We start from the raw sequence: 54,728 nt of genomic DNA, 5'->3' as shown, positions 1-54,728 counted from the left end.
TGCCTTCGCGGTCTTGCGTGTGGTCGATCAGCACCTTGCCCTGATCGGCGCCGGGCTTGCCGTCGATGACGAAATAGCCGCCCGTCTTGCCGATGCCGTGCGAGCGGATCTTGTCCTTGAGCAGCGCCAGTTCCGAGCGCACGTCCACACCCACATACAGCGCGCCGATCACCTTGCCCGACGCATCGCGCACGGGTTCGTACTTGCTCATGTACGGCACGCCAAACAGCCAGGCCAGGCCGCGGAACGGCTCGCCGGCCATCAACGCCTTGTAGCTCGGGTGGGCGCGATCGAGAAGCGTGCCGATCGCGCGTTCGCCGTTTTCCTTCTTGAGCGAGGTGGTCACGCGCACGAAGTCGTCACCGGTGCGGGCGAACACGGTGGCGATGGTGCCGCCGGTGCGCGCGAAGAATTTGTCCGGCACGGTGAAGTTGAGGTTCAGAACCGTTTCACCGTTCGGGCCGCTCTTGAAGGTGGGCGTCGGCTTGCCCGCCACTTGCACGGTCTGCGCCGGGTCGATGCTGTAGGGGCCTGGCGCGGCGTCGGCAAAGGCGGTCAGGAAGCGGTCGGCCTCGGTGCGCATGGTGCCGTCGAACAGGCCGATCATGTCGCGCATGGCGGCCTCCTGGTTGTGCATGGCCGATTGCGTATTGGCTTCCAGCATGCGCAGACTCGATTGCGAGTTTGCCAGCGCAAACATGCCGAACACCGCAACCAGGGCGATCAGGCCAATCACGGCCAGCCGGGTACCGAGGCTGGTTGGGGGCTGTGAAACTTCAGAAAGGGGCGCAGACGCTCTCATGCTTTTTTTTCCTGGGGGTCGTCAGTCGGGTTAACAACGGATCAACCGGGAAAAGCTTGAGCGCAAACGTTTTACAGGCGGCTATGTCCGATAAAGCAGACATGCGTCTGCGTTTCCGGACGTCATTTGTCGCAAGTCAGCTCGACGTGCTGGGGCGCGAGCTTGGCGGGGTTGCCAGCACCCAGTTCGATGCGCCAGTCGGCGCCATGGGAGGCACTCACTTCGCGGCCGTCCACGGTCGCCCGGCAACGGGCTGCATTGGCAAAGCGGATGAACGGTCGCGTATAGCCGGCAACATCGACCGACAGCGAGCTGCCATCCGCACTGCGCTGCCAGTTCGACAGCCGGCCGCTGGCATCGCGCACGTAGGGTTGCGTTGGTGCGGCGTTGTTCAGGGCGAAGCGTGCCGATCCGCTGGTCAGGTGGATATAGGTGCCGCCAGGGCCCGCGGCGTAGCCGGCCACATCGCGCGCATCGGCAAGGCGGGGCACGCCGGGCCCCGTCCAACGGACGGTCCGCAGATCGCCATTGCCGCGCACGACCCAGGCATCGCCGTCACGCGCGACAGCCATGGCGCGGAAGTCGAGCACCTTGCGGATGTAGTCCGACGCGTAGATCGGCATGACCGGCTGCGCGACCGCCCAGTCGTACACCTGCCGCAAGGCGGTGAGCGACGCCAGCTTGGTGCCGGAATACATGTGGTAGTAAATGCCGATCGGCTTGAAGCGATAAGGCTTTTCGGTTAGCTCGAACGTTTCGATGGCCCGCGAGAAACCGTAATACGGGCCGTGCCAGAGGTTGGTGTAGATGTTCTCGTTCTGGTCGGGCGCAAAGACCTGGAACAGGCCATCGCCCTTGTCCACGCCAAGCGGCGCCACGGCCGTCCAGCTCGGGTTGGAGCGCGTGATGTAGGTGTCGCCGCCATTCATGTTCAGCACACCGGCCTCGACCGTCTTCTGCACGGCAATCGGCGGCACCTGGCCATTGCCGCTCCACAGCAGCACCTTCACGCGCTTGCCCGGCGGAGCCAGCTTGGTGTTGATGTAGCGGATGGAGCCCGCGATCTCGCGGTCGAAACTGAAACGGTAATTGGGAATGTTCAACGAGAAGGCGGTGTCGGTGCCTTCGGGCGTTTCGGCAGAAGTCGGATCAGGCGGGTTGGTAGTGCGCAGCCAGTTGAACGGGTGCGAGAACGTGTGACTGGCCAGCTCCACGTAAGGCTGCGCAAAGATGGTACGCGCGATCGGCTCGAGCTGCGGCGTGAGCTTCGGATACACACCGTCGGCGGCCACTTCGCCCTCGATGATCGACACGGTGGTCGGCACCTTGTAGCGATCCAGAATGTCGCGCAGCAAGGCCTGGCCGGAGAACTCTCCGGGCGGAAACTCGGTCCGGGAGGCGAATCCGTCGCCGTCGATATGCACGGTCATCAGCCGGCGACCGTTTTCCGTCGTGGTGTCAGGCACCGGCATGGCGGGCAGTTGCAGCGCGCGACGCAGAAAATCCAGCGGCTGGATGACCCAGCGCGCCTGGTCGACATCGGGCATGCGAAACACACCAAAGGGCTGCAGCACGTAGCCGCCCCACGGCATGATGGCCGCCGCATCGTAGGTGTAGCTGCCGGCCGAGAGCCGCAACAGCGATTGCGCTCCCGCCACGCGGGAGTCGACCTGCACGCCCACGGCCATGCGTCGATCGGGATGGGGCTGCAGCTCGAAGCCCATCATCGGATCATGCGAGACGATGGCAAGCGGCCCCGCCGGCGTGCCGGGCACGGTTTGCAGATTCAGCATCTGCGCCGTAGGGGCATCCATGTTCAGCCCGAACTGGTTGAACATCGCCACGCGCACGCCAGCGCCCATCGTGCGCCGGAGCCACGACGCCCACGAGCCAGGTCGCGGTGCGTTGCTGTCGAACCAGGTGACAACGCCGGCATAGCGGTCGGGCGTGACGGTCGGCAACGGCTTGTTGGCGTCGGCAAATTCGGTGCGATAGCCGAGGTAGTTGATGGGCATGGCCAGATAGAGCACCGATGGCGCAGTGTTGCGGCTGGTGCCGGGCTCTTGGGGTTCGACCAACAGGACACGTCGCGGCATCACTTCCAGCCGACCAATGCCGATGAAGTCGGCGCCCGGCGTGGTGGCGTAGCTGGTGACGCCCGCGGCGCGCGCAACATTGGCGGTCTCACGCAGACAGGTGCGGTTGTAGCTGGCGCAGTAATCGAGCGCGACCGCCGGCAAGTGATACTGCGCCCCGATGTTGCGCAGCGTAGCAATGCGTGCGGCGCGGTCGGCATCGGGCACATCGTGCAGTCCTTCGCCGCCTGTGCGCTCACGCACCAGACCCGCCGTCACAACGCCGGACAATTGCGGCGCCAACGTTTCGAGCCAGGCCGTGCCGCCGGCCAGCAGCTTCGTCTGCGGTGCGCGCGCATGCAACGCCTGAACCAGCGCCGCAATGGCATTGGCGGCATCGGCGGCATCGGGGGCGCCGCGTTGGAGCGTGTCCAGCCCATCGAGCAGGAAGCCTTGATAGCCTTGCGCAAGCAGCGGCGCAAAGACCTGGTCGGTCACATTGGCAGGCCAGGCGCTCGAGCGCATCGCATCGGTCTGCTGTGTCAGGTCTACGCGAGCGAACCAGAGCGTGGACGATGGCTGTTTCGGATCGAAACTGCCACCCGTTGCCGGGTCCACCACGACCCAGTCGAAGGCTTGCAGTTCAGCAACGGGCACATCGCGGCCGTAATAGAAGGCGATCTGCGGATCTGCAGGCGCAGGCGTTGCCGGCTGCTGTGCGCGAGCGGCCGCAACGCCGAACGCCAACGTAACGACACCCAGCCACGCCGTCCGCCACCACAACCCCATGCTGCCCACAGCTCGCTTGCCCTGCATTCCGATCCTCGAAAGTCGTTCCGACTTTTATTGTGACGGGCTGCGGGCCGATTGCAATGTTTGTGGACACTGCGTGCCCGCCACGATGTCCCGGCGGAGACACGTGGCGGAGGGCAAGCGGCTCAGTAACCGACCACCGTGTACTGCGGAAATTCAGCTTCGAACGCCTTTTCCAGGTCGTCGACGCTGGCGACTGCGGAAGTGTAGACAGCGGTTGTCGTGCCGCTGTTGTATGCGAGCGTGACGGCCCAGGCGGCGTGCGCCTGGTTGACGCGATCGCGCGCGGCCTGAGCCGCCAGTTGACCAGGGCCGTTGTCAGGTTTGGTTCCGTAGACTTTGCAGTTGGACATGGCAATCACTCCGAAGATGTGGAAGGAATGCCGCCAGCGCACGGGCGAGGACACGCTCGGTCTGGCTGGTCTGCGATCTCGACGATACAGGCGAACAGACGCGCTGCCGGCTTGTCCCGCCGGCATGCACCAGCGACACGGCCAGCGTAAAAGCCGGGGCCGCGCGCCGGAATGGTGCGTTCGTCAGGGCTGACGTTCTAGAACGCCGACTTCACCACGCCGCCATCCACGCGCAGCGCAGCGCCCGTGGTGGCTGACGACAGCGGGCTCGCCACATAGGCAACCAGGTTGGCCACCTCTTGCGTGCTGGCAAAGCGCTTGATGAGCGAGGTCGGCCGCGCCGTCTCGAAGAAGGTCTTCTCGAACGCTTCGAAGCTCTGGCCGCCGGAGAGCTTCTCGACAAACTCGTCCACGCCTTCGGAACGCGTCGGCCCCGGCAGCACGGCATTCACGGTGATGGCCGTGCCGGCGGTCAATTCGGCCAACCCGCGCGAGAGGCCCAGCAGCGCAGTCTTCGTGACACCGTAGTGGATCATCTCCACCGGGATCTGCACGCCGCTCTCGCTGCTGATGAACACGATGCGGCCCCAGTTCTGGGCACGCATGCCGGGCAGGTACGCGCGGGACAGGCGCGCGCCGCTCAGCACGTTCACGTTGAAGAAGTGCTGCCATTCGGCGTCGTCGATTTCCTCAAACGGTTTGGGGTCGAAAATGCCGAGGTTGTTGATGAGGATGTCGACCTTGGGAAATCGGGCGACCAACGCATCAGCCTGCGCCGGATTGGACAGGTCACCGGCAAAGCCCTCGGCCTGGGCGTCGGGCACCTCGGTTCGCAGACGTGCAATTGCGTCGTCTACGGACGCTTGGGTACGTCCGTTGACGATCACGCGGGCGCCTTCGGCGGCCAGTGCTACAGCAATGGCATGGCCGATGCCCTTGCTAGAGCCGGTCACGAGCGCGAGCTTGTTCTGAAGGTGGAGGTTCATGGCGTTCAAAAAAGGAATATGGAGGAGGACGAGCACGCCGCGCCACATGCGTCGGCTGCCACGTTTCAACCATGATACGAACCACCCCGCCCCTTGGCAGCCGCAATCGTTTTGCAGCGATATCCAACGAGATTTGACGATCCGCGTTGGTATCGATCCCGGCTTGACGGCCTGGGCAAGCGACGATTAGTGTGCAATGAAGCACGCTAGCGTTACGGGAATGCGGCGCGCCTTACAAGCCGGATCACCGGCAGAACGGGGAGCACCACCATGAGCATCGACGTACAGACACCTGAGGCCGCCGACACCAGCACCAGTGAAGGCGCCTACCAGCTTGACACCATGGACCGCGATACCAACATCGGTCGGCTCGTGCATCGGGTCCGACACGCGTTGGTGACACACATCGACAGTGCCCTGGCATCGCTGGACCTGACGGCCGCGCAGTGGACGGTCGTCATCTACCTGGCCGAAGACCTGGCCACCACCCCGGCCGAACTCTCTCGCGCGCTGCACTACGATCCGGGTGCGATGACGCGGCTGATCGATCGGCTGGAGAAGAAGAACATCGTCAAGCGCGCGCCCAGTGATGCGGATCGCCGCTCGGTGGTGGTCTCGCTCACCGAGCAAGGCCGCGCGCTGTATCCGGAAATCCGGCCGCTGATCATCGATGTGCTGAACAACCTGCTGCGCGGGTTTTCGCAGACCGAGGTCAAGCAGTTGGAGAACCTGTTGCTGCGCGTGCTGCATAACGCCTGACCTGTTCAGGCGTTCGCGGTTCGGTCATCTGAGCCGACGGCGTTGCCGGCGTGCAGGGCATGGCTTGGGCGCCGCTCAGCCCTCACTGCCCCTCAAGCTCGTGCTTGATCTTGAACAGCTCGGTATCGGTGCGAATACCCAGCTTGCGATAGGCCGATTGCTTCTGCGAGCTGATGGTCTTGATGCTGCGCGCAAATTTTTCGGCAATGTCCGTGACCGACATGCCGTCAAGGCAGCAGCGCAGCACTTCGCGCTCGCGCGGGCTCAGCTCGGAGCGGTCGAGCAGTGCAGAGAGTTTGCTGCCATTCGCGGTGGGCGGGGGCGCATCGGTAGAAAGGGCATCGCTCTCCATCTCGGCAGCCAGCGCTGCATTCAGGCGCTTGCCGCCCGTAGCCACGGTGCGAATGGCGCGCACCAGTTCCGTCAGCTCCTCTTCCTTGCCGACAAACCCACGCGCACCGGCATGCATGACCATGCCAACCGTCGCCTTGTTGTGATGCGCCGAGGCCACCAGAATCTTCAACTCCGGATAGCGCACGCGGATCAGGCGGATCAAGTTCAGCCCGTCGATTTCAGTGGGCCCCAGCGAATAGTCCATGAGCAGGACATCCACCTCGAAGGTGTTGTCCTTGAGTGCCCGCACGATTTCGCGGCCCGACGCAAACAGGCCGCAGACCTCGATATCGGCCTCCTGCTTCAGGCGCGCAGCCAGACCATGGCGGACGACCGCATGGTCGTCGAGCACGACCACGCGGATCGGTCGGGTCGCGGTCCAATTCATGTTGGCGGGTTCCTAGTCGACTTGTTTTGAGTTACTGCGCAGGCTCGCTTGAACGGGCACCGCACAGCCAAACGGGTCACATATTAATGTCTTCATGCCCTGACCTGACCCGGGCGGAATCGATGCCAACCGTTGCGAGGGTCTTTATTTGGCCTCGACAACCGTGTCATCACGGGCATAGATGGAGCAGTTCTGATAACGCTCGTTGCACGACGACACCGCACGGAATTCAGCGTTCTGGCCCCACTCGTAGACGAACTGATCGCCGTCGGCGGCCACGAAGATCTTGGGCCACGGCTTGCGCAAATACTCGCCAAAGGCGGCTTGCGACTTCGGCCCGAGTTCACCGGGCTTGCGCGGCTGTAGCGCGGCGGCGGCCACGGTTGCCGCTACGGGCGTCGTGTTCGCCGCCACCGGCGACGCTGCGGCAGCGCGCTCAGCCAACGCCTTTTGCGCACGCGCGGGCACATCGTTGATCCACTCGGCGGGCGCTGCAAAATTCAGGTTCTGCCCGTAGACGGCGGACACCATGCGCGACGTGATGCCGACCAGCCGCGCGTTGCTGTCGAACAGGCCGCCGCCGCTGGAGCCCTGCGAGATCGCCGCCGACGTCTGGATCGCCTTGAGCTCGCCGTTTTCGTCATGCCGCAGCGACGAGATCAACCCCTCGCTGATCGTCAGGTCAAACCCGAGCGGATTGCCGATTGCGTAGACCTTCTGGCCCGTCACCAGCATGCTGCTCGGCACGATCGTGACGGCAGGATAGTGGAAATCGGCAACGCGCAGCTGGCACAGGTCGCGCTGCACGTCGGGATACAGCAGGCGTGCGCCAAAGCTGGCGTTGCCGCGCTTGAGGCTGACCTGCTTGCCGCCGCGCAGCACGTGGCAGTTGGTCACGGCCAGCCCGTCGCCGATCACCACCGCGCTGCCGATGGCCAGCGGCTGGCCGGCGGCGTTGGACACGCGCACCTCCCAGATGCTGGGCGCGACCTTGGCGAACACTTCGGCCGGCTCCAGCGCGGCCACCGGCAACGCGGCCAGTGCCGATGCAGTGGCCACAAACGTGCGGATCATGAAGGCGGTGCGGCGGGTCATTGCGGCGTCAGCAGATCGGAAAGGTCGCTCAGCGTGGTGGAGCCGTCTTCGGAGCGCGTCTTGTCACGCATGAAGGCGACGTCGGCGTCGGTCAGACCGGGGCAGCTTCCGGTGCCCCACGACGGGTTGATGCGGTAGGTGCGATAGCGCGCGTTGATGGCGTGCCACGACCGGCCGTCGTCAGACTCAACCACGCCGGCGCGACACACATGGGCGTTGGTGGGGTAGCTGGCCGTCATCTTGTACTGCTTGCCCGCCTGCGGCACGAACGTCGCCGACACGCCGCAGCGGTAGATGAGCGTGCCCGAGGTGCGGATGAAGCTGGCGCCCAGCGCGGTCGGCACACCGGCCAGCACGCGGATCGGCCGCGTCGCATCAGCCGGCTTGAGCGCGGTGCGCGGGTTGCCGCAATACTTTGGGTCGTCAAACGCGAGGATGGTGGCATTGGTGCTGGTCAGCGGGCGGACGAAATCCACCGTGGCGGTGTTGGCGCCGGCAGGCGGCTCCGCATAGGGCGCTGCGCAGCCCGTCAGCCACAGCGCGCCCCCGATTCCGATGGCCGCAGCAATCGTTTGGCTCCTCATAGCCTGTTCCCCCGCGAGTCTTGTGTTTGGTGTGTTTGTGCGACTGCGCACAAGTGTAACCAAAGGTGGAGCCACCGGAAGACCGGGGCGCCGAGCGGGCGTTGCTTGCGCGCGTCGCGTGTTGGGAAGTCCGCTCAGGCGAGCGCCGCATCGATGCGCGCCTGCGTGCTGCGGCGCGCGCGCTCGAATACCGCCATGTCGCCCATCAGAAACGCCACGTTGGCGTTGGAGCGAAACGATTCGATTTCGAAGACGAGCTGATCGACGTCGACATCGGCGCGCAATTCACCAGCGGCCTGTGCCGCCGTAATCGTCTCGCGAAAACGGGCGCGCACCGACTCGCGATGCCCGCGCACACGGTCCTGGATGGTTCCCGGCCGCGCGCGGTATTCGTAGCTGGCCGCGCAGACGAAGCAACCGCCCGGCGACGCCCCGCCGGCCACGTAGTCGAACCAGCCATCGGTTAGCGCACGCAGGCGGGCGAGCGGGCTTTCCAGCGCTAGCGCCGGCTCGACCACCATCTCGCGGTAATGCACGACGCCCGCATCCAGCGTGGCCAGTTGCAGCGTTTCCTTGTCGCCGAAAAGCACCTGGATGTTGCCCTTGCCCACGCCCGCATCCGTGGCCACGCGACCGATAGTCAGGCCCTCAAGTCCGTCGGTGGAGGCAATGGCGGTGGCGTGCTCCAGCACCTGGGCGCGCGCACGTTCGCCACGCTGGCGGCGGCCGTCGGTTTCGTTCATGGCAATGCCCTATCGATGAGTGGGGACAACGCAATCGGCGCTTGACGTAGGCCAATCGCTCTCTAGTATACGTACGACCGTATATTAATATACCGAGATCCCCCATGTCAACGGAATCCCTTTCTGCCGCTGGCGTTGCCTCGCCAGCCAAACGGCACTGGCCGGCGCTGGCGGCGCTGCTGACCGGCAACTTCGTCACGATTCTCGACCTGTTCATCGTCAATGTGGCGATTCCGGACATCCGTGCCGGTCTGCACACCAGTTTTGCCGAAATCCAGCTCGTGATGGTCGGTTACAGCGCCGCGTATGCGGTGTTCCTGCTCAACGGCGCCCGCCTGGGCGACCTGTTTGGGCGCAAGCGCATGTTTCTGGCGGGCATGGCGCTGTTCACGCTGGCATCCGCCCTGTGCGGTCTGGCGACAACGCCGTGGATGCTGATCGCCATGCGTGTCGGCCAGGGCCTGGGGGCGGCCATTCTGATGCCGCAGGTCATGGCTTCGCTGCGCGTGCTGTTTGACGGCGACGCACGGCGGCGCGCGTTCGGCACCATGGGCGCGGTGCAGGGCGTGGCGGCGTCGGTCTCGCAGATCATCGGCGGCTGGCTGATTGCGCATCCGCTGGCGGCGGAAGTCTCAGGCTGGCGCGCGGTGTTTCTGGTGAACGTGCCGATCGGCATTGTCGCCATCTTGGCGGCGCGCGCCTTCGTGGCGGAATCGCGTGCGCCGGTGGCGGCGCGGCTGGACGTGCATGGCGCCGTGGCAGGCGCGGTGGCATTGGCGATGCTGCTGGTGCCGATCATGCAAGGCCGGGAGTCCGGCTGGCCGTGGTGGTCGTGGGCGGTGCCGCTGGCTTCACTGCTGGTGTTCCGCCATTTTGTGCGCGTAGAGCAAGCGCTGTCGGCGGCGGGCCGCGTCCCCATCATTGAGATGGCGCTGTTCCGCAACCGCAGCTTTGTGCTGGGCGTGCTGGCGATCTTCCTGTTCTACACAGCCATCAGCTCGTACTTCCTGGCGTTGACGATCCTGCTGCAGTTCGGGCGCGGCTTGTCGGCGTTGGCAGCGGGGCTGGTGTTCACGCCGGCGGCCATTGCGTTCTTTACCGGCTCGCTCACAGCGCCCCGCCTGGCTGAACGCATCGGGCAGCGCGCCTTGCTGCTGGGCGTGGCGATCTTCGCGGTGGGCATGGTGGTGCTGGCCGGAATGGCGCAACTGGGCGCCGGCACCGCCTGGCTGATCCTGCCCCTGATGCTCAACGGCTTTGGGCAAGGCATGGTGATTCCGCTGTCGCTCAACACCATCCTGAGCGGCGTGGAGACGGCCCAGGCCGGCATGGGCGCCGGCACCGTCACGACCATGCAGGCCGTCGGCAACGCGGTGGGCGTAACGGTGGTGGGCGTGCTGCTGTTCTCGCTGCTGGGCCAGGTGGAAGGGGCAAATGGGGCGGTGGCGATGGACGCCGCCACGCACGCCGCGCACTACGGCCACGCGTTTGCGCTGGCGACGCTCTACAACGTGGGCGCGACGATACTGTCCTTCGTGCTCTTCTGGCGTGCCTGGCGCCGGCACGCCTGACCCACGCTTACTTGCGCACCCAGCCGCGCCGCACGCACGGAGCCAGCAACACACCATGCAACGCCAGCCCCAAACGGTGCAGCGGCTCCGACAGCCTATGCGCCACGCGCCCGCTGCACAGCCATGCGCTCAAGAGTGATACAGCAGCCGCGCCCAGCATGTCGAACGGATAGTGCACACCCAGGTAGATGCGCGCCCACGCCATCGGCACGCCCAATAGCGCCAGCAATACGCCCACGCGCCGCAGGCGTGCGTGCCACATCAGGCTGAACGCTACGGTCCACAGCGCGGTCAGGTGGTCGCTCGGGAACGACGAATCCGGCGCATGCGGCAGCAGATTGGTGCCCAGGTCAATCGCAAACGGCCTCGGGTGATACCAAAGCAGGCTGAAGCCAACGTTGATCAACAATGCCAGCGCAGCAGCCACGCCGGCCTGCAGTGCCTGGCGCCGCGTGGTCGGCTCGCCCCAGAGCCAAGCGGCCACGAGCGTCAGTGGCACCAGCCAGATCGCGTATTCGGCAAAGGCCATCGCCAGCCAGACGGTGGTGGCCGAAGCGTCGGCCGGCGCGTTGATCCAAAGAAACAGCGTGTGATTGAGTGATTCCATACAGCGTCGGCCAACGGCCCAAGTGATTCAACAACGGCGTGAGACCCGGCCCACACTACGAAAGGTTCCCTTCAATTCCCTTGGAACGGGCCTGTGGATAAGCCTAGGCCACCCGACTTAGGCCGGCCGTAGCGATGCCACCAATCCTTGCCTAGGCTTTTCCCGCCGCCGGCCGCTGCCTATGATGTAGGCACACCGACACGCAAGCAGGTCGGATACACACAATCTCGAACCCCGGGGGGTGGATGGAAAGTTTTCTGATTCAGCGAGCCACACGCCAGCAAGCGATGATTGCCGGCGCGATTGCGCTGCTGATCCTGTTGACGCTGGCCGTGGCCGCACCACGTGCAGGCCTGCAATGGCCGGCGATCAACCCGTTCATGCCGATGTGCGCCTTGACGGTGTTCACCACGGCCGGCATTGCCGCGTTTTTGCTGGGCGCGCAGTTCACCGTGACGCGGCAGCCGATGCTGGGCGCGCTGAGCGGTGCCTATGCCTTTACCGCGCTGGCCGTGGCGCTGCAATTGCTGACCTTCCCGGGCGTGTTCTCACCCACGGGGTTGTTTGGCGCCCGCCCCACCAGTGCAGCATGGATGTGGGTGTTCTGGCACGGTGGCTTTCCGCTCTTCGTGATCCTGGCGGTGCTCATGCGTGATCGGCTCTCGCGCGATGCCGTTGCTGACGGGCGCATCGGCCTGTGGGCTTGGCTGCTGATCGGCGGGCCGGTGGTGGTGGGTGTGCTGCTGTGCAGCTTTGCGGTACTGACCAACCTGCCGCCGCCGTTGCACGCCAGCAATGGCGACAACCCCGTGGCGGTCGTCCTGTGGGCCATCAACGCGATTGCGGTGCTCGCCGTGGTGGCCAGCGGCCGCCTGCGTGCGGTGCTCGACGTGTGGCTGGCCATTGCCGCGTTGGCCTGCCTGACCGACACGACCCTCAACCTGCTGAGCACAGACCGCTTTACCGTGGGCTGGTACGTCGCGCGCCTGTTCAGCATGTTCGCGCCTGGGGTGCTGGTCTGCGTGCTGGTGTGGGAGGTGACCGCGCTATACCGGCGGCTGTTCGAGGCGCATGTCTCGCTGCGGCAGGCGTCCATGCATGATGCGCTGACCGGCCTGTACAACCGCACCTACTTCAACGAACGTGTCGACAGCCTGATCAGTGCCGCCCTGCGCAGCGGACAGCCGCTTTCGCTGGTGATGGTCGATGTCGACCACTTCAAGCGCTACAACGATGCGTTCGGCCACCTCAAGGGCGACGCATGCCTTGCAGCCGTGGCCCATGCACTGGCGGGCGTGGTGCGCCGACCGTCAGATTTCATCGCACGCTATGGCGGCGAGGAATTCGTCGTCGTCCTGCCCGAAACCGATGCGACCGAAGCGCAGGCCCTTGCCGAGCGCGCGCGCGAAGCCGTGCTGCGTCTGCGCATCGAAGCCACCGCGCCGTCGCGCTACGTGACCGTCAGCGCCGGCTGCGCCACGTCTGCGCCGGACAACAGCGCCCTCTCCATCGACACGCTGGTCGAAACCGCCGATGCCGCGCTGTACCGCGCCAAGGCAGGCGGACGCAATATGGTGATGAGTGCACAGCCACTGCCGGCCGCGCTCACGTAACGCACGTCAAACGAAGGGGCAGCCATGACGCTCATCCATAGCTGCACCCTTGCCATTGCGCTGGCCCTGCCGCTCCTGGCCCACGCGCAGATCGACACCCAGACGCTGCGCGCCGGCGCCTCGCGCGCGCCGGATCTGACCTTTCCTGACAAGGTGAGCGAACTCGGCATGCTCACCACGCCATCCATGGCGCTCTACAAACCCGCTGGCGATGGCCCCTTCCCGGCGCTCGTGCTGCAGCACCAGTGCAGCGGCCTGGGTCATGGCAAGCGGCAGAACCAGGCCATGCTCGAATGGGCCCGCCGCGCGGTACGCCATGGCTATGTGGCATTGCTGATCGACAGCCTCGGCCCACGCGGTGTTGAATCGGTGTGCATGGGCCCGCAAGGCGGCGTGACGCCCATGCGTGGCGTGCGCGATGCGCTGCAGGCCGCCGCGTATCTCGGTCGATTCGATTTCGTCGACAAGGCCCGCATTGCCCACGCCGGCTATTCCTGGGGCGCGATGATGGGCCTCGGGCTGAGCAGCAAGCACTGGGCAGAAGCCCTGGGGGACGGCACGCGCTTCGCAGCCGCCGTCGCGTTCTACCCTGTGTGCTCAGGTCTCAAGCTGCGCAACGGCACCCTGCTCGACATCCTCAACCCCGACATCGACCGCCCCCTGCTCGTGCTGATGGGTGAAGCCGACACTGAAGGCCCCGCCGCAGACTGCGTCTCCAGGTTGCAGGCCGCCAAGGACGCTGGTGCGCCCGTGCAGTGGCACGTCTATCCCGACACCACGCACTGCTGGGACTGCCAGCACCTGAACAACTTCAGCAAGACCGACGTGCGTGGCCATCAGGTTGTCTATCACTACAGCCCGCAGGCCACAGAAGACTCAGAACGCCGTATGTTCGAGTTTCTTGATCAAGCACTGCAGATCAAGCGCCCATGAGCATTGGGCTCGCCCGTCTTTGCTGTCTTCTTTATTTCTTCTGTATATAAAAATAGTAGTAGTAGATAACGGTGGATCGTTTCTGTGGATAGCTGCAGAAAACGCTTTTGCGTCAACTGCTTGCGAAATGCACAACCCATCGGACAGCGTGTGGCGTGGCGTGGATGACTCGTGCAGAGTGCGCCCCACCCTCTCGGCAGACACCAAAGTTATCCCTCTGCTGTGGACAACCTGACCCCGGAGAGCCAACACAGTTGTCCCTGAAGTTCTTCACGTGCTTATCCACAGAAACAATCGTGCTCATGCTGCCGGTTACTTCGTCGGCCCCCTCGCCACCCGAGCCGGAAAAGATTCCACCAGCCAGTCAATGAACACTCTCAGGCGGTGCGTGACGTGGCGTGTCTGCGGATAGACGACATGGAACGGGTAAGGCGCCGGCCGCCACGGCTTGAGGATCTCCACCAGAGCGCCGTCGTTGATCGCCGCTTCAGCCGCATAACCAAAGGTCTGCACGATGCCCAGGCCCGCAAGGCAGGCGGCCAGATGCGCATTGCTCTCGTTCACACCGATGCGATGCTCGACCTTGATCTCGGTCTTTTCGCCGTCGCGCTCAAAGCGGAATGGAACCGACCGCCCCGTCTGGCTGAACACGTAGCTCACCAGCCGGTGGCCATTCTTGAGTTCATCGGGATAAGCCGGCGTGCCGTATTGCTTGAGGTATCCCGGGGTGGCGCAGGTGATCAGCGGCGCGTTGCCCAGGTGGCGTGCGACCAGGGACGAGTTGTCCAAGGGGCCACCACGAATGACGCAGTCGACGTTGTCCGCAATCAGATCTACCGAGCGGTCTGACACGCCCAGGTCGATCCTGATCTCGGGGTAGCGCGCCACGAATTCCGGCAGCAGAGGAATGAGCACGTCGCGCGCCGTCGAGCCGCCGACATCGATGCGCAAGGACCCGCGCGGCCGCCCGCGTGCAAGGCTGAACGAGGCGTCGATGTCTTCCAGGTCGCGCAGGATGCGCGTGCTCTTGGCGTAGTAATCCTGCCCTTCCGGCGTCACCGTCACGCGCCGTGTCGTCCGCTGCAGCAGGCGCACACCCAGGTGGGCCTCCAGTTCCTGCACCTGCTTGCTGACCGTGGCAATGGGCATGTCGAGCGAATCGGCCGCGCGCGTAAAGCTGCCAGCCTCCACCACGCGTGCAAAGGAACGCATTGCCAATAGTTGATCCATTCGAGTGCCCTTGTGCTTGATCGTGCAGCCGCCAATTATCCACAGTTGTGGATAGTAATTCTGTTTGCAGCGCTTTTTCGAAAAGTTTCCGAGCCCTACAGTGCCTCCATGCCCAACGCGACGGGGCCACGCAGAGCAAGGCACCACCCGGCGCAAGGTCATTCATCCAAACCTGAAATCACGACATGGAGCACATCATGAGCAAGCAACTGGAAGGCAAGATCGCCCTCGTCACGGGTGGCAGCAGCGGCATCGGCCTTGGCGCCGCCAAGGAACTCGCGGCCCAAGGCGCGCGAGTGTTTATTACCGGCCGCCGTCAGGCTGAACTCGACGCCGCCGTCGCAGAGATCGGCGCCGGGGCCACCGCATTGCGGGCCGATGCGTCGGTGCTGTCCGACCTCGACGCCGTCTATGCCCAGATCGCCAAGGTGGCCGGCAAGCTCGACATCCTGTTCGCCAATGCCGGCGGCGGCGACATGATGCCGCTGGGCGCCATCACCGAAGAGCATTTCGACCGGATTTTCGGCACCAATGTGCGCGGCGTGCTGTTCACGGTGCAGAAGGCACTGCCGCTGCTGACCGACGGCACATCGATCATCCTCACGTCGTCCACGGTTTCCGTTCAGGGCACGGCCAACTTCAGCGTCTACAGCGCCAGCAAGGCGGCGGTGCGCAACTTCGCCCGCTCATGGGTGATGGATCTGAAGGATCGCGGTATCCGCGTGAATGTGGTGAGCCCCGGCCCGATTCGTACGCCGGGCCTTGGCGGCCTCGCATCGGATGAAACGCGCCAGGGGCTGTTCGACTTCCTCGCCGCTCAGGTGCCGCTGGGCCGCCTGGGGGAGCCGGCCGAAGTGGGCAAGGCCGTCGCGTTTCTTGCCTCGGATGCGGCAAGCTTTATCAATGGCATCGAGCTGTTTGTTGATGGCGGGATGGCCCAGGTTTGAGCGGCGGTAGCCGGAAGCGGCTACCAACCTCCAGGCCGCCTGCGTACAAATTGCAAAGCGAATGCTGAACAGCATGCGATGCGTGCGGGCAGCCAATCCTTGGCCAGGCACTTCTGGCACCTCATCGCAGTGGCTGTGCCCGCTTTGATTGCTGTCGCCGGGCAGCATATTCTTATGCAGATGCACGGGAAGCGACTTCCAACAGGTTTGCCTTGGGCGCTCGAACCCGTTGCGATGAGGGCTTGGTATGGATACCAACGCAGGCAGATTGCGAAGACTGGGAAGCGATGCACCGATCGCTCACGTGCCTGTGGAGGAGCGTTATCGCACCTTGGTGGACGCGATACAGGACTATGCAATCTTCCTACTGGATCCGATAGGTCACATTGCCAGTTGGAATGCCGGTGCTGAACGCATCAAGGGCTATCGCGCCGACGAAATCATCGGCCAGCACTTCTCGGTTTTCTATCCAGCCGAGGCAATTGCGCAGAACTATCCGAGCGAAGAACTCAAGCGTGCCGCAGCGCTTGGCCGCTGGGAAGACGAAGGGTGGCGCATACGCAAAGACGGCTCGCGATTCTGGGCCAACGTGGTGATCACGGCTCTGCGAGATGAGGACGGCGACCTGATCGGCTTTGCCAAAGTCACCCGGGATCTCACCGAGCGAGAGCGGCTCAAGCAACTTGAGTACGCGAGCGAGCTGGCAGCCCGCGTCGAAGCCACTCGCGAAGAAGAAAAGAAGCGTATTGCGCGCGAGCTTCATGACGACCTCGGGCAGCAATTGACGGCGCTGAAGATGATCATCACCGGCCTGCTTGCCGATGAAGGCAGCACGCCAGAAGCCCAGGCGTATGCGCGCGAAAGAACACGGACAATGAGCACTGCCATCGACCACGCGCTGGCGTCGGTCCGTCGTCTTGCCGCCGGCCTGCGGCCGACCATGCTCGACGACCTGGGGCTGCTCCCCGCACTCGACTGGCTTGTCACCGATTTCGGACAACATACCGGACTACGGGTCGCGCTGAATTGCAACACGCATAGGGTGGCGTTCAACGACACCGCCTCCACCGCGCTGTTCAGGATCGTGCAAGAAGGTCTGACCAATGTTGCCCGGCATGCGACGTCGGCAACGGAGGTGGTGATCGACCTCCGATGCGACCGGTCGAGTTGCGAGCTGACGATTCTCAACGATGGAGCCGTCGTCACACGCTTAGCCGAACCGGCCGCCGGGCGTCCGCCGTCATCGGGAATCGCGGGCATTCGTGACCGCGTGCGCCGCCTGGGCGGGACTTTCGCAGCGGGGCCGCTTTCACAAGGCGGGTACCGCATCCAGCTTTCGATTCCGCGAAAAGCGGTTGAACTGGATTTACCACCTGGTCAGTAAGGCGCTTCCACCCGCCGAATAGAAAGCCCGCCGGTTACGAGCGCGGCTTCCCCACGAGCGCAATGCGGACGCCGTCTAGCGTTACCGTCTGCCGCGCACTATGACTGGAATCATCTCGCGCGGTTTGGTGCCGGCGGCGCGCATTCATGGCATTGCCGCGGCAGCCACGAGCGGCGACGCAATGTTCGGCGCCGCCCCCCCCCGAGACCGTGCGGTATCGGAACCGGAAGGCATTCATCGATCGGCGCTACCAGGCATCGATGCACGTAAGCAGGAGAGAACATCATGGTGCGAACCGTCAGCGCTCGTCGTTCTGTGATCAAGGCCGCGACGTACCGAATCGTGATCATGTGCCTGGACTTCGGCACTCTTTATCTGCTGACTGGCACGGTTCACCTGGCAGTCGGTTTCATGATCGCCAGCAATATCTATACGTCGATCGCCTACTTTGCCCACGAACGCATATGGGCTCGCATCAAGTGGGGAATTTTCGAAACGTAAATGGGCGGCCGTCCTTCGACAGGACCAGAGAACAGCGACGGATTCGAAGATACGAACCCCACGGGCAGTGCGACGCAGAATGCCCGCGCCGTCCGCACAGCGTGCAATAGTCGTCCATGACAATGTCCTTTATCGAGAGCCGGGTGCCACCAGGTTCAGTATCGGAGGGGCACCCGGCCGTCGCTATCAGGGGACGCCAATTGTCTTGTCCGGGCGCGCCCTTGTTTCTGTAGGTCAATACACAGGCGCTGTCAGTGCAGGCTGACAGCATTCGGCGCCCCGATTGTCGAGCGGAACGCGTCGCAGCCGCTCTGGCAGAGCCGGCTCAGGCTGAGCGCGCCAACCAGATCTTTTTGCGGTTCAGCAGCAGCGGAATGACGCCGATGGCGATGCCTCCCATCCCCACGACGTTGGTAACCCAGTCGAAGGTCGGGATGCTGTAGAGCGCGATGAAGAACAGGAAGAGCCCGCTTGCCACCGGCCAGATGACATGGGTGATGGCGACCCACGGCCCCTGCATCAGCACCTTGCGGTAATACCAGCCGCAGGCAAGGCCGGTGAGCCCCAGGTAGAAGCAAATCTGGAAGCCGATGGCGGTAATCGAATCCTGCAGGATGACGTTGATCGTCGGAAGATAAGACGACATGAACAGCAGTACGAGCCCGGTGATCCAGATGAAGAAGATGGCGATGTGGGGCGTGCGCCAAACCGGATGCAGACGCGCATAGCGCGCGTGGAGTGCACCGTCGCGGCTTTTGGCAAACAGCGTGCGCGTGAACTGCAACATCTGGGTTTCGACCGTTCCCACCGTGCTCAGCAATACCGCAACGATCGCGACGTAGCCCCAGGTCGGTCCAAACAACTTCTCAGCAATGGCAAAAATGATGTTCGTGTTGTAGTGCTGAATCTCAGCATCGGACAGGCCCAGCTGCGTAATGACGATGAAGATGAGGAAGAACGCCATCAAGAACACCATCGACCAGAACGCGGCCCGACCAGGTGTGTGGTTCGCGTCCCGCGTCTCTTCGCTGAGGTTCATCGTCACGTCCCAGCCGTAAAAGAAGAAGATCGCAACCAACGCGCCGTTGGCGAACATCTTGGGCGTAAACGCGAAAGGCCAGAACCAGACCCACGAGAACGGATGCGCTGGCGTATGCGGGAACACGATGAAACTCGCGACGATGATCACCAGCAGGATGATGCCCTCGACAATCGTCATCAGCACCTGCACGTAACTGGTGAGCTTGATGCCCTTGACGACCACCGCGCTGACAATCGTGAGCCATGCCGCAGCGATCAACGTCACGTAATGCACGTTGTTCATCATGGGCCGATCAAAGATGAGCAGTGTGGCATTTGCCGCCGGAATCATGGCGGACACCATGAACACGCAGCACAAAACCAGAAGCGCCCAGCCAGCAAGAAAGCCGAGCGCACGCCCGAACACCATGCTCACCCACGAATACGAGGTGCCGGCACTCGCCAGGGCGCGGTTCATGTTGATGAACGCGTAAGCGATGCCAAACATGATGAGCCCGCACACCAGGATGCTCGCCGGCGATTGCGTGCCAGCCGTCCCGATGATGGTGGAAGTCGTAATCTCAATGCTGTAGGCCGGTGCCGTGCCGGCAATCCCCATGATTACCGATTCGACGACACCCAGGGAATCGGCATTGAGCTTGGCTGGTTGGTCCATGGGGTAGGCGACTCCGGGTCTACATTGGGCAATAGACCGATTTTTACCCTGTGCCGGATGTGCGGGCAATAGGGGCCTCTCTGGACCGGGTCAGTGCTTGGACGGGGCCCCGCAAGCCTTCGGCGATAGGGCGACGTAGCACGCGTTTGCGCATGTGTTCTTCGTCCAGCACCCAATGGGCCTCTTGAAATTTCTGCCCGCTTCCCTATTTTAGGTTTCGTCAATGCAGTCGCGGTTCTCGCGCTGCGTGTTTCGATTTGTTTGTCAGTGGCCCGCCACGGATCGATGAACTGGAGCGCGTAGTTCGGTTCAGTCTCCGTGCGGGCCCTTCAGGAGCCAGCCATGAGCGATCTGTTTTTTGGCACCGATCTGCTGGGCGAATTCGATCGCCTGCAACGGCAGATGGCCACGCTTTTTGCGGGGGCACCCGCCAGCCTGCGCGCAACGCGCATCGGTACCTTTCCTCCCGTCAACATTGGCAGCACCGATGACTCGGTAGAGATCGTCGCGTTCGCCCCGGGGCTCGACCCCGCGCAGATCGATGTCTCGATCGACAAGGGGCTGCTGACGATCAGCGGCGAGCGCAAGCGCCCCGATTTCGAGCTCACCGACGAGACGCGCGTGTATGCCGACGAACGCTTCACGGGCGCCTTCCGTCGTGTGATTGAGCTGCCACAGGACGTCGACCCAGACAAAGTCAGCGCCCGGTACGTCAACGGCTGCCTGACCATCAGCGTGGGCAAGTCGGAGGCATCGAAGCCTCGTCAGATCAGGGTGCAAGGCTAAGCCGCACCTGCGCAAGCATGAAGGAGCACATCATGAATGACACCACCCAATTGGCGACCCATGCGCAGCCAGGTAAGGCGGCGGTTGCAAAGCAGACGGCCGAACAGGCGGCCGCGCGACAGACCCACATGGCGCCTCCCGTCGACATCTTCGAGAACCGCCAGGGCATCACGCTGTATGCGGATCTGCCGGGCGTGCCGCGCGAGAAGCTCGATGTTCGCGTGCAGGATGGCACGCTCACCGTCGATGCCGAATTGATGGTGCCCACGCCACCCGGACTGCGTCTGCAGCACGGCGAAGTTCGGCACCCGCATTTCTCGCGCACCTTTGTGCTGAGCCCTGACTTCGATGCCTCGCGCATCGACGCTCAACTGCGCGACGGGGTGCTCAAGCTGACGATCCCACGCCGCGATGAAGCCAAACCGCGGCGTATCGAAGTGCAGGCCGGCTGATCCCCTCACCGACCGTTGTTTTGCCATGCAAGCGGGCGCGCGCCTTGCGCGCCTGCATTTGGCACCGTGCCCCCTGGTTACGGTTGTTTGTCACTAGGAGACAAAGATGCTGAGTGCACACGAATTTGCCACCTTGATGCTGGTCAGTCAGTCACCAGAGCAGGTGGATATGAATCGCGCTGAATTGGATTCGTTACTGGAGCGGCAATTGGTGATGTTGGAGCGCTCGGCAGAAGGACATCGCCGCCGCGCGCGTTTGACTGATACCGGCCGTTCGGTGCTCCAAGCCATCAACGCCGTTGATCGTCAGTAGCACGGCAGGTTCGCGGGCAGCAGAACAGCAGGCTCGCTGGGGGCCTGCATTCTTCAGGCCGTCGAGGCCCCTGGCAGAGTAGGCCCGCGCTTTACACCACGGAAGAGAATGAGTGCCACGCCGAGCATGATTCCAATGTCTGCGACGTTGAATACACCCGTTCGCAACTGCCCGATGCCTATGTTCAGAAAATCAAAAACCCGGCCATCGTAGACACAACGATCGAACAGGTTGCTGAGCCCTCCACCCAGAATGCAAGCTGCCGCAATGACTTCGGTACGGCCGAGCCTGGGTGAACGCAACAGCCACACGAACAGGCCGACCAGAATCGCCAGAACGCCATAGATGAAAACGATATTGCGAGTCGCATCGGACATTCCCGCCCCGAGGCTTAGGAACGCGCCGTGGTTATAGGTGGGTAGAACGAGAAGGCTTCCTGAAAGCAATGACACGACTTCGCCGGGCGTCAATATTTGCTTGAACATGGCCTTCGTCGCCTGGTCGATGATGATCCAGGCGAGCGCGCCAAGCAGCGCAGTGGCAACTCTTTGTTTCGTCGTCATTCGAGAGGTCATCTGTGGGCGGGCCCCCATTCTAGTCAGAGTTGAATGCTGCGAGCGGGTGCTCGGGGGTTGTCAACGACCACGATGACGGTATCGACCCGCCGCCTTTGGCCGCCAGGGGCCGCCAGTTCCGAACGACTTAGACTGGCTACGCATATTTGTCGCCCACCGTACTGCGAATCGGATGGGTATCGTAGACGATGATCATTCGCTCAATGAGCCCATTGTCGTCAAATTCAAAAACATCGACGCACTCAAAGCGCACTGCCGTCCCATCTTTGAGCCCCCAGTCATAGATGAAGTAACCGGTCGCACGTCGGGCGCCCATCGTGCTGACGCAGATGTCGATTGGCGTGATTTTGCTTTCACCAGATGCCGCATCAACCCTCGCAAAGAACGGCGCGGGGTGCATCCACCCGAGAAACGGCGAGAAGATCTGGGCATCGGGCGTGAACAACGCACAGATCGCCGCGACATCGCCGCGCTCCAATTCCCTGAGATAGTTGCGAACCTGCCGCGTGTATAGTGCTTCCGACGATGAGGCCATGTTCATTCTCCGGTCATTCGTTGACAACTCCGCGCGCTCGTGCGGTCGCGCGCTAGATGCATGCACGATATCGATGCACCGATGTCCGAACAATCGAAAAATCCGCAACCCGGGTATGCAGCCCATGCATACCCCTTGGCCGATCTGACGCGGGCACTGCCGCCGCTGGCAGCGTTCCAGTCATTCGTCGCCGCGGCGCAACTCGGGAGCATCAGCAAAGCCGCAGATCATCTGTGTCGAACACAGGGCGCGGTGAGCCGTCAGATCCAGCAACTGGAATCGCACTACCGGTGTGCAGTTTTTGTGCGCCACGCTTCAGGACTCACACTGACGGCGGAAGGAAGCGAACTGCTGACCGTAGCCGTCAGCATCCTCACGCAACTGGTTCAACACGCAGACATCCACGCCAAGACAGCGTCCGTCGTCACTCTGCGGGTGCCATCCACGTTTGCGATTCGTTGGTTGCTGCCGCGGCTGGCAGACATCAATGACGCCTTGCCTGGAACAGAACTGCGCATCTCCACATCGGCCGACGACACGCCGGATTTCACTACGCCTGACGTCGATGCCATCGTCGTTCGGGGAACCGGCCAGTGGGCGGGTATGGATGCGGTTCCATTGTTTGCCGAGCAACTCACACCGATGTGCACCAGCGAGATAGCTGCATCGCTTGGATCGCCGGCCGATCTTGCTCATGTCACCTTGCTCCATCCCGGACAGAGCCGTGAGGAGTGGCGGTGCTGGCTGGAAAGCGTTGGGGCACCTCACATCGACGCAGACCGTGGGCTCGTTTTCGATACCCTCGAGTTGACGCTCACCGCTGCGGCGGCGAGGCATGGCGTTGCAATAGGTGACCCGCGGATGGCGAGAGACCGCCTGCGGGCGAGGACGTTGGTCACGCCTTTTATCGACGTGGCGAAAAACGGCTTGTCGTACTTCGTCGTCTATCCATCCCAACGAGCCGCCCAGTCCAAGATCCGCGCCCTCGCCGACGTCTTGTCTCGGCTTGCGCAGAAAGACTGATTGCTGTCGAGGAAAGCAGCCCTGTACTGCAACGTGTCGTTGCCGCATCGGCATGCCGTCTGACAAAAAAAGGCCCCGGCCGGGACGGGTGGCCGAGGCGAGCTAGGACTGCATGGATGACTAGGGAGAGGGAGGAGCCTCCCCTTAATTTTCCAGGGGCGGAGTCTATGGAAGGGGCCCTGCCGAGGCAATTCAACAATTCTCAGCGGAAACGCGCCCCTCCCGGCCTGCTCAATGCGCTTGCCGGCGTGCCGGCAACGCGTGCAGCACTGCATCAAGCCAGCGAAGAACTGAAGGCGCGGTTGAGGTCATCGGCTGGGCGGGTTGTCACCGCCCATGCGCCATTGCAAACGACGAGGAGCAGCGCGTAGGCTGGCTCACAGCTCAGGACAGAAACCCCGTGTTACGCAATGCTTCCTCGGCGGCCTCGTGGTCCTGGGCAGAACTGCCCCCGGAGATACCGATGCCACCCACCAGGCGCCCTTCGTAAAAGATCGGCACGCCGCCACCCACCGGCATCAGGCGCGGGTGGTGCGCCAGCGGGGCAACGGCAGGCTCGGCCATGTACTGGTTCCATTGATGCGTGGCCATGCCGAACGATGCTGCGGTCCATGCCTTGTTGATGGCGACGTCAGCGGTCAGGAACGGCGCAGCGTCCGCACGCTCGAACGCGCGCAGGTGCCCTCCTGCATCGGTAATGGCGATGGTCGCGGCAAACCCGCGCGCGGCACAGGCCCGACGCGCCTGGGCCAGCAAGGCTTGCGCGGCTTCCAGGCTGATCGTTGCCGTGGGGACGATGGGGGATGTCATGGTGAGGCTCCTTCTAAGATGTCTGCAGGGTTCAGGCGTTGGCGACAACGACTTTGCCGATCATGTTTCCGGCTTCGACCAGCGCATGCGCCTGGATCAAGCTCGCGGCGTTGATGCCATCGATGCGCTGCGTCAGGGTGTGCTTGATATCGCCGCGATCGACCAGTTCGGCCACACGCCGCAGCAAGGCGTGTTGTCGGGCGATGGTGGCGGTGGTGAACATGGCGCGCGTGAACATCAGTTCCCAGTGAATCGAAATGGATTTCCCCTTGAACGGGCCGATATCCAGATCCACCGGGTCGTCGATGAGGGCGAATTGCCCCTCGGGGCGAAGCACAGCGGCGATCTGCGGTACGTGAGCGGCGCTCTGGTTCAGCCCGGCCACATGCGTGACGTGTTCAATGCCAAGCGCTGCCAATTGAGGCGCCCACGGTTGACGGTGATCGATGACGTGGTGCGCGCCGTGCGCCAGCATCCATTCACGGGTTTCCGGCCGCGAGGCCGTGCCGATCACGGTCATCCCCGTCAGCGCGCGCGCCAGTTGGGTCAGGATGGAACCGACGCCGCCCGCAGCTCCGGTCACCAGCAGCACGTTGTTCTCGGTCGGATCGGCAGCCTGGACGCGCAGACGATCAAACAGCAGTTCCCACGCAGTGATTGCCGTCAGCGGCAGCGATGCGGCTTGCGCGAAATCCAGCGATGCCGGCATGGGGCCGACGATGCGTTCGTCCACGGCATGCAGTTCGCTGTTGGTGCCGGGCCGCGTGATGTCGCCGGCATACCAGACACGGTCACCTGGCTTGAAGCGCGTGGCCAACGGGCCGGCCGCGCGGACGATGCCCGCTGCGTCCCAGCCGGCAATACGCGCCTGCCCTTCTGGGATGTCTCCGCCCCGCCGGATCTTGGTATCGACCGGGTTGACCGACACCGCTTTGACTTCCACCAGCACGTCATGGTCGCGAAGCGCAGGCGTTGGCAACTCGATGTCTTGCAGCGCCTGCGGATGGCCGATGGGGTGGTTCTGATAGAAACCGATGGCTTTCATGCACGTTCTCCAGAGAGTGAATGAGGGCCATGCTATCTTTCAGCGATATGCGGATAAACGGGCGGCACGCCCAAACACTTTCGGCATTTCAATGAAAATCATCCGCCTCGATGACGTGCAGATCTTCGTGCACACGGCTGACGCCGGCAGCTTCTCGGAGGCGGCACGCCAACTGAACATCGCACCTGCGCAGGCAAGCGCATCTGTGCAGCGGCTGGAAAAGGCGCTGGAGGCCCGCCTGTTCACACGTTCCACGCGCAGCATGCAACTGTCAGAAGCTGGAGAGCGCTACCTGCCGCATGCGCGCGTCATGCTGGGCGCGCGGGAACAAGGCGAACAGGCGCTGGCCGGTGGCAGGGAAGCACTCTCCGGCCCGCTGCGGCTATCTGCTCCGTCCGATTTCGGAAGAAACCTGCTGCTGCCGTGGCTCGACGATTTTCAGCACCAGCACCCCGGCTTATCGGTGCACCTGAAGTTGAGCGACCGGGCGGCCGATCTCATCCGGCAGCCGCTGGATTTCGCCGTGCGCTACGGGGCGCTGCCCGATTCATCCCTGCTGGCCATCAAACTGCTCGACAACAACCGGCGCGCGTTGTGCGCAGCGCCGTCGTACATCGAACAGCATGGCGCGCCAACCAAGGTGGATGACCTGCGGCGACACAACTGCCTTCGGTATATCTGGAGCGAGCAAGTCCACGAACGCTGGCGCTTCACGCTACCCGGCGGCGAGCGCACCGTGGCAGTCACAGGAAGCTGTATGTCTCCGACGAGACCGGCAACACGGAAACGGTGATCGACGCCCGCACCAACCAGCGAATCGCTACCATCGAGCTGGGTGGTGCGGTGGGGAATACGCAATACGACCCGGTTTCGAAGCACATTCTTGTCAACGTCCAGGGACGCGGGACCTTGATCGAGATTGACCCGCGCACGGACAAAATCGTTGACCGCATTCCGTTGCCCGGCGCCGACGGAAACCACGGATTGCTGATCGAGCCCAAGCTACGACTGGCGTTCATTGCTTGCGAGGATACCGACCGCTTGCTTGTCTTGAATCTGAAGACCAAGCAGCTCACCGCAAGCTTCAATGCCAAAGGAACGCCCGACGTGTTGGGCTACGACCCCGATCTCGGCCAGCTCTACGTAGCCGGTGAATCCGGCGTGCTGTCGATCTTCCATGTCGCCGCGACAGGTGTGACCAAAGCCAGCGAAGGCTTCGTGGGGCCGAATGCGCACAGCTTGGCGATCGACCCCGCAACGCATGAGATTTACCTTCCCTTGAAGGACGTTGATCGTCACTCTGTGATGCGTGTCATGAAACCTGGCGCCTAACACGCTGCGAACGCGCGACAATTGGGACATCTGCTCAACCACGGCTGTCGTCATGTCCATTCGCTCCGCTAGCCCTGCCTTGGCCGCTGCGCTGCTGTTCGGCGCAAGCACGCCTTTGGCCAAGACCCTGACCGGCTCGATTTCGCCGATCTTGCTGGCGGGACTGCTCTACCTCGGTAGCGGCCTTGGGTTGGCAGGGGTACTGCTGGCTCGGCGGCTGATAGGCAAATCCTCTGAGACCGCGCAGTCTGGGCCGGCTATTCCGCGCCGCGAGATTCTGTGGCTGCTCGGTGCCATCCTCGCTGGCGGGGTGGCGGGCCCAGCACTGTTGATGACGGGGTTGACGCAAACCGGGGCCGCATCCGCATCGCTGCTGCTCAACGTCGAAGGCGTCTTCACGGCGTTGATCGCGTGGCTCGTGTTCAAGGAAAACGCCGACCGCCAGATCGTGCTGGGGATGATTGCCATCGTTGCGGGCGGCGTGCTGCTGTCGTGGCAGCCTGATGCCGCGAGCTTGTCGCCGAGCGCATTGCTGATTGTGGCGGCCTGCGCTTGCTGGGCGATCGACAACAACCTCACGCGCAATGTCTCGTCCAACGACGCAGTGTTGATCGCGTGCCTGAAGGGCCTTGTCGCCGGCGCCTGCAATACCGGTTTTGCGCTGGCGGCTGGCAATGCACTACCTGCGGCGGTACCACTCATCTCGGCGATGCTTGTCGGCTTTGCCGGGTATGGCATCAGCCTGGCGCTATTTGTGGTGGCGCTGCGGCACCTTGGCACCGCGCGCACGGGGGCGTATTTCTCCGTCGCACCGCTGTTTGGCGTGGTAATTGCCTTCCTGATCTGGCCGGAGATACCTGGGTTCCTGTTCTGGCTGGCTTCAGCCTTCATGGGGTTCGGTGTCTGGCTACATCTGCGGGAACGGCACGAGCATGAGCACGTGCACGAGCCGATGGAGCACACACATGCCCATCGGCATGATGAACATCACCAGCACAAGCACGACTTCCAGTGGGATGGAAAAGAGCCGCACGTGCATGCCCACCGGCACGAACCGTTGGTGCACAAACATCCGCATTACCCGGATATTCACCACCGTCATACGCACTAGGTCGCAATGTCAGATCTGCAGTCACCTAAGAGCGGCTAACCGCAACAACACGCCTCTCAGCTATGCCAAAGACCGCTTCTGGCCGATTGCCGCCCGACAATCGCGGCGCTTGTCGACTTTGAGGACCCCGTCGTACGCCAACTACTCCCTTCGGAACGTGCTCTTTCTCGGCGCCGCAGCGAACGCCCAACTGTCACCCCGACTCTGCCCCGGCATTCCCGCCCGTCACGGGAATGCGTCAATCTGTTGTTATTGGCTGTAGCCCCGCCGCTCTATGGCGGCTAACACATCCCACGTCTGCGGATCGACATCGCGGCCCCCGAGCGACATCGATACGTACGCATCAATCGCATCCACAAAGCCTTTGATGAAGGCTGGCGGAAATGCGTGCGCGGACAGATGTTGAAGCTGCTCGCGCAGCATGCCCGGGCGGCATTGACCGTGTGTGCGCATGGCGGTGCGTGTGCGCTTGAGATACGCCTGCGCTGCGATGGCGCCGTTCAGGTAGGTGCGGTTTTTGGTGAGCCTGCCGGTGTCGGATGACGTGGGCGCGTGCGTGGGTGGTGCAGGTGGAGATGGGTAAGACGCGGGGCGGTGCCCGCTTGGTCCATTTGGCATAGAGCCTCCAGAGGTTGTGGGAGGCCCGGCAACTCATCGCCAGACGAGGTGGCGGGCCTGACGGCGGGGCTGGCGAACCGGCTCTCTGGAGCACCGGCAGACCTTGCGGTCTCCCCACCCGGCCCGCCGTAGTGCGTGCGTGGGTGTGCGGAGGCGATGCGCGAAGCATCGTCTCTCCAGAGCCACCAGTGCAGGTCGCCAAACCCGGCTGCCGTTGGTGCGGCAGCGGAATGGATTATAGCGATGGGGACAGCGGCGAAAGTTGGATTATTGATTCGCCAGCAGCGACGGTCGGAAGGTCACGCTCCGGCCTCAAACAGTGGCGCTTCACCCTCAGAGAGTGGAACGCGAGGGTCAAACACTGGCGTTTCACTGTTTGAGGGTCAAGCGTCAGTGTCAAAGGGTCGAATTCGACCCTCTGAGGGTCGCGTTTGAGCCTCAAACACTCGAACTTCACTGTCTGAGGGTCACGATCCACTGTCTGAGGGTCGAGCGTCAGGCTCAGAGAGTCGAATTCGACAGTCCGAGGCTCGCGCTTCACGCTCCAACATTCGAACGGCGTGAGCGGGCTTGCTCGCCCCAGGTGCGGGCGCTTTCCGTCAAAAGTTGTGTACAGCATTGCGATACGCCGCAGCGGTAGCCAACCGCGCCAAAGAGAGCTTGCTGGTGGACTTCATCAATCAGACCGATCTGGATCAGATTGGCGACAAAGCCAGTGTGATTGATGCCTTCTTCACCTTTGCCCAAGCGGAGCAACAGCGCGAGGCGCAAGAGTTGATCACCGACGAAAGCCTGAATGCGGAAGCAGCGAGACGCTATATCGCCACCTCGCTCAAGCGTGAATTTGCCAGTGACAATGGGACCGAACTCAATGCCCTCTTGCCCAAGATGAGTCCGCTAAATCCGCAATACCTGTCCAAAAAGCAAAACGTATTTCGGAAGATCGCCGCTTTCGTAGAAAAGTTTAAGGGCGTCGGCGGAACGGTCTAATCAATCTTTCACGCGGGCTAGGTAGCCGAACCTCCACCAACACTGGAGGGAACGGGCAAACAAAAAACCAACCGAAAACGGTTGGTTTTTTCTTATGTGGTGGACCGAAGGAGGATCGAACTCCCGACCTCCGCATTGCGAACGCGGCGCTCTCCCAGCTGAGCTATCGGCCCGTGAAAAATGAGTCTACCCGAACTCCCCGGGCGCTTTCAATCGGGGCTCAACCCGCGTTTTCCATGCCCGCATTGCCTTCCATGCCGACAATGCGCGGCGTGTTGAGCGGCCCGGCAGTCACTTCGCGCTGGTCGCGCAGCCAGTCGGCCAGCACGTCCCACACGGGGCGGCCGCCCGCCTTGCGGGCTTCGGGCGATACGGCGGCCCAGCCGGCCACCTTGTAGCGGCGGTCGGCGTCGATGGGCTTGCCGTCACCCGGGCCAAGGCGCATGTCGGTAATGCGCTGCCCCATGGGCTTCTTCGGGTCGATGGTGTAGCGCAGGCCGCCGGTGCGCACCATGTCGCCGCCCTGCTGGTAGTACGGGTCTGGGTTGAACAGGTTGTCGGCCACGTCTTCCAGCACGGTCTTGATGATGGCGCCGGTCATCTCGGTCAGCGTGGTGGCCGGATAGGTGATGGCGGTCTGGGCCATCAGCGCTTCCATGGTCAGGGCCTCGCCGGGCAGCAGCGTGGTGCCCCAGCGGAAGCCGGGCGAGAAGGCAATCTCGGCGCCCTGCGCGTGCATGAGGCCATCGACGATGAGCTGGTCGAACGTGCCGTTGAAGTTGCCGCGCCGGTACAGCAGGCCGCGGTTCGTGGCGAGCGTTTCGCCCAGCTTGTCTTGGTACGGAGCACGCACGCGGTTGATCAGCGCCGTCATGGCCGGGTCTGGCGGCAGCAGGTCGGCAAACACGGGCAGCAACGTATAGCGGATGTCGCGCACGGTGCCGCCGCGCACATCCAGATCGAGCACGCCGACAAACTTGCCGTTGGCGCCCGCGTTGGTCACGAGCGTCACGCCGCCCGGGTTGCTGACCTTGACGGGCGCGGGCACGGCATCGTGCGTGTGGCCGCCCAGGATGGCATCCAACCCACGCACGCGCGAGGCGAGCTTCAGGTCGACATCCATGCCGTTGTGCGACAGCAGCACGACCACCTTGGCGCCCTTGCCGCGCGCCTCGTCAATCATCTTCTGCAGCCGCTCTTCCTGAATGCCGAAGGTCCAGTCGGGCGTGAAATCAGCCGGGTGCGCGATGGGCGTGTACGGAAAAGCCTGCCCGATGATGGCGACCGGCACGCCGTTCAGCTCGCGCAGCACATACGGGTCGAACACCGGATCACCAAAGTCGGCGGTCTGGATGTTCTGCGCAACAAAGGCGACCTTGTTCTTGAAATCGTGATCGACCACGTGGCGCACGCGGTCGGCGCCGTAGGTCATCTCCCAGTGCGGGGTCATGACGTCCACGCCCAGCGCGAGGGCGGCGTCGACCATGTCCTGGCCGTTCGTCCACAGCGCGGTGGCGGAGCCCTGCCACGTGTCGCCGCCGTCCAGCAGCAGCGCATTGGGGCGCGTGGCGCGCAGGCGCTTGATGAGCGTGGCCAGATGCGCGAAGCCGCCCATGCGGCCGTAGCGGCGGGCAGCCTCGGTAAAGTCGAGCGACGTGAGCGCGTGCGCGGCGCGCGAGCCGGGCGCAATGCCGTACCGCTTGAGCAACGCGTGCCCCACCAGATGCGGCGGCTGCCCGGCCCATTGCGCCACGCCCAGGTTGACGCTGGGCTCGCGGTATTCGATGGGCAGCAACTGCGCGTGGCAGTCGGTGAAGTGCAGCAGGTGGACGTTGCCAAAACGCGGTACGTCGTAGCTGAACGTGTCAGCGTGGGCGTCGGTCAGGCGCAGGCCGGCGGCGGCGGCAATCGCCAGGGCTTGAACGAATTCGCGGCGGTTCATGGTGTGTTGCTGTGCGCGTAGCGAGCCAGGTCGGCCACGTCGTCTTCAAGCATCTCGCCGACTTCCTTGCGCACCACCCGCCCTTTGGCATCGAGCACGAGCAGTTCGGGCAGCCCCTTGCGCGGGCCGGTGGCGGCGCACAGCGCGTCGGTTTCCATCGTCACCGGAAAGGTGAAGTTGCGCTTGGCGACGTAGTCCTTGGCGAGCTGCGGGTTGGCGTCGATGCTGATGGTGAGAATGCGCAGGTCAGTACCGCGCGTGGCGTCGACCAGCTTTTGCAGGCGCGGGTTCTGCAGCGCGCAGAACGGGCACCACGATGCCCACGTGGCGATGATGACCGGGTGCCCGCGCCACGCATCGCCCGGCACGCGCGTGCCATCGAGCAACTGCAGGTCGGGCAGCGCAACCACATCGCCCACTTCAACGGCCTGTGCATGATTGGCAAACTGCGTGGCGGCAAACACCATCGCCGCTGCTGCCCACATCAGGAACCGTCGAAGCGTGTGCATGGCGTTATTGGGTCACTGGTTCACTGATTCACTGGCGATGCCGGGTCGAACAACAACGCCATCACGTCGCGGATCTGCTGCTCGGTCAGGATGCCCTTGTGCCCGAAGCGCGGCATGTTGGAGCACGCCGCATACGCGTTGGAGTTGTAGATCTTGCCCCAGGTGTAGCGCAGGATCGCTTCCGAATCCCCGCGCAGCTTGCCGTACTGGTACAGCGACGGGCCGATGGTGCCGTAAGACACTTCGTCTTTCGAGAGGCGGTGGCACGCGTAGCAGTTGGCGCCGTTCGCGCCGCCGGCCGGGTCGGAGAACTGCATGCCGCGGCCGTTCTGGGCGGTCTTCTCGCCGGCCTTCCAGTCGCCCAGCAACTTGTTGTCAGCGGGGTAATGGATGGTCTTGAGCTGTGCGTCTTCCAGCTTCTTGGCCACGGCGGCGGGCACGGCGTTGCGGTCGGCAAACTGGCTGCAGATCTTCTGCACGTCGTCGCGCTCGGTCACGCCTTCCACGGTGGCCGGACCCTTGGAGACAAAGCTTTCGTGGATGACCTTGGCGAGCGCGGCGTCGGCCTTTGCGTCGGGCTTGGGCGCGGTGACGGCCTTGGAGGTGGCGTCGGCTGCGTGCGCGGTGCCGGCAGCCAGTGCCAGCGTGATGAGGGTCATTCGAATCATTTGCGGCCTCATCGTTTGATGGACGGCGCGTCCATCTTGCCGCCGTTGGCGTTGCGGGCAAGGAACATCTCCAGCGCGGTGATCACCTCGCTGCCGTAGAGCGGTTCCGGAAAGCGCTGCTGGCGCAGGCAGTCGTACAGCCGGTGCTGCATGGTGCGTACCTCGCCCTGCGAGACGCGATAGCCCGGCCATGTGGAATACGCATAGCGCGCGCCGTCGGCGGTCAGCAGATCGGGCAGGTCTTGCAGGCGGATGCGCAAACCCGGCTGGGCATGGCAGGTGGCGCAGGCAAAGTCGTACGCGCCGCCACGGTAGAAGAACATGCGGCGGCCGAGTTCGTACACGCGCTTTTCTTCGGGGTGGGCGAGCTGAATGTCGATGGCCGCGCCGCGCGATTCGGAGGCGACGTAAGCCATCAGCCGTTCAATGTCCGACGATTTGCCCGGCGACGAGAACGGCCGCGCCGAAGCCTCTTCCTTGGTCAGCCCCTGCAGCGTCATGCGGCAGTACATGAGGCGCTGTTCGGCGTCCATCACGCGGCCGGTGTCTTTGAAGAAGCGCGGCAGCTTGGCGTATGCGCCCTTCACCACGCCGGGGCCGAGGCCCAGGTCGCACGCTTGCAGCGAGGCCTGCTTCGGGCCGGCGGGCTTCTTCCAGAGTTCTTCGCCTGCGGCTTCCCAGAGTTCGGCCGGATTGCCGTCAGCCAGCATTTCGCGGTACTGCGCGATGCCGGCGGCGGTGCTGTCCTTGGCATCCTGCGCGGATGCCATCACAGCGCCGCCGGCTGCCAACGCCGCAGCCAGCACCATCGTCCATGTCTTGTGTTTCACGGTCCCCTCCGTGGGTCGCCTACGGTTTGATATAGGCGAAACCTTCTTCCTGCTGCAAGCGCGTGATTTCCACCACACCGGCGGGCACCACCTTGGCTTCGAGCAGCAGCTTGTCTTCCGGCACCTTGAAGGCCATCAGCGAGTTGTGGCACACGCGAAACTCCACGCCCATGGCGGCCAGCGCGGCCACCGGCGCATCAAACGGGCGGCCTTGCGCATCCTTGGCGCCTTCAACCATAAACTCGATGCCGTGGCCGAAGGCCACCACCACGATCTTCGTGCCGGGCGCACCGTTCAGATGGTTGCGCAGGTTGCCGATGGCGCGCATGGCCTGGTCGATGCCTTCGCTCAACTGGTAGACCACCTTGTAGCGGGCACCGGCGCCGCCAGCGCGCGGGGCATTCTGGGCAGCGGCCTTGCCGGCCACACCCAAGGCCGCCAGCGCGGCGGTCACACGAAAGAAGCTGCGTCGCATTTGGGCCTCCGGGCCTTTACTGGATAGACGTCTCGTCGGTGCGCTTGTCGCCGTGGTTGTCGACCCACGTGACCGTAACCTTGTCGCCCTTGGCGCCGCCCTTGAACTTGAAATTGAGGAACGGATCTTTCGACACGGCCGGGCCGAACTGCGCGTCGAGCACCGTCTTGCCGCTGTGCAGCACCGTCACGTTGGTGATGTGCCAGGCTGGCACGACCTTGCCGGACGCGTCTTTGCGCTGGCCGGTTTCCATGTCGTGCTTCATCAGGATCTTCACGTCGGTGGTGCCGCCGTTTTCCATTGCGCGAATGCGCATCGGGTCTGCCATGGTGTGTTCTCCTGATGTTTAACCGCCGCAGCCACCAAGGGTGACCTTTACTTCCTTAGCTGCCAGCACCCATTTGCCGTTGGCGCGCACGGCAGCGTAGACGTGCGAGGTCTCGCCCATCTTCACGCGCGTGCTGACAAACGGGTCGGTCCCGGCCGGAATGGCGAACGTTGCGGCCAGCGTGTTCGGGTTCTTTTCAACCAGAATGGCGATGAGGTCGGTGCCGGGCAGCGTGCTCGTCACGACCAGCGGCACCACGGCGCCGTTTTCGGCGATGTCCGGTGCGGTGAGCTGGATGCCCGCGCCGCCCTTTTCAACCGCGCCGCCGCCCAGTTGCTTGAGCACTTCATTCACGCCCTTGACGGCAAAGGCGGCCTTGTTCCATTCGGCTGCCTGGGCCGGCGTGGCAATGCCGGCGGACACCAGCAGCGCCATCATGGCGCCAGCGCGCAGCACGTCGCGGCGGCTCAGGTTGATTGCATCATTCATCGTCCGTTCCTCACTTGGCCGGGGCGCCTGCGAGCACCCAGTCGATCACGGTTTTCAGATCGGCATCGGCGATCTTCGGATTGGCCGGCATCGGGATCTGGCCCCAGTTGCCCATGCCGCCTTCGCGCACCTTCTTGATGAGCCTGGCTTGCGCGCCGGCATCGCCCTTGTATTTGGCAGCAACGTCCTGGTAGGCCGGGCCGACCAGCTTGCGGTCTACGGCGTGGCAGCCCATGCAGGCGTTCTGGTTGGCGATGGACAGCGCGCGGGCAGCGTCAACGGTGGCCAGCGCGGGCGTGGCGGACAGCGCCAGGCCGGCCAGCACCGCCGCAGCGGCGAGCGTGGGGGCGAACTTCATGTGGTCTCCAGAAGACGAGGCTGCCCGCATGCGTGTGCGGGCCAATGGTCGCAGGGGTAGGGATTGGACCCGGTATTGTGCCCGAAGTAGGCCAAATCCTATGTCGCCCCCACAGCAAAACGCCCGGTACCTTTCGGCCCGGGCGCTTGCTGCTGATGGGGTGCGGCGTCAAGCCATCGCCCGCCGCGCCGCCAGCCGGCCGCCAAACACGTTGAGCAGCAGCCCGGCCATCACCACGGCGCCGCCCAGCCATTGGGCGGGCACCAGGCGCTCGCCCAGCAGCACGGCGGCAGACACCAGCCCCACCACCGGCACCAGCAGCGTGAGCGGCGCAACCTGGCTGGCCGCGTAACGCGCCAGCAGGCGGCTCCACAGGCTGTAGCCGAAGATGGTGGCACCAAAAGACAGGTAGACGATCGCGCCGATGCTCGACCCACCGATGTTCACCAGGCTATGCGCAATCTGCTCCGGCCCCTCCAGCCAGTACGACAGCAGGAAGAACGGAATCGGCGGGATGGCGGCGCCCCACACCACCAGGCTCACCACGTTCACCGGCCCGATCCGCTTGGTGACGATGTTGCCGCTGGCCCACGAAAACGCCGCGCACAGCGTCAGCAGGAAACCGGCGGTGGTCATGCCCGTGACCGAGCCGCCACCCGCCATGCCGATGATCGCCAGCCCGCCCGCCGCCACCGCCATGCCCGCCAGATGGAACCAGCGGATCGGCTCGCGCAGCACGATGGCGGCAATCGTCAGCGTAAAGAACGCCTGCGATTGCAGCACCAGCGAGGCCAGCCCCGCCGGCATGCCCACATACATGGCGGAGAACAGGAACGCGAACTGCCCGAAGCTGATCGTGGCGCCATAGGCGACCAGCCACTTGAGCGCGATCTTGGGGCGTGGCACGAACAGCACGGCCGGAAACGCGACCAGCGCAAAGCGCAGCGCACCCAGGAGCATGGGCGGCACGCCATGCAGGCCCACCTTGATGACGACGAAGTTGACGCCCCACACCAGCACAACGGTCAGGGCCAGCAGCAGATCCTTGGGAGACATGATGATCGGAAGGTTCGGACGGCCGCCCGTGCGGCCACATGACGCACTGTAGGCGCGGGCCGCTTACACGACTTGCACAATCTTGCGCATTGTTTGTGCCCGGGGCCTCACCTTCTGCGTCACCTTCAGCCTCACATTCAACCGAGCATGTCCGACCAGATGGCGCGGCTCCAGCCCTGCGCCAGCTTGCCCTCCGCTGCGGAAGGCGCCTCGGAAAGCCCACCGGCGCCGGGCACGGTCACCATGGTGTGCTCCGCCGCGTCGTAGCGGTGCACGGTCGCCACGTGCATCGCCTCTTCCGGGGTGGCAAAGCTGTAACAAGTGTTGGTGTACAGCGGTGATGCATCGGGCGCGTGGCCGGCCAGCATCGCGACCACGGCGGCGGCGGCCACCTTGCCGTGCTGGTTGGCCATGTGGCCCGACTTGGGCATCAGCGGCGCGGTCTGAATGGCATCGCCAATCACATGCACGCCCGGCGCCACCTTCGATTCGAACGAGAGGAAGTCCACCTCGCACCAGCGCCCGTTGGCCGTCGCCAACCCGGCTTGCACGGCAATCGCGCCGGCACGCTGCGGGGGGATGAGGTTGACGACATCGGCCTGCACGTCGTCCTGCACATCGAACTTGAGCACGCGGCCCGTGGCATCGATGTCGACGGCGTTGTATTGCGGGCGATATTCAATGTGCTGTGAGTAACGTTCGGCCCAGACGCGCTTGAACAGCGCGCCCTTGGAGGTGACGTCGTCGTTGGCATCGAGGATGAGCACGCGCGAATCCGGCTTGGCGCGCTGCAGCCAATGGGCGATCAGGCACGCGCGCTCGTATGGCGCGGGCGGGCAGCGGTATGGCGCCAGCGGAATGCTGATCGCCACCGTGCCGCCGTTGGGCATGGCTTCGAGCCGATGGCGCAACGCCAGCGTCTGCATGCCGGCCTTCCATGCGTGCGGCGCCTGCGCGGCAGTGCCCGCATTGGCGAGACCCGGGATTGCTCCCGGCACGAAGTCGATACCGGGGGAGAGGATCAGCCGGTCGTAATCGAGCGTGCCGCCGCCGGTCAGCCGCACCTGCTTTGCGCCAAGGTCGATGGCCGATGCGCGATCGCGCACCCACCGCACGCCGTGGCGCTCGACCAGCGCGTCATACGGCACGGTGATCGAAGCCATGTCGCGGTCGCCCGACAGCACGAGATTCGACAGCGGGCACGAGACGAACGCGGCGTTCGGCTCAACCAGCGTCACGTCGACATGGCCACCGGAAAACACGCGCACATACTTGGCTGCCGTCGCGCCGCCATACCCGCCGCCAACCACTACAACGCGCGCATTGCGCACACCCGACAGCGATGCGCATGCGGCCAGCGGCCCGGCCAGCGCGGACGCCCCAAGCGCGCGCAAGACTGCGCGTCGATCCTTGCGCAGCGATTCACTCACGGCGCCTCCTGCGATTGGCGCGACAGCCAGCCGGCAATGGCAACGATCTGCGCATCGTCGTAACCGCGAGCGATCTGGCCCATCACCGTGGCCGGACGCGTGCCGTTGCGGAATGCCTGCATCGCGTCGATCAGCTCGGCCTGCGAGCGGCCTGCGAGCGGTAGCAACGTCTGCGCAGGGAGCTTGGCACCGGGCGCGGTATCGGCGTGATGGCAGCTTGCGCACGTGGCGGCCCAGGTGCGGGCCTGCAGATTGGAGGGTGGGCGATCGGCCGCATGGGCCATATCGGGCACAGGGGCAGTAAGCAGCGTCGCAAGCAATGCTGCGGCGGCAAGGCGGTGGACGACGGGCATCGGGGGGCTGCGAAGTCGCGGAAGCGTCATACGCTAACACGCACGGCCTGCCATGTGCCCTGTGATGCGCGCAGCCAACAAAAAACGCAGCACGGTGGCTGCGTTCCTTGCGAAGCGACGTTGCGGACGTGGCTTACGGCAATTGCTTGCCCGGCGGCAGCGCCGGCGAGTTGGTCGGCGACACGGTCACGCCAGGCGAGGCCGATGTGACGGGTGCCGGGGCCTGCGTGGCCGTCGGCGTACCTTGCGCCGGCGCCGGGGTGCCTTGCGACGCATCAGGCGCCGTCGACGCGTTGGTCGACGTGGCATTGGCGTCCAGGCGCTTGCGCTCGTCTTCGCTCACGTAGTCGAACACCTTCACGACCTTGTTCACGCCGCCCACCGTGCGCACGGCTTCGGTGGCCTTGTTGCCTTCGGCCTCGGTTACCACGCCCATCAGGAAAACGGTCTGTGCTTCGGTCGTCACCTTGATGGAGTTCCAGGGCACGCCTTCCGTGCCGGCCAGCACGCTCTTCACCTTGGTGGTGATGTACGTATCGTTGGTGCGCGAGCCGAAGGTGCTCGACACCGGCGTCACCACAATCTCGTTGACGACCTCACGTGCGTTCTGCAGCTTCTGTGCGTATTGGCCGATCTCCTGCTTGGTCTGCTCGGTGCCGGCCTCGCCGGTCAGCAGGACCTTGCGGTTGTAGACCGTCACGTTCACGTGGGCACGGCCGTCGTAGCGCGAGATCAGCGTGTTCTCGGCTTCCATCTGCAGGCCGCGGTCGATGGTCTGGGTGGCGGTCGGGCGGCGGTCGGTCGCGAGCGCCACGCCGCCGGCCACGGCGCCGGCAAACAGCGGGAAGCAGGCGGTCAACTGCGTTGCGGTAATGCCGGCCAGAGCGGCCAGCACGGCGGTGCGCTTGACCGTGTGACGGAAGCGGGCAAACGTAGGCGACGAGAGTTTCATGCTGTCCTTGAATGAAGTCCGGAAGAAAGAAGAGCGAGGTTCATGCGAGGTTTAGGCGTCGGCACCGAAGGCATCGCGCATCCATTCGATACGGACGCCGTCGATGGCGATAACGTCAAAACGGCAGGCGGGCACGTCTTCAGCCTGCCGCGCGAGAAAATCTTCGGCCGCGGCAATCAGGCGACGCTGCTTGGCGGGCGTGACGCTCGCGGCCGCCCCGCCAAAACGCTGCGCGGAGCGCGCCACGCGGGCACGCACCTCGACAAACACGAGCGCGCCGGCCGCATCGCGCATCACCAGATCGATCTCACCGCCCTTGCAGCGATAATTGCGGCTGACCACCGCCAGCCCGCGCGCCTGCAGGTAGCGCAGCGCACGGTCTTCACCGGCTTCACCGGTGGCGGCTGTGATGGTCTGCGGCGCATGCATGTGCGGTTTGAACCTAGGGCCTGTCTTCATATGAAACGTGCGCGCGCAAGGGGAATCTGGGTCGCAGGGCTCGGCGCGGCCGGCTTGCTTGGTCGTTCCAAGCAAGCCGGCTGCAACAACGCCGTGTGACCCAAATTCCCCTTGCCCTCCGGGTTGACCCAAGCCGGGGCCATCTACTTTGTCGGGCACCTTGCAAAGGGAATAACCCTTTGCGGCGGTACCCTTCGCGTATCTGACCCCGGCTTGGGTCAACGCGCGTACGTTTCATATGAAGACAGGCCCAAACTGAGAGAAGTTCTCGTGAGTGATCCTGACTGGACCCTGCTGGCGCATGACCAGCACTATCCCGCCGGCGCATTATATGTGGTGGCCACCCCCATCGGGAACGCTGCCGATGTGTCGCTGCGGGCGCGCTACGTGCTGGGCCTCGTCGACGCGGTGGCCTGCGAAGACACGCGCAACACCGGGCAACTGCTCAATCGGCTGGGGCTGTCGCGACCGATGCTCGCGGCGCACCAGCACAACGAACGAGAAGCCGCTGCGCGCATCGTCGCGCGCTTGGCGCAGGGCGAGCGCATCGCCTATGTGTCCGATGCGGGCACGCCCGGCGTATCGGACCCGGGCTCGCGCATTGTCGAGGCGGTGCGCGCGGCGGGCCAGCGCGTGATTCCGCTGCCGGGCGCCAGCGCCGTGGTGACGGCGCTTTCCGCCGCGGGCGAATTGCTGGACACGTCGGAGGGGCAGTTCACCTTCGTCGGCTTCTTGCCGCCCAAGGCCGGGCAACGCGATGCGGCCATCCGCCAATGGGCGGCGCACGGGCCGGCATGGGTTCTGTACGAGGCACCGCATCGCATTGAGGCCACACTCGCCGCGTTGGCCGAGCACTTGCCCGCGCGACGCATCCTGATCGGGCGCGAGTTGACCAAGCTGTTTGAGCAGATCGTCGTGCTGCCTGCTGCGCAGGCACCTGCATGGCTTGCCGCCGATGCCACGCACGGCAAGGGCGAATTCGTGTTGGTGGTGGAAGGCGCAGGCGCGCAGGACGCGGCACCGACCGCGATGGCGGCGGATCAGGTGTTGCGTCTGCTGTTGGCCGAGCTGCCCGCCAAGCGCGCAGCCAAGCTGGCCGGCGCGATTACGGGCGCGTCGGTCGACACGCTGTATCAGAGCGCGCTGGCGCTGAAAAACGAAGGGAAGGACTGAGGCAGGAAGGTGGTTGATTCAGCGGCTCAGCGGCGCTTGGCGCGACGCTTGATCGCCTTCTTCTTGACCGGTGCGGGCTCGTCACCGCCCACATCGGCATCGCCATCGTTGCTGGCGACATCGGTTTGCGTCAGCTCAGGGCGCAGCGCTTCGACTTCAGCGCGCGACAGGCGGCGGATTTCCACCTGCGTCGAACCGCGCTTGACGAAGTCGAGTCGCTTGGCTGCGGCATACGACATGTCGAGGATGCGCTTGCCATAGTACGGGCCGCGATCCGTCACCTTGGCCACGACCACGCGGTCGTTGGCGAGGTTACGCACCAGCACCCAGCTCTGTAGCGGCAGCGACGGATGCGCCACCGTGAAGGCGTTCATGTTGAAGCGCTCGCCGCTGGCGGTGCGGCGGCCGTGGAAGCCGCGGCCGTACCAGGAGGCCAGGCCGCGCTGTTCGAACGTGCCGAGGTCGGCGCGCAGGCCGGGGCTCGTATCGGTGTTCTCGTCGAGCTTGAGGCTGCTCGAATCCGGCGCGCCACGGAACGACAGCGTGCCCCAGGCATCGGGGTTGTCGCGCGGGTCGGCAACCTTCAGCGCGGGCGCTGCAGGCTTGCTGGCCTGGAGACCGGATTGCCCACCCACGGGCGGCTCGCCAGGAATGGCGGCACAGCCCGCCAGCACCAGCAGCGCGGTGCCATGCGTCAGCCAGGCACGCAGCGTGCGGCCGGCCGAACGGCTGGAATTGAGGGGGGTCAACTTAAGCATGGCCGCGAGTCTAACATGCATGCTTCGATCGATTATTTACATTTCCTATTAAAACGATCGCATCATGCTGTTATCTCCCATCAATTTTGTAAAATTTTCTTTCTGATGTAACAGCGCAGCCCGCGAGCCCAGTGCTGGCGCGGGCTCGGGCCGATACAATCGGGTTATCCCTGCCATGTGCAAATGCGCACACAAGATCACATGAAAGTCGTTGTCGTCCCCGTTACGCCGTTTGAACAGAACTGCACGCTGCTGATTGGCGACGATGGTGCTGCCGCCGTCACCGATCCGGGCGGCGATATCGAACGCATCTTGGCCGCCGCCCAGCAGCACGGCGCGCGCATCGAAAAAATCCTGCTCACGCATGGCCACGTCGACCACTGCGCCGCCGCCGATGCCCTGCGCACGCAGCTTGGCGTGCCCATCGAAGGGCCGCAGAAGGATGAGGCGTTCTGGATCGATCAGCTGCCGATGCAGAGCCAGCGCTTTGGGTTCCCGCCCGCCAAGGCGTTCGTGCCCGACCGCTGGCTGGAAGACGGCGACACCGTGGAAGCCGCCGGCCGCACGCTGCAGGTGTTCCACTGCCCTGGCCACACACCCGGTCACGTGGTGTTCTTCAGCGCGGAAGATCGCGTTGCCATCGTCGGCGACGTGCTGTTCGCGGGGTCGATCGGCCGCACGGATTTCCCGCGCGGCAACCATGCAGACCTGATCAACGCGATCCGCACCAAGCTCTGGCCGCTCGGCGACGACGTCACGTTTGTGCCGGGCCATGGACCAGTCTCGACTTTTGGTGAGGAGCGCGCCAGTAACCCGTATGTCGCCGATCGCCTGTTTGCCAACGAAGGCTCAGCATGAGCGGGACCACCAACGACAGCGCCAACGAGAGCGACGACCCCTTCGCCGACAGCGCGCCCGCTGCGCCGGCGGACAAGCCCCGCCGCAAGCGCGGCAACCAACCGCCCGACACGCGGCCCGAAATCTACGTCAGCACCGACATCGAGGCCGACGGCCCCATCCCCGGCCCGCATTCGATGCTGAGCTTCGCCAGCGCGGCGTACCTGGCCGACAAGACGCTCGTCGGCACGTTTGAAGCGAACCTGCAAACGCTGCCCGGCGCCGAAGGCCATCCGATCCAGATGCAATGGTGGAAAACGCAGCCCGAGGCGTGGACTGCGTGCCGCGCCAACCTCGAAGCGCCCGAGGTGGCCCTGCCGCGTTACGTGGAATGGGTCGAGAGCCTGCCCGGCAAGCCCGTGTTCGTGGCGTTTCCAGCCGGCTTCGATTTCACGTTCATGTTCTGGTACATGATGCGTTTTGCCGGGCGCTCGCCGTTTGGCTGGGCGGCGCTCGACATCAAGACGCTGGCCTTTGCGCTCACGGGCATGCCGTATCGGCGCAACGTCAAAGCGGCTTTTCCCGAGCACTGGCACGACCCGCTGCCCCATACGCATATCGCGCTGGATGACGCAAAGGAGCAAGGCGCGCTCTTCTGCAACATGCTGGCCGAACTGCGCAAGCGCGAAGCCGAGCGCGCCGCCGCACAAATGCCCCACCAATCTGCTCAGGATTGAGCGCCGCGCACATCACGCAGTTGGCGAAGACCCGCACGCGGTTTGCCTCTTGCCCGCGTGATGCGCGCACCATGCCGCAACGCAACTTGCGGCGCCGCAAACCCCCGTCTACGCTGGGCTTGTGCGAGCGACCAGACGACTGCGCCACCCGGCGCCGACAAGCAAAGCCACTCGCATACGCCATTTGCTTGCCGTATCGTTTTCGGGCCGCACGTGCCCCCGACGCCGGTGCGTGCCGGCGTCGGCTATCAGCCAACAACGGGGAGGTACCGCGATGCGATTTTCCCGTGACGCGTTTGACACGCAACACTTGCGAGCGATGACGGAGCGCTTGCATTGGCATCGCAAATCATCTGCGAAGGCGGTTCCGTTGAGCATGCGTGCGCAGCATCTGCATCACACGCACAGCAACGCACACCACGACGCAGACGTCATGAAAGTCGCCATGGTCTCGACCGCGGCGGCGCTGGCAGTGGTGCTTGCCGCCCTGCTGGCAGTTGGCTTCGGGTCAGAAATGGCCCGATGGATGGGCCTGGAATAAACCGGTGCCCTTGCGCGTCTTGACGGACGCAGCCCCGGCCCTCGCGCAAAGCGAGATACGGCCACCCCTGAACGGCCTGTCCGATGGAAATCGGCAGGCCGTTCAACTTTGTGGGCCGTGGTGAATTACTTCAGAAACGCGTCGAGCGCCTCGGGCGTGCGACCGATGGTGGCGCGACCGTTGCGAACGAGCACCGGACGCTGCAGCAGCTTCGGATGTGCTGCGATGGCCTTGAGCAGCGCGTCATCTGAGGCATCGGCCAGATTGAGCTGCGCGTATTCGTCTTCGTTTTCGCGGATCAGGCTGCGCAGCGGTGTGTCGAGTTGCGCTGCGAGCTTCTTGAGGTCGGCCAGCGTGGGCGGCGTCGTCAGATATTCGATGACGTCGAGTTGTTCTCCGTTTTTTGCGGTAAAGGATTGCGCTTGTTCGAGGGCGGCGCGGGATTTGGAGCAGCGGGGGTTGTGGTAGATCTGCATGGGTTTTGGGCTCTAGGCCCTCTTGTTGGCTTGATGGAACGTGCTGCAATCTTAAGGGCTGGCGCTTGGTGGCTGGTTTCGTGGTTGGTGTTGGGGGGATTCGTGCTTTTTGTTTTTGTGGTGCATCCCTTGTTTCATCCCCTGCCGGGGCTGACCCACTTTCTTTGGTCTTGCCCAAAGAAAGTAAGCAAAGAAATGCGCGCCTGAGATGGCGAAAGATTCCTTGAATTTATGTCGCAGGGAGGGGAAGGGAAAAACTCGCTGCGCTCAAACAGTTTCCCTTCCTTTTTCCTCCCTGCAACAGAAATTCAAGGCGCCATCTAAGGCAGGAAAGTCAAAGGCCAAACCATCTCAGCGCCAGCCCAAACGACAAAGGCCAACCGCGCGATTGGGTTGGCCTTTTTCTTTTGACGTTGAGCCCTTGATGGCGCCTTGGATTTTTGTGAGCGGGCGGATAAAGGAAGGAGGCCTGTTTGAGCGAAGCGAGTTTGCCTCCTTCCCCGCACGGTCACACAAATTCAAGGGGATGTCGCCATCTCGGGCGCGCCTTTCTTTTGCTTACTTTTCTCTGGCAAGACAAAGAAAAGTGAGTCGGTCCCGGCAGGGAACGAAAAGGGGATGGACCACCAAGGCAAAAACAAAACAACAATCACCCACCCAACAACTCCCCCACAGCGCACCCCACCACCACAGTCGCGCCCCGCAGATCATTCAACCGGAGGTTTTCATCCGTGTTGTGCCCACGCGCTTCCATCAATGTCCGCGGTCCCGCGCCATACAGTACCGTCGGCACGCCATGCGCCGTGTAATGCCGGGCATCGGTATACAGCGGCACGCCGTGCACCGGCACATCCCCGCCAAACACGGCCAACGCATGCCGCCGTAGCGCGCCAATCAGCGCTTCCACACCCGGCAGCTCAGCAAGCGGCTCTGCCAGCAGAATGCGTTCGACCGAAACCTCGATCCCCGGTCGTTCTGCCGCCGCGCGCTCGATCACTGCGCGCAGTTCGCCTTCTGCATCGCGCCCGGCTTCTTCAGGAATCATCCGGCGGTCAATGCGGAACGTCACCAGATCGGGCACCACGTTGGTGTTGATGCCACCCTGGATCAACCCGACGTTGAGCGTTGCGTGGTCGATGCCCGGCACGGCGGATTTGCGCGTCGCGAGTTCCGCGCGATATGCATATACGGCCTGCAGGATATGTGTGGCCGCCTCGATGGCGTCAATGCCCGTATGCGGCATGGCGGCGTGCGCCTGCTTGCCGCGCACCGTCACCTGCACGTGCAGGCAGCCGTTGTGCGCCGAGGTGATGCCATACGCAAAACCCGCCGAGATCGCGTAATCGGGCTTGCTCAGGCCTTGATCCAGCAGCCACTTCGGGCCGATGTCGCCGCCGGTTTCTTCGTCGTATGTGAAGTGCAGTTCGACCGTGCCGTTGAGCTTCGCGCCACGCTTCTCAGCCTCGATCAGCGCGAGCAGCGCCCACGTGTAGGTTGCAAAGTCCGACTTGGACACCGCCACGCCGCGGCCGAACATGGTCGGGCCGTGTTCGGTCTCGACGATCTCGCCACCGTACGGGTCGTGCGTCCAGCCCAGGCCGGGCGGAACGACATCGCCGTGTGCGTTCATGGCGACCGTGGGGCCGCCGCTGCCGAACGTGTGGCGCACGATCAGGTTGGTGGCGCTGACCATGCCGGCGGCGCGTACCTGCGCCTGCGGCACGGCATGCGCCTCGACCGTCAGGCCCAGCGCCTCCAGCAACGCCTTGGCGCGCGCGGCATGCGGTGCGCAATCGCCGGACGGGTTGTCCGACGGCACCTTCACCAGCTCACGCAGGAAATCAATCTGCTGCGCGTGCGCGGCCTCGACAAACGCGCGGATGTCCGCATCGATGCCGGGGATGGCGAGTTGAGCCTGGGTCATGTCGATGTCTCCCTGCTTGTAGTGGGACGGAGATTGAAAGTGACTGAGCCCCCGTTGTGCGGGGGCTCAGGATTGGCGCGGATGACGCGATGCTTACTGCGCGGCCTGCATGGCCTCGGCGGTCAACCACACCGATTCGGCCAGGTCTTGCTCGTCGCAGTTGTGGCCTTCGCCACCACGGTCGACGACGAGGAAATCGCTCACCTCGCCCAGGGCCAGCAGCGGGTGATGCCACACGCCGCGCGCGTAGTTCACGCCTTGCCAGCCACGCGAGACGAACGCGCGCAACTTGGACGGGTCCAGCTCGCCTGCCGGCGCCACAACCACCAGATACGGCTTGTCGTTCTGCGGGATGAACGCCTGGCTTCCACGCGGATGGCGCTCCAGCATCTTGACCTCGAACGGCAGCGTGCGCGGCTGGCCACGGAACAGGCTGATCAGCGCGCGGCCGCCCTCGCCCACATCCACGTTGGCGAGGTCATGAAAGCGGATGGTCGTGCCCTGGTTGATGGGAAATTGCTTGGCCCCTTCCAGCTCGATCACATCGCCGAACGGCGCAAAAGCTTCGCGCGTGAGCGGCTCGATGGTCAGCGCAACGCGTGCGGCGGTCTCTTGGCTCATTCGAGCACCCCCCACAGGCGCAGACGCGACACACCGCCATCCGGGAACATGTTGAAACGCACGTGCGTCACGATGCCGAGGTCGGCGATTTCCGCTTCGTAGTAGTGCTGCAGATCCATTTGCAGCTTTTGCTCGGGCAGCAGCGTCTGCCAGAACATCGCTTGCGTCTTCAGCGAGCTGTCAGTGCCGCCCACCACGCGCGCGGCCTGGATGGAAACGCGATCAGCAAAGTTGCCCTTGAAGTGCGCGGTGTCGACTTCGATCTTGCGGATGCGGCCCGGGTTGGCCAGGGCGATCACGCACCAGTCGTTGCCCGGTTCGCGGCGCCGGCGCGTTTCCCAGCCGTCGCCCATGTTCACGCCACGGCCTGGCATCAGCATGCGCGAGGCCGGCCCGAAGTGTTCGTTGTTGGCTTCGACCACATAGGCGCCGTTTTCCATGGCGGCCAGGTCGAACAGCTTGGTGCGATCAGCACCCTTCCAGTCGACTTGCGGCTGGCCGTACACGCGCAGGCGCGCGATGCCGCCGTCCGGGAAGATGTTCACGCGCAGGTGCGTGAAGGCTTGCGTGCTCGTCACGGCCACGTAGGCGTGGCTGTTGCCTTGCAGCGTGGTCGACGGAACGATTTCGGTCCACTGCGTGGCTTCGGTCGGCTCGCCATCCGGCAGATAAGCGGCTTCAATGGAAGCGGCCGGCGGGAAGTTGCCGGTGAAGTGGCTGGTGTCGATATCCACACCTTTCACGACGCCCGGGCGGGCCAGGCGGACGATGCAGTGGTCATAGCCACCGTTGCGGCGACGGCGCGTTTCCCAGCCATCCATCCACTTGCCGTGGTCGTCGTACTTGCCCGGAATGAAGACCGCCGGCTCGGGGTTGAGCATGCGGTCTTTCGGCGCGAAGAATTCGTCGGTCGCGAACGTGGCCTCTGCGCCAAGGCGGGGGTCCGCCAGGTTCGGATATCGGCGCGTGAAATCCGGCGCGTTCGGATCGAGCGTGGGCATCGCCATGTGGAACTCCTTGGTATTTGTCTCTGGATGTTATACGGCCGCCCCATCGAACAAAAACAGCGAGTAAGAACACTCGAAACTGTAGCGATGGGAACGCCGGAAGTGCAGCGTAGATGGCGGAAGCACAAGGCTTCGCGGGACTGCATGAGTCGATCCTAGCATGTGAATTCAAAAATTGCATACAAAAATTGGATCGCCTATGATGCCGTCAACGCTCAACAATTCATCGCGACAATTTGTTGCGACGCAGCGAGCGAAACAAGGCCGTGACGACAATCGCAACCAACTGAATTAGACGATTGGGCACGGCTTGAGACACCAGTAATCCAAAGGAGGATTCACCATGCAACGCTTTACGCGCCCGTTGTTCGGGCAGGTTTTGATTGCCCTGGCGGTGGGCATCGCGCTGGGCATCTGGGCGCCGGAGTTTGCGCAGAAACTGCAGCCGCTTGGCGATGGTTTTCTGAAGCTGATCAAGATGCTGATCGCGCCGATCGTGTTCTCGGTGGTAGTGGTGGGCATCTGCGGCGCCGGCGAGCTGAAGAAGGTTGGGCGCGTAGGCGGCAAGGCCGTCATCTACTTTGAAATCGTCACGACGATTGCGCTGGCACTGGGCATTGCGCTGGCCTATCTGTTCGGGCCGGGCCACGGCATGAATGTGGATCCGAAGACGCTCGATCCGGCAGCCATGGCGTCGTACATGACGACCGCCAAGCAGGTGGAATCGACCGGCGTTGCAGCGTTCTTCCTCAAACTGATTCCCGATACGTTCGTCAGCGGTTTTGTGAAGGGCGACATCCTGCAGGTGCTGCTGGTATCGATCCTGTTCGGCTGCTCGCTGTCGCTGCTGGGTGAGCGGACCAAGCCGCTGGTCAACCTGATCGATCAGCTCTCGCATGTGCTGTTCCGCATGATGGCCGTGATCATCCGTCTGGCACCGCTGGGCGTGCTGGGCGCGGTGGCCTTTACCGTCGGCAAGTACGGCGCGGGCTCGCTCAAGCAGCTTGGCTTCCTGGTGCTGCTGTTCTATGTCGCCGTGGCGCTGTTCGTGTTCGTCGTGCTCGGCACCATCCTGCGCCTGGCGGGCTTCAACATCTTCAAGCTGATCCGCTTCCTGCGCGCTGAACTGCTGGTGGTGCTGGGCACGGCTTCGTCCGACGCGGTGCTGCCGTCCATCATGAACAAGCTGGAGAAGATGGGCATCAAGCGCTCGGTGGTCGGCCTGGTCATCCCGACCGGCTACTCATTCAACCTCGATGCGTTTTCGATCTACCTGACGCTGGCGGCCGTGTTCATCGCACAGGCAACCAACACGCCGCTGGCGCTGCAGGATCTGCTGCTGATCCTGGGCGTGGCGCTCGTCACTTCCAAGGGCGCGCACGGTATTCCGGGTTCGGCCATCGTGATTCTGGCGGCCACACTGTCGGTCATTCCGGCCATTCCGGCGATCGGCCTGGTGCTGGTGCTCTCCGTCGACTGGTTCATCGGCATTGCCCGTGCGCTGGGCAACCTGATCGGCAACTGCGTCGCCACCGTCGTCATCGCAGCGTGGGAAAAGGACATCGACCGCGTGCGCGCCAATGCGGTGCTCGACGGCAAGATCGACATCACCGAAGAAGGCGAAGCGATTGCGCACAGCCACGGTGTGGCCGCGGCCGCCCACACGCTGCCGCATGCCTGAAGCGGCGCTACTGTCGGACGGCGGTAAAATCGGCGCCATGACCGAAACCACCGCCGCCGACATCTCCTCCGAAGGCATTGCCGATGACATCGCCCAGGCGATCGTCGCGCATCGGCTGCCGCCGGGCACCAAGCTGCGCGAAGAGGCGCTGGCGCGGGTCTACCACGTCAGCCGCACGAAGATTCGCGCAGCGCTGCTGATGTTGGCCAAGGACAAGCTGATCCGCATGGAGCCGGATCGCGGTGCATTCGTCGCCAAGCCGGATGAGACCGAGGCGCGCGAAGTGTTTGCCGTGCGCCGCGTGCTGGAAGTGGCGCTGGTGCGCGAGTTCATCGCCAAAGCGACCCCCGCCGATTACAAGCGGCTGGAGAAGCACCTGGCCGAAGAACACAAGGTGGCGGCAAGCGGCGACTTGTCTGACGTCCCGCGCCGCAATCGCCTGATGGCCGACTTTCATCTTTTGATGGCCGACGTGGTCGGGAACAGCGTGCTCAAGGAGATGCTGTATGAGCTTTCCGCCCGCAGCTCGGTGATCACGATGATGTACCAGTCGACGTACGACGCCGTGCGTTCGTCCGACGAACACACTGCTTTCCTGGACGCCGCCAAGCGCGGTGACGTGGAAGGCGCCATCGCACTGATGGAAGAGCACATGGCGCACACCGAGGCGTCGCTCAAGTTCGAATCGCCGGGCGGCCGGGCGACGGATCTCGTAGCCGCCCTCCTCGCCTGACCGCGCGTGCCGACGTACACGCTGCGCGCGCCGGTTTCTGCCGAGCTGGAAATCAAGAAGAGCCGCTTTATCGGGTTGGCCGTGCCGGTTGAAGACCGGGCCGCCGCCATGGACGTCATTGCACGCCTGCGCGCCGAACACCCCGCTGCCACGCACGTCTGCTGGGCGCTCCTGGCGGGCGGCCAGTCAGGCATGTCCGATGACGGCGAGCCCTCCGGCACGGCAGGCCGCCCCATTCTTGAAGTGCTGCGCCATCACGATCTGGACGGCACGCTGGGCGCCGTGGTGCGTTACTTTGGCGGGGTCAAGCTCGGCGCCGGCGGTCTCGTGCGCGCCTACACGGATGCCATTGCCACCGCGCTCATGCACGCCGAACGCGTGGAGCGCATCGCCAGCACCACGCTCACCCTCGCCACCGATTACGCCGATGAGGCGCGCATCCGCCGCTGGATCGATGATGGCGGGTATGCGCTACTCGATGCTGCCTACGATGTGGGCGTCACGCTTACCGTACGGTTGCCGGTGACGGACGAGGCTGCAGCACGCGTCGCGTTGCGGGATTTGACGCAGGGGCGTGTGGCAATTACCTAGCGCTTATCGCTCGGGAGCGAGCGGAGCGGCGGGCGCGGAGCCCGGGCAACACGGGTTCTGGCAGTCCGGTTGGAAAACTACGTAGGCGGCTGTCGGCATTTTGGGAGCGACACCCTCGCGTTCCACGGCACGTAGATGCGTATCGGCTTCGGACGACTCAACTTTGTCGCCCTCGATTCCGACAGCGTCCAGCACGGCCTGGATGCTTCTGAGCCGCAGCACTGCCAGCTCTGGGTCGGGAGCAGGCTCGGACGCCTCCCGCAAGCGCACCCGGTACTTGCCGCCGCTGCGGAAATCTTCTTTGAGCTGCGAATCCCATTCCGCCAGTTTCAGGATTTCGGCGGTCGGCAGCGCAGACTCGCCGGGCGAGAACACCAGCGGGTGCTCAAGCCCGGTCAAATCGCACGCCAGGGCAGAGGTGCTGAGCATGAGAGCGCCGACAACTGCAGTTCTGTGTAGCATCTTCAGTCTCCGGCATTGAGCGCGCCACCCGCGAAGCATCTGATGACAAGTTTAGGAACCGTCATCCATTTCCGCACGCTCAACTGGTTCGCGACCAATACCCCGCCTGCCCATACACCGTCTTCAGGTGTTCGATAAAGAACCGGATCTTTGCCGGCACCGGCCGCTGCTGCGGGTACACGGCGAGGATGTCGTAGTCGGGCAGCGCGTAGTCGTCCAGCACGGTCATCAGCGCGCCGGATTCCAGCTCGGGCTGAATCTCCCACGTTGAGCGCCACCCCAGGCCGAGGCCTTCGCCCATCCAGCGGTGCAGCAGTTCACCATCGTTGCAGTCGAGATTGCCGTTCACCTTCACGGTGACGGCCTTGCCGTTCTGCTGGAAATACCAGCCGCGCTGTTGGCCACCCTGCAGGTTGAAGGCGAGGCAGTTGTGGCGCTCGAGATCATCCAGCGTGCGAGGCACGCCGTGCTTGGCGAAGTACGCAGGCGTGCCGCACACCACGCGCTTGTTCGACGCCAGGCGGATCGCCACGAAGTTCGGATCGATCGCGCCGCCAATACGGATGCCCACGTCATAGCCTTCGCGCACGAGGTCGACCACGCGGTCGGTCAGGTTGAAGGAGATGCGCACGTCGGGGTTGGCACGCAGAAAGTCCGGCGCGTGCGGGGCGACGTGCTTGCGGCCGAAGGCAGCCGGCGCCGAGACGATCAGGTGCCCGGTCGCCTTGTGGCGGCCCTCGGCAACCAGCAGCTCTGCGCGGTCCAGCTCGCCCAGCGCCTTTTTGCACTGTTCCATGAACACCGCGCCCTGCTCCGTCACCGCAATGCGGCGGGTCGACCGGTGCAGGAGCTTCACGCCCAGGCGGGCTTCCAGCGCGTTGATGCGGCGGCCGATCATGACGGGCGTCACGTCCTGCGTGAGCGCGGCGGCGGCCATGCTGCCGTGTTCCACCACGGCGATGAACGCTTCGATCTGCTTGAGCTTGTCCATTCCATCATTCCAGTTCGCAATGTCTGACCATTTTAGTGAGCATTCCGTACCTGGATTGCAGCTTTCTGGCGCATATCACCTGTGACGAATGGCAAAAATGGTGGACAACGATGTGATCGATGCGAGCGCGTTGCGCCATTTTTTTGCGCCGCACAAAAGCAGCTTGAAACGGCTTCAATACAAGCTTCTTCGACGTATTAGTTGCCGGGGAATTGGTGCGGTACGCAAAACTATTCGGTATTCAGAGTTAGCAATCAACTGACGAAATCTGCGTTTATCCATACCGGCATGCGGGAATAGGATCGGCTCCAACGGATTCCCACCTTCCCCTTCCTGGAGACACCCCATGCCGAAGATGAGAGCGATTGATGCCGCAGTTGCGGTGATGGAAAAAGAAGGCATCACCACCGCCTTCGGCGTGCCTGGTGCCGCCATCAACCCGTTGTACTCGGCGCTGCGCCGCGCCGGCAACATTGACCACGTGCTGGCCCGCCACGTTGAAGGCGCCTCGCACATGGCCGAGGGCTACACCCGTGCGGAACCCGGCAACATCGGCGTGTGCATCGGCACGTCGGGGCCGGCCGGCACCGACATGATTACCGGCCTGTACTCGGCCTGGGCAGACTCGATTCCCATCCTGTGCATCACCGGCCAGGCGCCCCGCGCCCGTCTGTACAAGGAAGATTTCCAGGCCGTCGACATCGAGTCGATCGCCAAGCCGGTCACGAAGTGGGCCGTCACCGTGCGCGAGCCGGCCCTGGTGCCGCGCGTGTTCCAGCAAGCCTTCCACCTGATGCGCTCGGGCCGCCCCGGTCCGGTGCTGATCGACCTGCCGTTCGACGTGCAAGTCGCCGAGATTGAATTCGACCCCGACACGTACAGCCCGCTGCCGGTCTACAAGCCCGCGGCCACGCGTGCCCAAGCCGAGCGCGCCATCGAGATGCTGTGCCAGGCCGAGCGCCCGCTGCTGGTGTGCGGCGGCGGCGTGATCAACGCTGATGCGGCCAAGCTGATGGTCGAGTTTGCCGAGCTGGTGAACGTGCCTGTGGTCCCGACGCTGATGGGCTGGGGCGTGCTGGCCGACGACCACCCGCTCAACGCCGGCATGGTCGGCCTGCAAACATCGCACCGCTACGGCAATGCCACGCTGCTCGCTTCGGACTTCGTGTTCGGCATCGGCAACCGCTGGGCCAACCGCCACACGGGCAGCGTCGACGTCTACACCAAGGGCCGCAAGTTCATTCACGTCGATATCGAACCGACCCAGATCGGCCGCGTGTTCGGCCCCGACCTGGGCATCGTCTCGGACGCCAAGGCTGCGCTGGAGAAGTTCATTGAAGTGGCCCGCGAGCTGAAGGCCGCCGGCAAGCTGCCGTGCCGCAAGAGCTGGAACGCCGACGTGCAGAAGCGTAAGCGCACGATGCTGCGTCGCTCGGACTTCGACAACGTGCCCATCAAGCCGCAGCGCGTGTACCGCGAGATGAACCAGTACTTCCCGCGCGACGTGCGTTACGTGAGCACGATCGGCCTGTCGCAGATCGCTGCTGCGCAGTTCCTGTCGGTCAACCAGCCGCGCCACTGGATCAACTGCGGCCAGGCAGGCCCGCTGGGCTGGACGATTCCCGCCGCCATCGGCGTGAAGGTGGCCTCGCCCAACAGCGACGTGGTGGCCATCTCGGGTGACTACGACTTCCAGTTCATGATCGAAGAGATGGCGGTGGCCGCGCAGTTCAAGGTGCCGTACATCCATGTGGTGGTGAACAACTCGTACCTGGGCCTGATCCGCCAGGCGCAGCGCAACTTCGAGATGGACTACTGCGTCCAGCTCGCCTTCGACAACGTCAACGCTCCTGAGCTGAACGGCTACGGCGTCGACCACGTGAAGGTGGTGGAAGGCCTGGGTTGCAAGGCGATCCGCGTGTTCAAGCCGGAAGACATCGAACCCGCCTTCGCGCAGGCCCGCCTGCTGATGGCCGAGTTCTCGGTGCCGGTGATGGTGGAAGTGATTCTCGAGCGCGTGACCAACATCGCGATGGGCACCGAGATCGACAACGTGGTCGAGTTTGAAGACGTGCTCGACCTGGAAGACACCCTCACGGAAGCCGAAGGCGTCACCGCATAAAGACGGCCCGCCGTTCCCTCACCGTCCGATAAAAGGAGAAACCATGACAAAGCTGGCAGCCAACCTGACCATGCTCTTCAACGAGCAGGCCTTCCTTGACCGCTTCGAAGCCGCCGCGCGTGCGGGCTTTCGCGGTGTGGAATTCCTGTTCCCCTACGCGTTCCACGCAGACCAGATTGCCGATCGTCTGAACCGCTTCCAGCTCGACCTCGTCCTGCACAACCTGCCGGCCGGCAACTGGGACGGCGGCGAGCGCGGTATCGCCATCCTGCCCGATCGCGTGAGCGAGTTTCAGGACGGCGTGGGCGAAGCCATCAAGTACGCCAAGGTGCTCGGCGTGAAACAGCTCAACTGCCTGGTAGGCATTCGCCCCGAAGGCGTGAGCGAAGACGCTGCACGCAAGACGCTGGTGGAGAACCTGAAGTTTGCGGCGAAGGCGCTGAAGGCCGAGAAGATCGATCTGCTGATCGAGCCGATCAATACGTTCGATATTCCCGGCTTCTACCTGAACCGCACGCAGCAGGCGCTGGATCTGATCAACGACGTGGATGCGTCCAACCTGTACATGCAGTACGACATCTATCACATGCAACGGATGGAGGGCGAAGTGGCAAGCACGCTGAAGCGCCATCTGGACAAGATCAAGCATGTGCAGTTGGCGGACAACCCTGGCCGTAACGAACCGGGTACCGGTGAGATCAACTACCAGTTCCTGTTCCGTTGGTTGGATGAGATTGGCTACCAAGGCTGGATTGGTTGTGAGTACAAGCCTAAGGCTGGGACTGTGGAAGGTCTTGGCTGGCGGGCGGCTCACAACGTTGCTTGATGCCCCATTGGTGATGTTCGCCTTGTCCCGGCGGGAGTGGTTCATTCCTGGTTTCATCCCCTGCCGGGGCTGACTCACTTTTCTTTGTCTTGCCAAAGAAAAGTAAGCAAAAGAAAGGCGCGCCCGAGATGGCGACTTCCCCTTGAATTTATGTCGCAGAGAGGGGAAGGGAAAAACTCGCTTCGCTCAGACAGTTTCCCTTCCTCTTTCCTCTCTGCAACAGAAATTCAAGGCGCCATCTAGGGCTCCAACGGCCACACCATCGAGCACGAGTGCAGTAGGAACCAGCAGCACAACGCGAAGCGAAGCGAGCAACACAACACCAAACAAGAGCCA

General features: G+C 63.8%; 60 protein-coding genes and 1 tRNA gene (1 of these 61 running past the window's edge). 24 read left to right on the top strand and 37 right to left on the bottom strand.

The genetic code is table 11. The annotated features are described in order from the left end of the window. From DOD19_RS16665 to DOD19_RS16650, 4 genes are all read right to left on the bottom strand, one after another. Positions 1-802, bottom strand: partial view of a methyl-accepting chemotaxis protein gene (locus tag DOD19_RS16665; protein ID WP_112186686.1) — the 5' portion only. The gene continues 1,196 nt to the left of window position 1, outside the view; 802 of the gene's 1,998 nt are visible here — the first part of the coding sequence; the start codon lies at positions 800-802; its stop codon lies beyond the left edge, outside the window. 122 nt (positions 803-924) lie between these two features. Next, positions 925-3,693, bottom strand: a complete 2,769-nt coding sequence (locus DOD19_RS16660; RefSeq protein WP_112186684.1) for a bifunctional glycoside hydrolase 114/ polysaccharide deacetylase family protein — start codon at positions 3,691-3,693, stop codon at positions 925-927. A 122-nt stretch (positions 3,694-3,815) separates the two neighbouring features. Beyond that, positions 3,816-4,043 (bottom strand): hypothetical protein, encoded by a 228-nt coding sequence (locus DOD19_RS16655; RefSeq protein WP_024977338.1) that lies wholly within the window; start codon positions 4,041-4,043, stop codon positions 3,816-3,818. Positions 4,044-4,240: 197 nt separating this feature from the next. Continuing rightward, complete coding sequence (locus DOD19_RS16650; RefSeq protein ID WP_112186803.1) at positions 4,241-5,029, bottom strand: SDR family oxidoreductase; 789 nt, start codon at positions 5,027-5,029, stop codon at positions 4,241-4,243. Between the two features lie 270 nt (positions 5,030-5,299). Here DOD19_RS16650 and DOD19_RS16645 point away from each other — a divergent pair, with 270 nt between their 5' ends. Further along, positions 5,300-5,788, top strand: a complete 489-nt coding sequence (locus DOD19_RS16645) for a MarR family transcriptional regulator (protein ID WP_024977336.1) — start codon at positions 5,300-5,302, stop codon at positions 5,786-5,788. A gap of 82 nt (positions 5,789-5,870) precedes the next feature. On the opposite strand, the gene DOD19_RS16640 is transcribed toward DOD19_RS16645, so the two are convergent. From DOD19_RS16640 to DOD19_RS16625, 4 genes are all read right to left on the bottom strand, one after another. Next, positions 5,871-6,569: a response regulator transcription factor gene (locus tag DOD19_RS16640; protein ID WP_024977335.1), complete on the bottom strand. Its 699-nt coding sequence runs from the start codon at positions 6,567-6,569 to the stop codon at positions 5,871-5,873. A 144-nt stretch (positions 6,570-6,713) separates the two neighbouring features. Then, complete coding sequence (locus DOD19_RS16635) at positions 6,714-7,643, bottom strand: S1C family serine protease (RefSeq protein ID WP_112186801.1); 930 nt, start codon at positions 7,641-7,643, stop codon at positions 6,714-6,716. 17 nt (positions 7,644-7,660) lie between these two features. Beyond that, entirely contained in the window at positions 7,661-8,248 is a 588-nt protein-coding gene (locus DOD19_RS16630; protein ID WP_024977333.1) for a hypothetical protein, read from the bottom strand. A 134-nt stretch (positions 8,249-8,382) separates the two neighbouring features. Further along, complete coding sequence (locus tag DOD19_RS16625; RefSeq protein ID WP_112186682.1) at positions 8,383-8,991, bottom strand: TetR/AcrR family transcriptional regulator; 609 nt, start codon at positions 8,989-8,991, stop codon at positions 8,383-8,385. Positions 8,992-9,095: 104 nt separating this feature from the next. Between DOD19_RS16625 and DOD19_RS16620 the strand changes: the two genes are divergently transcribed. Beyond that, a complete protein-coding gene (locus DOD19_RS16620) occupies positions 9,096-10,562 on the top strand; it encodes an MFS transporter (RefSeq protein WP_112186680.1) in 1,467 nt (488 codons plus the stop codon). Positions 10,563-10,569: 7 nt separating this feature from the next. Here DOD19_RS16620 and DOD19_RS16615 read toward each other — a convergent pair whose 3' ends face one another. Continuing rightward, entirely contained in the window at positions 10,570-11,169 is a 600-nt protein-coding gene (locus DOD19_RS16615) for an undecaprenyl-diphosphatase (RefSeq protein ID WP_024977330.1), read from the bottom strand. Between the two features lie 245 nt (positions 11,170-11,414). Between DOD19_RS16615 and DOD19_RS16610 the strand changes: the two genes are divergently transcribed. Together DOD19_RS16610 and DOD19_RS16605 are read left to right on the top strand one after the other, a co-directional pair. Continuing rightward, on the top strand, positions 11,415-12,782 hold the full coding sequence (locus DOD19_RS16610; protein WP_112186677.1) for a sensor domain-containing diguanylate cyclase: 1,368 nt from the start codon (positions 11,415-11,417) through the stop codon (positions 12,780-12,782). Between the two features lie 24 nt (positions 12,783-12,806). After that, positions 12,807-13,715, top strand: a complete 909-nt coding sequence (locus DOD19_RS16605) for a dienelactone hydrolase family protein (RefSeq protein ID WP_112186675.1) — start codon at positions 12,807-12,809, stop codon at positions 13,713-13,715. A 312-nt stretch (positions 13,716-14,027) separates the two neighbouring features. On the opposite strand, the gene DOD19_RS16600 is transcribed toward DOD19_RS16605, so the two are convergent. Continuing rightward, on the bottom strand, positions 14,028-14,945 hold the full coding sequence (locus tag DOD19_RS16600; RefSeq protein WP_112186673.1) for a LysR family transcriptional regulator: 918 nt from the start codon (positions 14,943-14,945) through the stop codon (positions 14,028-14,030). Between the two features lie 197 nt (positions 14,946-15,142). Between DOD19_RS16600 and DOD19_RS16595 the strand changes: the two genes are divergently transcribed. The 3 genes from DOD19_RS16595 (at position 15,143) to DOD19_RS16585 (ending at position 17,777) form a co-directional block, all read left to right on the top strand. Continuing rightward, complete coding sequence (locus DOD19_RS16595) at positions 15,143-15,892, top strand: SDR family oxidoreductase (protein WP_112186800.1); 750 nt, start codon at positions 15,143-15,145, stop codon at positions 15,890-15,892. A gap of 247 nt (positions 15,893-16,139) precedes the next feature. Next, positions 16,140-17,276 (top strand): PAS domain S-box protein, encoded by a 1,137-nt coding sequence (locus DOD19_RS16590; protein WP_112186672.1) that lies wholly within the window; start codon positions 16,140-16,142, stop codon positions 17,274-17,276. Positions 17,277-17,561: 285 nt separating this feature from the next. Continuing rightward, positions 17,562-17,777, top strand: coding sequence for a DUF2061 domain-containing protein (locus DOD19_RS16585; protein WP_024977324.1), 216 nt, complete (start codon positions 17,562-17,564; stop codon positions 17,775-17,777). 325 nt (positions 17,778-18,102) lie between these two features. Here DOD19_RS16585 and DOD19_RS16580 read toward each other — a convergent pair whose 3' ends face one another. After that, entirely contained in the window at positions 18,103-19,473 is a 1,371-nt protein-coding gene (locus DOD19_RS16580; protein ID WP_024977323.1) for an APC family permease, read from the bottom strand. 342 nt (positions 19,474-19,815) lie between these two features. Between DOD19_RS16580 and DOD19_RS16575 the strand changes: the two genes are divergently transcribed. From DOD19_RS16575 to DOD19_RS16565, 3 genes are all read left to right on the top strand, one after another. After that, on the top strand, positions 19,816-20,259 hold the full coding sequence (locus DOD19_RS16575) for an Hsp20/alpha crystallin family protein (protein WP_024977322.1): 444 nt from the start codon (positions 19,816-19,818) through the stop codon (positions 20,257-20,259). Positions 20,260-20,291: 32 nt separating this feature from the next. Next, positions 20,292-20,711 carry an Hsp20/alpha crystallin family protein gene (locus DOD19_RS16570; protein WP_112186798.1) on the top strand — a complete coding sequence of 140 codons (420 nt, stop codon included), beginning with the start codon at positions 20,292-20,294 and terminating at the stop codon, positions 20,709-20,711. A gap of 106 nt (positions 20,712-20,817) precedes the next feature. After that, the gene (locus DOD19_RS16565) at positions 20,818-21,024 is read left to right on the top strand and encodes a hypothetical protein (RefSeq protein WP_024977320.1); all 207 of its coding nucleotides are present in this window, start codon (positions 20,818-20,820) and stop codon (positions 21,022-21,024) included. 53 nt (positions 21,025-21,077) lie between these two features. Here DOD19_RS16565 and lspA read toward each other — a convergent pair whose 3' ends face one another. After that, on the bottom strand, positions 21,078-21,587 hold the full coding sequence (gene lspA / locus DOD19_RS16560) for a signal peptidase II (protein WP_112186796.1): 510 nt from the start codon (positions 21,585-21,587) through the stop codon (positions 21,078-21,080). A gap of 148 nt (positions 21,588-21,735) precedes the next feature. Beyond that, on the bottom strand, positions 21,736-22,134 hold the full coding sequence (locus DOD19_RS16555; protein ID WP_024977318.1) for a nuclear transport factor 2 family protein: 399 nt from the start codon (positions 22,132-22,134) through the stop codon (positions 21,736-21,738). Positions 22,135-22,215: 81 nt separating this feature from the next. Here DOD19_RS16555 and DOD19_RS16550 point away from each other — a divergent pair, with 81 nt between their 5' ends. Continuing rightward, on the top strand, positions 22,216-23,157 hold the full coding sequence (locus DOD19_RS16550) for a LysR substrate-binding domain-containing protein (protein WP_112186794.1): 942 nt from the start codon (positions 22,216-22,218) through the stop codon (positions 23,155-23,157). Positions 23,158-23,541: 384 nt separating this feature from the next. On the opposite strand, the gene DOD19_RS16540 is transcribed toward DOD19_RS16550, so the two are convergent. Then, a complete protein-coding gene (locus DOD19_RS16540; protein ID WP_112186668.1) occupies positions 23,542-23,967 on the bottom strand; it encodes a heme-binding protein in 426 nt (141 codons plus the stop codon). A 31-nt stretch (positions 23,968-23,998) separates the two neighbouring features. Further along, entirely contained in the window at positions 23,999-25,012 is a 1,014-nt protein-coding gene (locus DOD19_RS16535; protein WP_112186666.1) for a zinc-binding alcohol dehydrogenase family protein, read from the bottom strand. On the opposite strand from DOD19_RS16535, the gene DOD19_RS16530 reads away from it, so the two are divergent. The 3 genes from DOD19_RS16530 to DOD19_RS16520 are packed head-to-tail and all read left to right on the top strand — an operon-like array spanning position 25,002 to position 27,455. After that, positions 25,002-25,805 carry a LysR family transcriptional regulator gene (locus tag DOD19_RS16530; RefSeq protein WP_343226196.1) on the top strand — a complete coding sequence of 268 codons (804 nt, stop codon included), beginning with the start codon at positions 25,002-25,004 and terminating at the stop codon, positions 25,803-25,805. The two genes, DOD19_RS16535 and DOD19_RS16530, sit on opposite strands and share 11 nt — an antisense overlap. Beyond that, positions 25,802-26,344 (top strand): hypothetical protein, encoded by a 543-nt coding sequence (locus tag DOD19_RS16525; protein WP_343226195.1) that lies wholly within the window; start codon positions 25,802-25,804, stop codon positions 26,342-26,344. The genes DOD19_RS16530 and DOD19_RS16525 overlap by 4 nt, the downstream gene beginning before the upstream one ends. Before the next feature lie 52 nt (positions 26,345-26,396). Next, the gene (locus tag DOD19_RS16520) at positions 26,397-27,455 is read left to right on the top strand and encodes a DMT family transporter (protein ID WP_112186664.1); all 1,059 of its coding nucleotides are present in this window, start codon (positions 26,397-26,399) and stop codon (positions 27,453-27,455) included. A 249-nt stretch (positions 27,456-27,704) separates the two neighbouring features. Here the strand turns inward: DOD19_RS16520 and DOD19_RS16515 are convergent, their stop codons facing one another. Continuing rightward, complete coding sequence (locus DOD19_RS16515; protein WP_112186662.1) at positions 27,705-28,073, bottom strand: hypothetical protein; 369 nt, start codon at positions 28,071-28,073, stop codon at positions 27,705-27,707. A 570-nt stretch (positions 28,074-28,643) separates the two neighbouring features. Between DOD19_RS16515 and DOD19_RS16505 the strand changes: the two genes are divergently transcribed. Next, complete coding sequence (locus tag DOD19_RS16505) at positions 28,644-29,063, top strand: hypothetical protein (protein WP_239498023.1); 420 nt, start codon at positions 28,644-28,646, stop codon at positions 29,061-29,063. 97 nt (positions 29,064-29,160) lie between these two features. Here DOD19_RS16505 and DOD19_RS16500 read toward each other — a convergent pair. From DOD19_RS16500 to DOD19_RS16435, 14 genes are all read right to left on the bottom strand, one after another. After that, positions 29,161-29,236: transfer RNA gene (locus tag DOD19_RS16500), tRNA-Ala, on the bottom strand. 47 nt (positions 29,237-29,283) lie between these two features. After that, on the bottom strand, positions 29,284-31,005 hold the full coding sequence (soxB, locus tag DOD19_RS16495) for a thiosulfohydrolase SoxB (RefSeq protein WP_112186658.1): 1,722 nt from the start codon (positions 31,003-31,005) through the stop codon (positions 29,284-29,286). Further along, the gene (locus DOD19_RS16490; protein ID WP_024977299.1) at positions 31,002-31,514 is read right to left on the bottom strand and encodes a TlpA disulfide reductase family protein; all 513 of its coding nucleotides are present in this window, start codon (positions 31,512-31,514) and stop codon (positions 31,002-31,004) included. Before DOD19_RS16490 ends, soxB begins: the two co-directional genes overlap by 4 nt. A gap of 20 nt (positions 31,515-31,534) precedes the next feature. Next, positions 31,535-32,194 carry a sulfur oxidation c-type cytochrome SoxX gene (soxX, locus tag DOD19_RS16485; RefSeq protein WP_112186656.1) on the bottom strand — a complete coding sequence of 220 codons (660 nt, stop codon included), beginning with the start codon at positions 32,192-32,194 and terminating at the stop codon, positions 31,535-31,537. Next, positions 32,191-32,991 carry a sulfur oxidation c-type cytochrome SoxA gene (gene soxA, locus DOD19_RS16480; protein ID WP_112186654.1) on the bottom strand — a complete coding sequence of 267 codons (801 nt, stop codon included), beginning with the start codon at positions 32,989-32,991 and terminating at the stop codon, positions 32,191-32,193. The genes soxX and soxA overlap by 4 nt, the downstream gene beginning before the upstream one ends. A 40-nt stretch (positions 32,992-33,031) precedes the next feature. After that, complete coding sequence (locus DOD19_RS16475; RefSeq protein WP_024977296.1) at positions 33,032-33,487, bottom strand: DsrE family protein; 456 nt, start codon at positions 33,485-33,487, stop codon at positions 33,032-33,034. Positions 33,488-33,503: 16 nt separating this feature from the next. Further along, positions 33,504-33,815 (bottom strand): thiosulfate oxidation carrier complex protein SoxZ, encoded by a 312-nt coding sequence (gene soxZ, locus DOD19_RS16470; RefSeq protein ID WP_024977295.1) that lies wholly within the window; start codon positions 33,813-33,815, stop codon positions 33,504-33,506. A gap of 18 nt (positions 33,816-33,833) precedes the next feature. After that, complete coding sequence (gene soxY, locus DOD19_RS16465; RefSeq protein WP_112186652.1) at positions 33,834-34,304, bottom strand: thiosulfate oxidation carrier protein SoxY; 471 nt, start codon at positions 34,302-34,304, stop codon at positions 33,834-33,836. 10 nt (positions 34,305-34,314) lie between these two features. Continuing rightward, positions 34,315-34,662: a c-type cytochrome gene (locus DOD19_RS16460; RefSeq protein ID WP_024977293.1), complete on the bottom strand. Its 348-nt coding sequence runs from the start codon at positions 34,660-34,662 to the stop codon at positions 34,315-34,317. 168 nt (positions 34,663-34,830) lie between these two features. After that, a complete protein-coding gene (locus DOD19_RS16455) occupies positions 34,831-35,718 on the bottom strand; it encodes an EamA family transporter (protein ID WP_112186650.1) in 888 nt (295 codons plus the stop codon). 137 nt (positions 35,719-35,855) lie between these two features. Then, entirely contained in the window at positions 35,856-37,148 is a 1,293-nt protein-coding gene (locus DOD19_RS16450) for an NAD(P)/FAD-dependent oxidoreductase (RefSeq protein WP_112186648.1), read from the bottom strand. After that, the gene (locus tag DOD19_RS16445) at positions 37,145-37,501 is read right to left on the bottom strand and encodes a cytochrome c (protein WP_112186646.1); all 357 of its coding nucleotides are present in this window, start codon (positions 37,499-37,501) and stop codon (positions 37,145-37,147) included. Before DOD19_RS16445 ends, DOD19_RS16450 begins: the two co-directional genes overlap by 4 nt. Before the next feature lie 133 nt (positions 37,502-37,634). Beyond that, positions 37,635-38,453 (bottom strand): BON domain-containing protein, encoded by an 819-nt coding sequence (locus DOD19_RS16440; RefSeq protein ID WP_024977289.1) that lies wholly within the window; start codon positions 38,451-38,453, stop codon positions 37,635-37,637. A gap of 51 nt (positions 38,454-38,504) precedes the next feature. Continuing rightward, positions 38,505-38,882, bottom strand: a complete 378-nt coding sequence (locus DOD19_RS16435; protein ID WP_112186644.1) for a YraN family protein — start codon at positions 38,880-38,882, stop codon at positions 38,505-38,507. Between the two features lie 300 nt (positions 38,883-39,182). Between DOD19_RS16435 and rsmI the strand changes: the two genes are divergently transcribed. Next, positions 39,183-40,085, top strand: a complete 903-nt coding sequence (rsmI, locus tag DOD19_RS16430) for a 16S rRNA (cytidine(1402)-2'-O)-methyltransferase (protein WP_112186642.1) — start codon at positions 39,183-39,185, stop codon at positions 40,083-40,085. A 26-nt stretch (positions 40,086-40,111) separates the two neighbouring features. On the opposite strand, the gene DOD19_RS16425 is transcribed toward rsmI, so the two are convergent. Then, complete coding sequence (locus DOD19_RS16425) at positions 40,112-40,843, bottom strand: septal ring lytic transglycosylase RlpA family protein (RefSeq protein WP_204360071.1); 732 nt, start codon at positions 40,841-40,843, stop codon at positions 40,112-40,114. A gap of 201 nt (positions 40,844-41,044) precedes the next feature. Here DOD19_RS16425 and DOD19_RS16420 point away from each other — a divergent pair, with 201 nt between their 5' ends. The 3 genes from DOD19_RS16420 to DOD19_RS28260 all read left to right on the top strand — a co-directional run bounded on the left by DOD19_RS16420 (position 41,045) and on the right by DOD19_RS28260 (position 42,958). Beyond that, complete coding sequence (locus tag DOD19_RS16420) at positions 41,045-41,701, top strand: MBL fold metallo-hydrolase (RefSeq protein WP_024977285.1); 657 nt, start codon at positions 41,045-41,047, stop codon at positions 41,699-41,701. Then, positions 41,698-42,417 carry an exonuclease gene (locus DOD19_RS16415; protein ID WP_112186637.1) on the top strand — a complete coding sequence of 240 codons (720 nt, stop codon included), beginning with the start codon at positions 41,698-41,700 and terminating at the stop codon, positions 42,415-42,417. Before DOD19_RS16420 ends, DOD19_RS16415 begins: the two co-directional genes overlap by 4 nt. Positions 42,418-42,691: 274 nt before the next feature. Then, entirely contained in the window at positions 42,692-42,958 is a 267-nt protein-coding gene (locus DOD19_RS28260; protein ID WP_024977283.1) for a hypothetical protein, read from the top strand. 125 nt (positions 42,959-43,083) lie between these two features. Here DOD19_RS28260 and arsC read toward each other — a convergent pair whose 3' ends face one another. The 4 genes from arsC to alc all read right to left on the bottom strand — a co-directional run bounded on the left by arsC (position 43,084) and on the right by alc (position 46,986). Further along, the gene (gene arsC, locus DOD19_RS16405; RefSeq protein ID WP_024977282.1) at positions 43,084-43,434 is read right to left on the bottom strand and encodes an arsenate reductase (glutaredoxin); all 351 of its coding nucleotides are present in this window, start codon (positions 43,432-43,434) and stop codon (positions 43,084-43,086) included. A gap of 649 nt (positions 43,435-44,083) precedes the next feature. Next, the gene (locus DOD19_RS16390) at positions 44,084-45,358 is read right to left on the bottom strand and encodes a M20/M25/M40 family metallo-hydrolase (protein ID WP_112186635.1); all 1,275 of its coding nucleotides are present in this window, start codon (positions 45,356-45,358) and stop codon (positions 44,084-44,086) included. Between the two features lie 93 nt (positions 45,359-45,451). After that, on the bottom strand, positions 45,452-45,979 hold the full coding sequence (locus DOD19_RS16385; RefSeq protein WP_112186633.1) for an ureidoglycolate lyase: 528 nt from the start codon (positions 45,977-45,979) through the stop codon (positions 45,452-45,454). Continuing rightward, complete coding sequence (gene alc, locus DOD19_RS16380; protein ID WP_024977279.1) at positions 45,976-46,986, bottom strand: allantoicase; 1,011 nt, start codon at positions 46,984-46,986, stop codon at positions 45,976-45,978. Before alc ends, DOD19_RS16385 begins: the two co-directional genes overlap by 4 nt. A gap of 343 nt (positions 46,987-47,329) precedes the next feature. Here alc and DOD19_RS16375 point away from each other — a divergent pair, with 343 nt between their 5' ends. The 3 genes from DOD19_RS16375 to DOD19_RS16365 are packed head-to-tail and all read left to right on the top strand — an operon-like array spanning position 47,330 to position 49,991. Then, positions 47,330-48,667 carry a C4-dicarboxylate transporter DctA gene (locus DOD19_RS16375; protein ID WP_024977278.1) on the top strand — a complete coding sequence of 446 codons (1,338 nt, stop codon included), beginning with the start codon at positions 47,330-47,332 and terminating at the stop codon, positions 48,665-48,667. A 37-nt stretch (positions 48,668-48,704) separates the two neighbouring features. Then, a complete protein-coding gene (locus DOD19_RS16370; RefSeq protein ID WP_024977277.1) occupies positions 48,705-49,400 on the top strand; it encodes a GntR family transcriptional regulator in 696 nt (231 codons plus the stop codon). Between the two features lie 6 nt (positions 49,401-49,406). Further along, positions 49,407-49,991, top strand: a complete 585-nt coding sequence (locus DOD19_RS16365; RefSeq protein WP_024977276.1) for a YigZ family protein — start codon at positions 49,407-49,409, stop codon at positions 49,989-49,991. Between the two features lie 3 nt (positions 49,992-49,994). Here the strand turns inward: DOD19_RS16365 and DOD19_RS16360 are convergent, their stop codons facing one another. Then, positions 49,995-50,420: a hypothetical protein gene (locus DOD19_RS16360; protein WP_239498022.1), complete on the bottom strand. Its 426-nt coding sequence runs from the start codon at positions 50,418-50,420 to the stop codon at positions 49,995-49,997. A gap of 112 nt (positions 50,421-50,532) precedes the next feature. Then, entirely contained in the window at positions 50,533-51,444 is a 912-nt protein-coding gene (locus DOD19_RS16355) for a LysR family transcriptional regulator (protein ID WP_024977274.1), read from the bottom strand. 346 nt (positions 51,445-51,790) lie between these two features. On the opposite strand from DOD19_RS16355, the gene gcl reads away from it, so the two are divergent. Both gcl and hyi read left to right on the top strand, forming a co-directional pair. Further along, complete coding sequence (gene gcl / locus DOD19_RS16350; protein ID WP_024977273.1) at positions 51,791-53,566, top strand: glyoxylate carboligase; 1,776 nt, start codon at positions 51,791-51,793, stop codon at positions 53,564-53,566. 43 nt (positions 53,567-53,609) lie between these two features. Next, positions 53,610-54,392 carry a hydroxypyruvate isomerase gene (gene hyi / locus DOD19_RS16345; protein WP_112186629.1) on the top strand — a complete coding sequence of 261 codons (783 nt, stop codon included), beginning with the start codon at positions 53,610-53,612 and terminating at the stop codon, positions 54,390-54,392. Positions 54,393-54,728 lie beyond the last annotated feature (336 nt).

The sequence above is a fragment of the Ralstonia sp. GX3-BWBA genome (assembly GCF_003290055.1).
Classification (GTDB): Bacteria; Pseudomonadota; Gammaproteobacteria; order Burkholderiales; family Burkholderiaceae; genus Ralstonia; species Ralstonia holmesii.
The sequence above is the reverse complement of the archived record's forward strand: the minus strand, read 5'-3'. Positions and strand labels throughout refer to the sequence as shown.

Bases quoted from the DNA above. Each gene is read 5' to 3' on its own strand.
- DOD19_RS16660 (WP_112186684.1), bottom strand. From the start codon at position 3,693: ATGCAGGGCAAGCGAGCTGTGGGCAGCATGGGGTTGTGGTGGCGGACG.
- DOD19_RS16655 (WP_024977338.1), bottom strand. From the start codon at position 4,043: ATGTCCAACTGCAAAGTCTACGGAACCAAACCTGACAACGGCCCTGGT.
- DOD19_RS16650 (WP_112186803.1), bottom strand. From the start codon at position 5,029: ATGAACCTCCACCTTCAGAACAAGCTCGCGCTCGTGACCGGCTCTAGC.
- DOD19_RS16645 (WP_024977336.1), top strand. From the start codon at position 5,300: ATGAGCATCGACGTACAGACACCTGAGGCCGCCGACACCAGCACCAGT.
- DOD19_RS16640 (WP_024977335.1), bottom strand. From the start codon at position 6,569: ATGAATTGGACCGCGACCCGACCGATCCGCGTGGTCGTGCTCGACGAC.
- DOD19_RS16635 (WP_112186801.1), bottom strand. From the start codon at position 7,643: ATGATCCGCACGTTTGTGGCCACTGCATCGGCACTGGCCGCGTTGCCG.
- DOD19_RS16630 (WP_024977333.1), bottom strand. From the start codon at position 8,248: ATGAGGAGCCAAACGATTGCTGCGGCCATCGGAATCGGGGGCGCGCTG.
- DOD19_RS16625 (WP_112186682.1), bottom strand. From the start codon at position 8,991: ATGAACGAAACCGACGGCCGCCGCCAGCGTGGCGAACGTGCGCGCGCC.
- DOD19_RS16620 (WP_112186680.1), top strand. From the start codon at position 9,096: ATGTCAACGGAATCCCTTTCTGCCGCTGGCGTTGCCTCGCCAGCCAAA.
- DOD19_RS16615 (WP_024977330.1), bottom strand. From the start codon at position 11,169: ATGGAATCACTCAATCACACGCTGTTTCTTTGGATCAACGCGCCGGCC.
- DOD19_RS16610 (WP_112186677.1), top strand. From the start codon at position 11,415: ATGGAAAGTTTTCTGATTCAGCGAGCCACACGCCAGCAAGCGATGATT.
- DOD19_RS16605 (WP_112186675.1), top strand. From the start codon at position 12,807: ATGACGCTCATCCATAGCTGCACCCTTGCCATTGCGCTGGCCCTGCCG.
- DOD19_RS16600 (WP_112186673.1), bottom strand. From the start codon at position 14,945: ATGGATCAACTATTGGCAATGCGTTCCTTTGCACGCGTGGTGGAGGCT.
- DOD19_RS16595 (WP_112186800.1), top strand. From the start codon at position 15,143: ATGAGCAAGCAACTGGAAGGCAAGATCGCCCTCGTCACGGGTGGCAGC.
- DOD19_RS16590 (WP_112186672.1), top strand. From the start codon at position 16,140: ATGGATACCAACGCAGGCAGATTGCGAAGACTGGGAAGCGATGCACCG.
- DOD19_RS16585 (WP_024977324.1), top strand. From the start codon at position 17,562: ATGGTGCGAACCGTCAGCGCTCGTCGTTCTGTGATCAAGGCCGCGACG.
- DOD19_RS16580 (WP_024977323.1), bottom strand. From the start codon at position 19,473: ATGGACCAACCAGCCAAGCTCAATGCCGATTCCCTGGGTGTCGTCGAA.
- DOD19_RS16575 (WP_024977322.1), top strand. From the start codon at position 19,816: ATGAGCGATCTGTTTTTTGGCACCGATCTGCTGGGCGAATTCGATCGC.
- DOD19_RS16570 (WP_112186798.1), top strand. From the start codon at position 20,292: ATGAATGACACCACCCAATTGGCGACCCATGCGCAGCCAGGTAAGGCG.
- DOD19_RS16565 (WP_024977320.1), top strand. From the start codon at position 20,818: ATGCTGAGTGCACACGAATTTGCCACCTTGATGCTGGTCAGTCAGTCA.
- lspA (WP_112186796.1), bottom strand. From the start codon at position 21,587: ATGACGACGAAACAAAGAGTTGCCACTGCGCTGCTTGGCGCGCTCGCC.
- DOD19_RS16555 (WP_024977318.1), bottom strand. From the start codon at position 22,134: ATGGCCTCATCGTCGGAAGCACTATACACGCGGCAGGTTCGCAACTAT.
- DOD19_RS16550 (WP_112186794.1), top strand. From the start codon at position 22,216: ATGTCCGAACAATCGAAAAATCCGCAACCCGGGTATGCAGCCCATGCA.
- DOD19_RS16540 (WP_112186668.1), bottom strand. From the start codon at position 23,967: ATGACATCCCCCATCGTCCCCACGGCAACGATCAGCCTGGAAGCCGCG.
- DOD19_RS16530 (WP_343226196.1), top strand. From the start codon at position 25,002: ATGGCTTTCATGCACGTTCTCCAGAGAGTGAATGAGGGCCATGCTATC.
- DOD19_RS16535 (WP_112186666.1), bottom strand. From the start codon at position 25,012: ATGAAAGCCATCGGTTTCTATCAGAACCACCCCATCGGCCATCCGCAG.
- DOD19_RS16520 (WP_112186664.1), top strand. From the start codon at position 26,397: ATGTCCATTCGCTCCGCTAGCCCTGCCTTGGCCGCTGCGCTGCTGTTC.
- DOD19_RS16515 (WP_112186662.1), bottom strand. From the start codon at position 28,073: ATGCCAAATGGACCAAGCGGGCACCGCCCCGCGTCTTACCCATCTCCA.
- soxB (WP_112186658.1), bottom strand. From the start codon at position 31,005: ATGAACCGCCGCGAATTCGTTCAAGCCCTGGCGATTGCCGCCGCCGCC.
- DOD19_RS16490 (WP_024977299.1), bottom strand. From the start codon at position 31,514: ATGCACACGCTTCGACGGTTCCTGATGTGGGCAGCAGCGGCGATGGTG.
- soxX (WP_112186656.1), bottom strand. From the start codon at position 32,194: ATGAGGCCGCAAATGATTCGAATGACCCTCATCACGCTGGCACTGGCT.
- soxA (WP_112186654.1), bottom strand. From the start codon at position 32,991: ATGGTGCTGGCTGCGGCGTTGGCAGCCGGCGGCGCTGTGATGGCATCC.
- DOD19_RS16475 (WP_024977296.1), bottom strand. From the start codon at position 33,487: ATGCGACGCAGCTTCTTTCGTGTGACCGCCGCGCTGGCGGCCTTGGGT.
- soxZ (WP_024977295.1), bottom strand. From the start codon at position 33,815: ATGGCAGACCCGATGCGCATTCGCGCAATGGAAAACGGCGGCACCACC.
- soxY (WP_112186652.1), bottom strand. From the start codon at position 34,304: ATGAATGATGCAATCAACCTGAGCCGCCGCGACGTGCTGCGCGCTGGC.
- DOD19_RS16460 (WP_024977293.1), bottom strand. From the start codon at position 34,662: ATGAAGTTCGCCCCCACGCTCGCCGCTGCGGCGGTGCTGGCCGGCCTG.
- DOD19_RS16455 (WP_112186650.1), bottom strand. From the start codon at position 35,718: ATGTCTCCCAAGGATCTGCTGCTGGCCCTGACCGTTGTGCTGGTGTGG.
- DOD19_RS16445 (WP_112186646.1), bottom strand. From the start codon at position 37,501: ATGCCCGTCGTCCACCGCCTTGCCGCCGCAGCATTGCTTGCGACGCTG.
- DOD19_RS16440 (WP_024977289.1), bottom strand. From the start codon at position 38,453: ATGAAACTCTCGTCGCCTACGTTTGCCCGCTTCCGTCACACGGTCAAG.
- DOD19_RS16435 (WP_112186644.1), bottom strand. From the start codon at position 38,882: ATGCATGCGCCGCAGACCATCACAGCCGCCACCGGTGAAGCCGGTGAA.
- DOD19_RS16425 (WP_204360071.1), bottom strand. From the start codon at position 40,843: ATGCTTAAGTTGACCCCCCTCAATTCCAGCCGTTCGGCCGGCCGCACG.
- DOD19_RS16420 (WP_024977285.1), top strand. From the start codon at position 41,045: ATGAAAGTCGTTGTCGTCCCCGTTACGCCGTTTGAACAGAACTGCACG.
- DOD19_RS16415 (WP_112186637.1), top strand. From the start codon at position 41,698: ATGAGCGGGACCACCAACGACAGCGCCAACGAGAGCGACGACCCCTTC.
- DOD19_RS28260 (WP_024977283.1), top strand. From the start codon at position 42,692: ATGCGATTTTCCCGTGACGCGTTTGACACGCAACACTTGCGAGCGATG.
- arsC (WP_024977282.1), bottom strand. From the start codon at position 43,434: ATGCAGATCTACCACAACCCCCGCTGCTCCAAATCCCGCGCCGCCCTC.
- DOD19_RS16390 (WP_112186635.1), bottom strand. From the start codon at position 45,358: ATGACCCAGGCTCAACTCGCCATCCCCGGCATCGATGCGGACATCCGC.
- DOD19_RS16385 (WP_112186633.1), bottom strand. From the start codon at position 45,979: ATGAGCCAAGAGACCGCCGCACGCGTTGCGCTGACCATCGAGCCGCTC.
- alc (WP_024977279.1), bottom strand. From the start codon at position 46,986: ATGGCGATGCCCACGCTCGATCCGAACGCGCCGGATTTCACGCGCCGA.
- DOD19_RS16375 (WP_024977278.1), top strand. From the start codon at position 47,330: ATGCAACGCTTTACGCGCCCGTTGTTCGGGCAGGTTTTGATTGCCCTG.
- DOD19_RS16370 (WP_024977277.1), top strand. From the start codon at position 48,705: ATGACCGAAACCACCGCCGCCGACATCTCCTCCGAAGGCATTGCCGAT.
- DOD19_RS16360 (WP_239498022.1), bottom strand. From the start codon at position 50,420: ATGCTCAGCACCTCTGCCCTGGCGTGCGATTTGACCGGGCTTGAGCAC.
- DOD19_RS16355 (WP_024977274.1), bottom strand. From the start codon at position 51,444: ATGGACAAGCTCAAGCAGATCGAAGCGTTCATCGCCGTGGTGGAACAC.
- gcl (WP_024977273.1), top strand. From the start codon at position 51,791: ATGCCGAAGATGAGAGCGATTGATGCCGCAGTTGCGGTGATGGAAAAA.
- hyi (WP_112186629.1), top strand. From the start codon at position 53,610: ATGACAAAGCTGGCAGCCAACCTGACCATGCTCTTCAACGAGCAGGCC.